We start from the raw sequence: 54469 nt of genomic DNA on the forward strand, positions 1-54469 counted from the left end.
AGTCGATGTTCGGCAACACCAAGCAGATCGCCGAGGCGGTCGCCGCAGGGCTGGCGACCCGGATGCGGGCCGAGGTGGTCGAGGCCGGCGCCGCGCCCGCCGTGGTGGGGCCGCAGGTCGGGCTGCTCGTGGTGGGCGGGCCCACGCACGCCTTCTCCATGAGCCGGGCCTCCACCCGCAGGTCCGCGGCCGAGCAGGCCACCCGGCCGCTGGTCTCCCAAGGGGCTGGCGTGCGGGAGTGGCTGGCCGCCCTGCGCACCTCGTCCGCCGGGCTCGCCTCGGCCGCCTTCGACACGCGCGTCGCCAAGCCGCGCATGCCGGGCTCCGCCGCCCGCGCCGTCGCCAAGCGGCTGCGCCGCGTCGGCGTCAAGGTGACCGCCCCGGCGCAGAGCTTCTACGTCTCCGGGACGGAGGGGCCGCTGGTGGGCGGGGAGCTCGACCGGGCCCGGCAGTGGGGCGAGAGCCTGGCGACCTCGTTCCCCGTCCCGGCCTCCTGAGGCCCCGGCCATGGGACGTCCTGGCTTCCTGACCGCCGGCCGTGGGACATCCCCGGCTTTCTGAGCTTCGGCCGTGGGACGGGCGTCCTCGCGCCATGGGACCTTCGGCCCTGGTCGGTGCTCACCCCGTCCCCGATCATGAAAAGCGGACACCCGCCGAGGTGCGAGAGGCATCCCCATCCCCAGGCGGTCCCGGCCCGGCCGGATCGGGCAGTGATCGGCAGTCACGATTGCCCGATGGCGAGGCCGGCCGGACTGGGGCCGCCGCATCCTCTCGGCGGGTGTCCATGTGCGTGCGGCATCCGAGAACAGGCACTGGCAAGGGGCCGAAGGTCCATCCCCTGGGTGACCGTGGCCTCTGACCGGCGGGCCGCATCCGCCGGACGATGAGGCCATGAGAAGAATCGGCATGAACGGATCCGGCAGGACCGGCGTGGACGTCCGTCGCCGTCAACGACATCGGATGACGTGATGTCCAGGATGACCGTCCTGCGCTTCGACGAGCACTGCCTGCACCGCACCCGCCGCGTGCTCCGGGTCGCGGCGCGCCACCGGGGACTTCGGGGTGAGCGGCTCGACGACTTCCTCATCGCGATCAACGAGTGCGTGGTCAACGCGGTGGAGCACGGCGGCGGGCAGGGCCGGCTCACGCTGTGGCGCGCGGACGGCGTACTGCTGTGCGAGGTCCGCGACCGGGGGCCGGGCATCCCCGCGCCGGCGCTCGCCGACGCGCCCCTCCCGCCGCCCGGCGCGCCCGGCGGGCGCGGCATCTGGCTGATGCGCCGCCTGACGGACGAGGCCGTCTTCACCACCGGCCCCGCCGGGACCGCCGTACGGCTCGGCATGCGGCTGCCCTGCCAGGACCTGGACGATCCCGCGGCGGCCCGCGAAGCGGGTGGGACTTTCGGCGGCATGACCGGGGACGTTCGCCGCTGACCGCGCGGGTCGACCAGGCCGCCGGGCGCATCGTGGGCACCCTGCACCAGCGGGACGTGCTGCGCGTCCTCACCCGCCAGCGGCGGAGCCGGAGGCCGACATCCGGGCCGCGCTGCCCGGCACCGGCCCGCGCTGCCCGACACTGGCCCGTTCGCCGTCGAGACCGGCCCGTTCGCCGACAAGGACGGCCTCGTCGTCGTCCCGCCCCTGCTGTAGGGGGCGGCGCGGCCGTCACTCCTTGCGGTCGGCGCGCAGGCGGGCGGCCAGGGCCGCGGCCTGGGTGCGGCGCTGCATGTCGAGCTTGGACAGCAGGTTGGAGACGTAGTTCTTGACCGTCTTCTCGGCCAGGAACATGCGCTCGCCGATCTGCCGGTTGGTCAGCCCCTCGCCGATGAGGTCGAGGATGGTGCGCTCCTGCTCGGTCAGCGCGGCCAGCGGGTCCTTCCTGGCGGCCTGGTCGCGCAGCCGCTGCAGCATGGCGGCGGTGGTCTGCGGGTCGAGCAGTGACTGCCCGGAGGCGACCGTGCGGACGGCGCCGACCAGGTCGGAGCCGTGGATCTGCTTGAGCACGTAACCGGCGGCCCCCGCCATGACCGCGTCGAACAGCGCGTCGTCGTCGGCGAACGAGGTGAGCATCAGGCACGCCAGCCCCGGCAGCTTGGAGCGCACCTCGCGGCACACGTCCACGCCGTTCCCGTCGGGCAGCCGCACGTCCAGGACCGCCACGTCCGGCTTGAGCGCCGGGATGCGGGCGAGAGCGGACTCGGCGGTGCCCGCCTCGCCGATCACCTCGATGTCGTCCTCGGAGTCCAGGAGGGCGGCCACGCCGCGCCGGACGACTTCGTGATCGTCGAGCAGGAACACACGAATCATGAGGGCGACGCTACCGAAGCGGATACGCCGTCGAAAGGACGAAGGTCCCGAATCCGGCCTGCCGATGGTCCCGCGTCGTGGGCCCGTACGACGTTCGGCGCCGGATCCGGAGGAGGCGGCCAGGAGGGCGGGCGCGGCCCGCGCCCGGCGGTCCTTCGACTCCCGGCGGCCGGGACTTCCGGCCCTGCACACCCCCTCTCGCCTGCGGTCTGATGGTGGGCGACGAAGGAGGACGCCATGATTGTTGTGGGGGTCGACGGTTCCCTTCCGGCACGTGCCGCCGTGGCGTGGGCCGCCAATGACGCCTGTCGCATGCACCAGCCCCTGCGGCTCGTCTGCGCGGTGGATCGGCAGCCGTACCAGATCGCGAGGTTCCCGGACCCGGACCGGCCGGACCGGTTGCGCCGCGCGGCCCAGAAGGCTCTCAACGAGGCGGTGGCCCTGGTGCGCGAGCGTCAGCCCAGCGTCGAGGTGACGACCCGGCTGGAGGAGGGGACACCCGCGGTGATCCTGCGCGAGCAGGGGAGGGCGGCCGTCGAGGTGGTGGTGGGCAGCAGGGGGCTGGGCGGGATCACCGGCCCCCTCCTGGGGTCGGTGAGCGACCAGGTGGCCGGCCACGCCGAGGCTCCCGTCGTGGTCGTGCACGGGGCCAGGCGGCCCACGTTCGGGCAGGTCGTGGTGGGGGTGGACGGCTCGCCCGAGTGCCGGCCCGCGCTGGCGTACGCCTTCGAGCAGGCGGCGCTGAGGGGCGGCCGGCTCCGGGCGGTGCACGCCTGGCGGCGGCCCGTCCAGGCGTTCGGCGCCGAGCTGCCGCACGAGGGGGAGCAGGACCGGGCCGCCCGCGAGAAGCGGCTGCGGGAGCTGGTCGAGCCGTTCACGCGCCTGCACCCCGACGTGGCCGTCACCGAGGACGTCCGGCACGCCGACGCCGTCGAGGCGCTCAGCCGGGCGTCGGAGGAGGCGGACCTGCTGGTCGTCGGCTCCCACGGGCGCGGAGCCGTGCGCTCGGCGCTGCTGGGCTCGGTCAGCAGGGGCGTCCTGCACCACGCCCGCTGCACGGTCGCGGTGGTCCGCGCGGGGTAAGGGGAGGTGTCGGACGGGCGCCCGCCGTGCGAGGGCGGGCGCCCGATAAAAGTGCGGGGGTCGTCTGCGCGGGCTCCGGATCGGGGGTGACGGTCAGGCGGCTACCGGCCATCGCCCTCTGGCTTAGGCACCGCCCCACATCGGCAGGTCAGCGATGTCGTCGTGCTTGTACGCCAGCTCGTCCCGCACGGCCACGACCCCGTCGATGTTGCCGGCCAGGCGGAGCGCGGTGACGGCCTGGCTGCGCTCGGCGTAGGTGCCGGTCAGCGTGACCACGGCGTCGTGCACGGTGACCTCGGCCTGGCCGTGCAGGGCCGTCCGGACCTCCTGCTCGATCTCCTGGTCCTGGCGCAGGAAGACCTTGATCAGGTCGCGGCGGCTGACGATGCCGACCAGTCGGCCGCCGGGGTCGACGACGGGCAGCCGCTTGACGCCGTGCCGGTCCATCAGGCGGGCGGCCGACACGATGGGCGCGTCCGGGGTGGTGACGTGCGCGGGGCTGGTCATCAGGTCGCCGGCGGTCTCGCCGAGCGACTTGCGGTAGCCGCTGCCCTCGCTGCCGCTCGCGTGCCGGATGCGGGCGCGCAGCGGCGGCCGGTAGTCGTCGCCGTAGTAGCGCTCCTTGAACTCCTGTTTGGCCAGCAGGTCGGCCTCGGAGACGACGCCGACGACGCGGTTGTCGTCGTCGAGGACGGGCATGCCGCTGACGCCCCGGCTGATGAGCAGCTCGGCGACGGTGTGGAAGCCGGCGCTGCGGTTGACGGCGGCGACCTCGGTGGTCATCACGTTCTCGACGGTGCTTGTCATGGCGCTCTCCTGAGGTGCTTGACCCGGACGATGCCGGGCACGGTGCGGGCGAGCAGGTCGGCGATGTGGTCGGCGTGCTGGTGCGGCGGCCCGCTCAGCTCGGCGACGCCGTCGTGCACGGCGACGTCCCAGCTCGGCCCGAACGGGTAGTGCTCGCGCAGCGCGGCCTCGACCGCGGCGCGCAGCTCGCCGTCGGGGCGGGCCAGCATGGCCATCAGGTCGCGGCGGCTGATCATGCCGACGATCTCCTGGCCGCGGACCACGGGCAGGCTCTTGATCCGTTTGCCCACCATGAGGTCGATGACGGTGGTGACGTCGGTGGTCTCGGTGACGGTGACGGCCTCGCGGGTCATGACCTCCATGACCCGCCGGGGCGGCGGCTCCTGCGCCGCGTGCGGGGGCAGGACGGAGGCGCGCGGGTCGGGCTCGAACTCTCCGCGCAGCAGGTCCAGCTCGCTGACGACGCCGACCAGCCGGCCGGAGTCGTCCACGACGGGGGCGGCGGTGATGTCGTGGCCGTGCAGCGTCCGGATCGCCCGGCGCACGGGGTCGGTGCGGCGGACGGTGATCACGGGGCTGCTCATGACCTCGCGGACGAGCATGGCTATCTGGCCTCCCACTCGGAGTCGTCGCTCTTCCAGGTGAGCTTGTCGACCACGTCGACGACGCCGTTGACGCGGCGCGTCATGCGGGCGGCGATGGCGGCGATCTCCTTGAACGGGGTGGTGGCGGTGACCGTGACGACCTTGGCCGTCATCACGTCCGCGACGGTCATGCGCATGGCGTCCTCCTTGTCGCCCTTGTGTCGGTCGCCTTCATCACATCTCCCGAACGGCGCGCGATGCAGAGGCGAAGGTCCCGAACGGGACAGTCGTTGGTCAGCGCGGGCGCGGCGCGGGAGGGCGGGCCCGGCGGGCCGGAGCAGGAGTGACGCTGAGGGCATGAAGCAGATCGTGCTGGGTCATGACGGATCGGACTTCTCCGTCCAGGCGCTCGACTGGGCGCTGGACGAGGCCGAGCTGCGCAAGACGGCCGAGCACGTGCTCTGGCACGGCGCCGACTGCGCCCGCCGGGCCAGCTCGGGCGTGCCCGTCGAGACGGACCTGCACGAGGGCCCCGTCGCCGAGCGCCTTGTTGGAGCTCTCCCAGGACGCCGCGCTGGTCGTGGTCGGCTCGCGCGGGCTCGGCGCCCTGTCCAGGGCGGTCGTCGGCGCGGTGGCCGAGTACGTCGCCGCCCACGCCGCGCCGCGCCACCCCCACCGCGCAGGGGTGGGCGTTCCGCCGTCCGGAGCCCGTTCAGGCGGGCAGGCCGTTGCCGAGGAACAGCTTGTAGTGCACGGGGACGCGCGAGACCACGTCGCCGGGTGCCGCGCTCACGCACACCCAGAACGCGCCGGGCAGGAGCGGGTCGCCCGCCTGCACGGAGGTGGCGAAGAAGTCGGTGGTGGCCCGCTGCACCACCTTGGCGTCGCTGAAGAAGTCGGTGCCGGGCTCGCCGCGCCGCAGCTCGAAGTTGGCGGGGACGCCGACGGGCACCCCGAACTTGCTGAGCTGGAAGGCCGATCCGCTGGCGGCGACGATGTCCTTCGCGCCCGCCTCGAACGGGCCGGCGCACGCCTGGCTGCCCAGCGCGACGTCACCCTGGGCGGCCATCGTGTCGATGGTGGCGCCCTGGGCGGCGACGGGGCCGAGCGTGAGCGCCGCGGTGAGCCCCGCGGCCAGCCCGGCCGCCGCGAGCAGCGTCCGGCTCTTGCTGCCGCCTGAAAGGGTCATGGTGGTCTCCTGAGGTCGTGGGCGCGGTGTCCGGGGCCGGCGCCCTACCTTCATGGGCGTGACAGCGGGGTTCCACCCGTGCCACCGCGTTCCAGGGGATCTGCGGATTTTTTCTCTCGGTCGCCTGGCTGCCGCCGGCGTGAGACGTGCCGGTCATGTCCGCATGTCGACATAGGCGCGAGAACCCTTCAGGGAAGGACGCGCCCATGACGATCTCTCTCGACCCTGGCTCTCTCGACACCGGTTGCTACACGGTCGGCATGGCCACCACCCCCGCCGACCTCCAGGCGGCCCAGCGGCTGCGGTACACGGTCTTCGCCGGGGAGATGGGGGCGCGGCTCGACAGCCCGGTCTCCGGCCTCGACGCCGACCGGTTCGACGCCTACTGCGACCACCTGCTCGTCCGGGCCGGGGACGAGGTCGTGGGGACGTACCGGCTGCTGCCGCCGGGACGTACGGACCGGCTCTACTCCGACGGCGAGTTCGACCTCGCGGCGCTCAGGCCCCTCAGGAAGGGCCTGGTGGAGGCGGGCCGCACCTGCGTCCACCCGGACCACCGGGACGGCGCGGTGGTCGCGCTGATGTGGGCGGGGATCGCCCGTTACATGGTCGCGGGCGGCCACCAGTGGCTGGCGGGCTGCTGCTCGGTGCCGCTCGACGACGGCGGCGCGGTGGCCGCCGCCGTGATGGAGCGGGTGCCGCTCGGCCCGGAGGAGCACCGGGTGCGGCCGCGCACGCCGTGGCGGCGGCCGGCCGGGGTGGGGCTGCCCGACCGGTTCGTGCCGCCGCCGCTGCTGCGCGGCTATCTGCGGCTGGGGTCGTGGGTGTGCGGGGCGCCCGCGCACGACCGGGACTTCGGCACGGCCGACTTCTTCATGCTGCTGTCGATGGCCAACGTCAACGCCCGCTACCTGCGCTTCTTCCTCGGCGAGCCCCTGTGAGCACCGTCCTGCCGCCACCGGCGGCGCGGCTCAACCCGTGGCGTCCCCTGGGGCCGTGCACGCCCGCCACCTGTGTCGGGGACCCGGCCGCCGTGGTGAGCCCGCTCCGGCGCCTGGCGCGCCTCCTGGGCGTCGTCGCGGTGGTGCTGGGTGGCATGCCGGTGGCCCTGGCCTGCCGGATGCTGCCCCGGGTGCGGCCCACGCGGCTGTGGGCGCGGCTGTTGCTGCGGGTGCTCGGCATCCGCCTGGAGGTGCGCGGGGCTGTTGATGCTTCCGGTACGGGAGCGCTCGTGGTGGCCAACCACATCTCCTGGCTCGACCCCCTCGTGGTGGCCGCCACGGTGCCGTCCAGGCCGCTCGCCAAGCGGGAGGTCGCCGGCTGGCCCGTCATCGGGACGCTGGTGGCGGGGGCCGGGGCGCTGTTCATCGACAGGGAGCGGCTCATGGCGCTGCCCGGCGCCGTGGCGGCCGTGGCGGACGCGCTGCGGGCGGGGGACACGGTGGTCGCCTTCCCCGAGGGCACCACGTGGTGCGGGCGGGGGATGGGCGGCTTCCGCCCGGCGGTGTTCCAGGCGGCGATCGACGCGGGGGCCGTCGTGCGGCCGGCCACGCTGCGCTACCGCGAGGGGCCGCGGCCCTCCACCCGCGCCTGCTTCGTGGGGGACGACTCGCTGCTGGCGTCCCTGCTGCGGGTGGCCGCCACCCGCGACCTGGTCGTGGAGGTGACGCTGCTGCCTCCCGTGACGCCCGCGCCCGGCTCCGGCGGCCCGTCCGCGAGAGCGGAGCTGGCCGCGATCGCCGAGTCCCGCGTACGTGCGGGCGTGCCCGGCCGCCACCTGCCGGGAGAAGGCGTTTGATGCGGCCAGGACGATGGTAGGGGGCTTTTAGCAGGGGATCTGGAGATCGCCCCGCTATCGGAAGCCTTCGTCGGAGAAGGCGTGATAGGCGGTCTCCGCGGTTGCCGAGACCGCCGGATCGGGGGAACCCAATGCGCAAGACGCTCACCGGGCTGGGCCTGGCGTTCTTCTTGACGCTGGCACCAGCCGCCGCAGCGACCGCCGACACACCGGTCCAGCCGGTCGCTCAGAGCCAGGTGACGCCCGCACCACAGGACAACAACAGGGACGACGGCGGCGGCAACGCCGGGCTGTGGGGCCTGCTGGGCCTGCTCGGCCTGCTGGGCATGGCCGGCATGCGTAAGCAGCGCGACCACGTAGGCACCGCCGAGCACATGCAGCACCGTTCCACGCGGCCGTAAGAGGGCCGCCCCCCGGCCCCGCGCCGGGGTGAACGTTCACTAGGTGACACGGCCGCCGGCAGGTCGGCCGTGTCGCCATGTCTTGCGGTTTCTTATCCGGCCGGATAACTTTATCCGCATGGATAAGAAATGGGCGTCCGTGCGGGCGCTCTTCGTCGCCGTCCTCGCCATCTCCGTCGCGACGCTCGGCGTCACCGCCGTCGTCGGCGGCAACTGGGTCATGTGGCTGCGCGGCGCCGCCGTGGCCGCTGCCTCCGTCTGGCTCGTCGCCCTGACCGGGCAGGCCGCCCGAGGCAGGAGGGCCGCGTACGTGCGCATCCGGTTCGTCAGCGTCGCCGCGCCCCTCGGGATCGTGCTCATCCTGCTCGCCCCCGACAGCGGCTACCCCGGCTGGATGAAGGCGGAGCAGGCCGTGGTCGGCGTCCTCGTCGCCGCCGTCGCGCTGATCGTCAACCGGCGGGCCGTGCGGGAGGCGTACCCCAAAGGTGGCAAGCTGGGGTGACATGAGAAGCTCCGGGACCCGTCAGGCGGCCACCGAGGCGCGCAGGGCGCAGATCGCCTCCGCCGCGATCGCCGTGCTCGCCGAGCGCGGCTACGCGGAGACCACGTTCGAGGCCATCTGCGAGCGGGCCGGGCTCAGCAGCAAACGCCTCATCACCTACCACTTCGCCAGCAAGGACCGGCTGCTCGAAGCCGTCGTGGAGCAGGTCGTCGCCGACGCCGCGGCCTTCATGCGCCCCGCGCTGGACGCCGCCGCCGGCGCCCGCGCCCAGCTCGAGGCGTTCATCAGAGCCAACCTCGCCTTCGTCGCCCGCCATCCCGGGCACGTGCGCGCGGTGCGGCAGATCGCCTTCAACCAGGCGCCCGTGGGCGGGCAGGAGCGTGACGCCGCCCTCGCCCGGCTGGCCGGGCTGCTCGCCGACGGGCAGCGCACGGGGGCCTTCCGCGCGTTCGACCCCGCGGTGATGGCGGCGGCCCTGCGCGCCTGCCTCGACACGATGGCCGAGCGGGTGGCCGACGGGCTCGACGCCGACGCCTGCGCGGACGAGCTCGTCGAGCTGTTCGACCGCGCCACCCGCGCCGATCCGTCACCCGGCCGGCCGGTCTGAGCCGTCACTCTGGCGGCCGGTCCGAGTTGTCACCCGGCCGGCCGGTCCGAGCGGTGCAGCACGGTGGCGGGCGGACCCTCGGCCAGCAGCCGGCCGCCGTCGAGCAGCAGGCAGTGATCGGCGCGCAGGGCCGCCGCCGGGTCGTGCGTGACGTGCACGATCGTCACGCCACGGGCCCGCTCCTGGTCGAGCACGCCGGCGATCTGCCGGGCGGCGGTGGCGTCGAGGCCGGTCATGGGCTCGTCCAGCAGGAGCAGGTCGGGCTCCTGCGCGAGCCCCTGGGCCAGGAGCACGCGCTGGCGCTGGCCGCCCGACAGCGTGCTCAGGCGGTGCGCGGCCAGCGGCGTCAGGTCGAGCGCCGCCATGCAGGTCTCCACGACCGCCCGGTCGTACGCGGTCAGCCGCCGCCACGGGCCGCGCGACGCCCAGCGGCCCATCGACACCGCCTCCCGCACCGTGATCGGCAGCGCGTCGGAGACCGCGTCGCGCTGCGCCACGTACCCGATCCGGCCGGCGCCGCCCAGGTCGACCGTGCCGCCCGCCGGGCGGATGATCCCGGTCAGCACGCCGAGCAGGGTGGACTTGCCGGAGCCGTTCGGGCCGACGACCGTGGTGACGCCCGGACGGGGCAGCCGGGCCGACAGGCCGCGCAGGACCGTCCTGCGGCCGTAGCCGGCGGTGACCTCGCTGAGCACGACCGCGTCGGTGACCTTCATGCGCCCTCCACCTGAAACTGACAACGGTTTTCATTGTAGAGGGTGGAGAGGATCGGCTCAGGAGAGCGCGTGCTCCGCGGCGGCGATCGCGGCCGCGCCCGGCTCGCACGCCGCGCGCAGTGCCGCCAGCGACTCGGCGTCGAGATCGGCCCGCGCCCGGCCCGCCCGGCCCGGATCGACCAGGCGGCGCGCCGCCTCCAGCCACCGCGCCGGCACCGGCAGTCCGGCGAACTCCGCCAGCCGCCGCAGCTCCGCCTCGGGCCCGCGCAGCAGGGCCTCGTAGCTCATCGAGATCCACGCCTCCCGGGGCAGCTCGCGCAGGGACGCCACCCCGTCGCACACCATCGCCGACCACCACTGCGCGCCGAACACGTGCACCGGGATGGGATAGCCCATCAGCAGGTCGGCGTTGTAGGGCGGGCAGATCAGGCCGCGGAACCGCGCGGGCAGCGCCGCCTCCACCTCCTCCAGCGTGGCGGTCGGCGGCAGCCCGGCGGCGCGCACGGCCGAGATGGCCAGCGTCTGCCAGCGGAAGGACGGGTGCCGGCTCATCGACAGCGCGCAGTCGGGGCCGTCGCGGTGCAGATGCACGAAGCGCGCCTCGGGGAACAGCCGCCGCAGCCGCTCCACCATGACGAGCGAGGCGCCGGAGCGCTCGATCACGAAGCGCCGCCCGTACAGGCCGGCGAGCAGGCGGAAGACGTGCCGGTACTGGTCGGCGGCCGGACGCCGGGGCCAGGAAGGGATCTCGGCGGCCAGCCGGTCGAACAGGCCGTCGGGGTCGTCGGTGAGCAGCGGCAGCACGCTGTGGCAGATCACCGGCACGCCGGTCGCCGGGTCGAAGCGGCCCTTCCCGTACGGGTAGTACAGCTCGGGCGGCTTCAGCCCGTCCCTGATCAGGGCGTCGAGGAAGGTCGCGGGCGCCGACAGCAGGCCCCACAGCTCCGCGCCGTCCAGCTCCCCGGTCGGGAGTTTCCTGCCGACGCCCAGCGTGGAGAAGAACTCGCTGACGCTGAGCACGTCGGGATGCTCGCGCAGGATGCGGGACAACAATGTCGAGCCGCACCGCCCGGTGCCCACGACAATGGTGAGATCCACCGGCCGCCTCCTTCTCGCGTTTTTTCGTACGCGGGCGTGCGGGAGAAATTGCCATTACCTTAGCAAGGCGTTCATCGGCTGCCCAGCGACCGTTCTTGATAGAGTGAGTTTTATGGCTGTGCTCAGCGCCGCGGGCCTGTCCGCCGGTTACCGCGGCCCGGCCGTCCTGCATGAAGTGCGGCTCGATTACGACCCCGGGCTCCATGTTTTACTCGGCCCTAACGGCGCCGGTAAGACGACCCTGTTCAGGGTGTTGTCGGGAGTGCTGCCGCCGCGCGCGGGCGGCGTGCTGGTCGACGGCGCCGACCCGTACGCCGACGCCATGGCCAAGCTGCTCGTCGGCCTGGCGGCGCACCGGGCGGCTCTGGCGCCCCGGCTGAGCGTCGCCGACAACCTGGGCTACTGGGCGCGGGTGCTGCGCCTGCCCGCCCCCACGCGGCAGCGGCGCGTCGAGCAGGTCATCGATACCATGCGGCTCACCGACATCGCGGGCCAGAAGGCGGGCTCGCTGAGCAGGGGGCAGGCGCAACGGGTGGGCGTGGCCAAGGCGCTGCTCGGCGACCCGCCCGTGCTGCTGCTCGACGAGCCCACCGCCGGGCTCGACCCGGGCATGGCGGCCGGGCTGCGCGAGCGGCTGCGCCTGCTGGCCGACGCCGGGCGCACCATCGTCGTCTCCACCCACGAGCTGGCCGAGGCGAGCGAGCTGGCCGACGACGTGACCGTCCTGCACCAGGGGCGGGTGGTGGCCCGCGGCGAGCCGGGCGAGCTGCGGCAGCGGCTGGTCGGCCAGGGCTACCGGCTGCGCGTGCGCGGCCACGGCGACCTGCTGGGCGCGCTGCGGCGGCTCGGCTACGCGCCCGAGGCGCACGGGCACGACGGGGCGACCGTCCAGGTGTCCGGCGAGGAGGAGACGGAGAGGCTGGTGGCGGCGCTGGTGCGCGACGGGGTCGGGATCCGCGAGGCCACGGCGGCCGGCAACCCGTTGCAGGACGTCTACCTGCATCTTCAGGGGTGAGCGGGGTGCCGGGCGCGTTCGCCCTGTGCGGGGCGATCCTGTGGCGGGTGCGCAGGGAGGGCGTGCGCGACCTGCTGTCCGCCGTCGTGCCGTTCGTCGTGCTCCTTGTCGTGCTCAGCGTGCTGCCGCTGGTCGCCGGGCACGGGATCAAGGGCGCGGCCGTGGCCGCCGCCGTCGGCGCCCGCTACGGCGCCGACGCCAACATGGTCGTCGTCGGGCTGCTGCTGCTCATCACGCCCGGGCTCGCGGCCCTGTTCGGCGCCATCGGCGTCACCCGCTCCGTGCAGGGGCTGGTCGGCTCCGAAGTGAGCAGGGGCGGCATGGAGGAGCTGCTGAGCGCGCCGTACACGCCCGGCGGCATCGCCGCCGCCGTGCTCGGCTACGCCCTGGTCGTGGCCACCGGCTTCTGGGCGGTCATGACCGCGGCCGGCGCGCTGGCGATCACCGTCGTGCTGCTCCTGAGCGGCGCGCGGCTCACGCTCGACGCCGGATACCTGACGCTCGCGCTGCTGCTGCCCCTGCTGTGCGCGTGGGCGAGCGCCGGGCTGACCCTGATGGTCAGCCTGCTCTTTCCGCGCCTCACCCAATTGGGTGCGGGCGTGAATGTCGCGGGCGGCAGTCTCGGAAACGGCCTGGCATTGCTGCCGGCCCTCGGCACGTTGCTGGCGCTGCTTTACGGGACGGTTTCCCTGGGGCCGGTGAAACTCTTTCTCATGGCCGGTGGGGTGACCGTGGTCATTACCGTCGCGGCGGTGGCGATCGTCGCCGGGAAATTCCGGCCGGAAACGGTGCTCGACTCCTGACGATTTCCTGGAGAAAACGACATGGGAATGATTCCGGATCGTATCGTCCGTTGTTCCGACGGGCACCTCTACACGGCGCAGTGGGCGCCGTTCTTCTCCCTGCGCGCCGTACGGCTCGGCTCCCGGCGCTTCGCCCGCTGCCCGGTCGACGGCCGCTGGCGGCTGGTCACCACGGTCGAGCCGCGCGACCTCACCGAGGCCGAGATCGAGGAGGCGAAACGCCACCACGCGGGCCTGCAGTGATCCCTGTCAGGACGGGTCCGCGCTGACGTGCCCGCCGGGGAACTCCGTGTGCTGCGGCAGGGCGGGCAGGTCGCCCTTCACCGCCAGCGCCACGAGCCGGCCGTCGATCGGCAGCACCAGCCGGTCGGCCACCAGCTCGTCCACCACCTCTCGGACCTCGTCCGCCGAGGCCCGCACGTCGAAGTCGCGGTTGACGGCGTCGGCGATCCGGTCGGCGCGCGGTGCCGCGTCCGCCGCCAGGTACACCGCGCGGGCCAGGCCGCTCAGCGTCGTCCGCCACCGGCGGGCGCAGCCGCGCGAGTCCATGATGTCCAGGACGCCGTCGCGGTCCACCAGCGACAGGATGGGCGGCAGGTGCCGGCGGAAGGCCGCCCGCCACTCGCGCACCGCCTCGTACACCGCCACGGTGCCCGGCCGCTCCCGCACGTCGGCCCGGCTGAAGGCGGCCAGGTCGAGCGTGTCCGACTCTGGCTCGGCGGTGAAGAAGTAGGTCAGGTCGTCCAGGTCCGCCCGATCCAGCGGGTAGACGTGCGCCATCGCCGAGATCGGCGTCAGCGTGAGCCCCAGCTGCCCGGCCCGCTGGTGGTAGACGCTGTAGCGGTCGTAGCGCAGCCTGGACAGGCCGTTCGGGGCCTGGAGGTGCTCCAGCAGCGGCAGCCAGCCCGCCATGGTCCGGTAGTAGTGGTCGTGCTCGCCCGGGAAACCCCACAGCAGCGACCACGACAGCCGCAGCCCCAGCTCGCGGGCCCACTTGAGCAGCTGCACGTTCTGCCAGCCCCGCACGCCCTTGTCCATGAGGGCCAGCACCTCGCTGTGCAGGCTCTCGATGCCGGGCTGCACCCACGTCACCCCCGCCCGCACCAGCAGCTCCACCTGTTTGCGGGTGAGGTTCGCCTTGACCTCGTAGAAGAGCCGGCGCGGCCGGTCGTCGGCGGCGAGCCTGGGCAGCACCGTACGGAAGTAGGCCATGTCGAGGATGTTGTCCACGACCTCGAAGTCGCTGATGCCGTGGCGCCGCTCCAGCTCGCGCACCTCGGCCAGCACCCGCTCGGGCGACTTGGAGCGGAAGGCCATGCTGCTGCCGTTCAGCCCGCAGAACGTGCACTGGTGCACGTCGCCCCACCAGCAGCCGCGCGAGGTCTCCAGCGGCAGGCCCGGCCGGATGTTGGGGCGCAGCGGCGAGGCCGCGACCTCCGCGAAGTAGTCGTCGAACTCCGGCACCGGCAGGCTGTCCAGGTCGCGGAACAGGGCACGGGGGAGCGCCTTGCCGCGAGGTCTCCGTACGTGGAGGTCGAGGACGCCGGGCCCGCGCGCACGGAAACCGGCCCCGCCGCCCTCCCGCGAACGGGGGCCGAGGACGCCGGGCGGCAGCTGTTCCGGCGGGACGTCGCGGCCCTGCGCGAGCACCAGGCGGCACAGGCCGGCGATCAGGCCGTCCGCCTCGCCCGAGACGACGTAGTCCACCCACGGGAAGCACCGGTGGGTGGCCTCGCCCATCACGGTCTCGCAGTTGGCCCCGCCCATCATCGTGATCACGGCCGGGTCCAGCTCGCGGACCCGCCGCAGCAGGGCCAGCGAGGCGGCGTGCTGCTCGAACGTGGACGTGCAGCCGACCACGCGCGCCCCGCTCGCCAGCACCCGGCGCGCGGCCTCGTCGACGAACTTCGTCGCCATCTCGCGCAACGACACCAGGTCCGCGACCAGCCGGTCACCGCCATCACGGCCATAGGCGCCGAAGAACCTGCCGCAGGAGTCGGCGATCTGCGCGAGGTACCGCTCGTCGCCGTCGCGGGCGCCCGGATACTCCGCCTCGGGGAAGGCCACGTCGGCGAACGTCCACTCGCCCATCAGGAACTCGGTCGGCGCGTGGTTGGCGCACAGATGGTAGAGCTCCAGGCCGACGCTCTCGGCGAACCAGAGGTTGGCGTTGGCGACGACGGTCTCGACGCCCTCGGCGATCAGGATGCCCTTGAGCAGGCTCAGCCCCATGGACGGGCGGGGCAGCCCGGCGTACGGCATCGAAACGAGGCATACGTCCACGGCAGGGTCTCCCAGCGCTCTACCGGACCGCGTACACGGCCGGGTCGGTGTCGGCCGAGGGCTCCTCGTCCAGGCAGCCCTCCGCGAACAGGAAGTCCAGCAGGGCGAACGTCTCCTCCATCGGCACGCCGGCGGTGTGCCGCCTGCTCCGGGCCAGCTCCGCGGCGGTGCACGACCCGCCGGTGAACAGGGCGGCCAGGTCGCCGGGCCGGGCTGGTCGCGGATGACCACCCGGTTGCCGCGCGAGGTCAGCCGCAGCTCGCCGTTCTCGACCTCGGGCAGGAGGCCGGGACGCAGCCGCACGGTGTCCTCGACGCGCAGCGCCGGCCGCATGCGCGTGGAGATCATCGACTGCAGGACGTCGCGCAGCTCGCCCGGCGTGCCGAACTCGGCCTGGTCGAGCACCCAGTAGCCGAGCGGCCAGCGGTCGGTGGCGTCGCAGGGCGTGATGAGCCGCACGGACCGCTCGACCAGGTTGAACAGGAAGCCCGACACGCACGCGATGGTCGAGCCCTCGCCGGGCGGCACCAGCTCGTCCCCGCGCTTGCGGGAGAACTTGCGGGCCCGGCCCGCGTTCGCCTTCACCTGCGGGATGGCCGCCTCCCTGTTCTGCGGGACGCACTCCACGCGCAGCAGCTCCTCAGGGCTGAACGCCTCGTGGACGCGGTCGAGCCAGTTGATCGAGATGATCGAGAAGCGGTCGATGGCGGAGCCCATCGAGCTCGTCAGGCGCAGCAGCCGCCGCGTCCGCTCCACGTCGGCGTGCGCCAGCGCGGTCGTGGTCTGCGGGCAGCGGCCCATGACCTCGTGGAAGTCCACCAGGAACCGCTCGTAGTCGGGATTGTCCAGGGGGTCGGTCGCCCAATACAGGAAGCTCTGGGCGGCGCAGTCGCCCACCACCTCCCGCAGGGCGCCGAGCACGCCCCGCCACAGCGCCGCGTTCGGCTCGGTGTAGGGCCAGGTGTGGTCGAACCGGGGAGCGGCCACGCCGCAGAACCAGCAGCCGACGGTGCAGCCCTTCGACAGCTCGAAGGCGGCGGGCGCGTGCACGATGGCGTCCGCGCGGTGCGCGCCGAGCTCGCCGCGGCACCGGTTGATCTGCCGCCGCCGCCAGGCCGCCATGGTCCGGTTCGCGGGCTCGCCCTCGCGGCGCAGCCGCTCCCGGTGGGCGATCTTTTCCTGGATGTACGCGCAGTACCGCAGCACCGACGCGGGGTACTCGGACCGGCGCGGCCCGTTGATCGCGGCCTTCCCGGCCGGGTCGAGGAAGGGCGTCACCTCGCCGGGCCGCAGCGGGCTGCCCAGGTCCTTGAGCGCGGCCTCGGGGTCGGCCTCGAACGCCGCGCGGAAGGCCGGATCCATGGTCCAGCGTTCGAGGGCCCGCTTGGTGTGGGCGACGTCCCGCAGGTAGCTCGCCGGGACGTCCGAGAGCTCACCGAGCAGGGGAAAGACGGTGTCCAGCGGTTCTCGCGCCATTCTTCCTTCTCTCTCGTCGAGCCTCTGCTCGGTGCGGCGGGGTCAGGTCAGGACGACGGCGCCGACCACCTCGGCCACGATGCTCACGGTCGACCCGACGACGACCGCCTCGACCGCCCAGATGAAGGGCGCGGTGTGGTGGCTGAGCGTCGTCTCGGAGGTCATGGCCGGGTCGATCCCCGCCGGCGGCGTCCGCAGGACGATGTAGCGGACGTGCTCGGAGTTCCTGACCAGCCGCAGCTCGCCGCCCTCGGGCACCTCGAGCGCGCCCGGCAGGCCGCCGATCACCTGCCGGACGTCGCCCGCCTCGCGCGCCAGGTTGACGTGCCGCACCGCCGGCGTGTCCTCCAGCACGCGCAGCTCGATCCCCTCGGGCACGTCGAGGCCCTCCTCCGTGAGGACCGCGGCCGGCTCGCGCAGCAACCGGTCCTTGTACTCGGGATCCCGCCAGGCGCGCGCGGTGACCATCGCCATGATCGTGGCGGCGCGGTCTCCGTCCAGCACCCGGTCCGTCGTCGCGGTCATACGCATTCTCCTCTGCTCTCGAGCCATGCTCCATGAAACGGGGATGCGACCGATCCGGGTAATCGCGGAAATCGGCGGCACCGGCGACCGGAGGCCGTCGGCTTTTGCATGACGCGCGCTCGCCCGAAATGCGACGGGGCGGGGTTGTGCGGCCGAGGACCTCCGCGGACCACGGTGAACTTGCGTGCGATTATGAATATCCGGGAATATCCTGTCAATCCTCGGCGGCGCCGACCGGCGGATATTCATTTCCCGGGGCCGCGGAATCCGGCGGATCGATCGCGTCGCCGGCGGCCCGGTCCATGACGGCCACCATCCATTCCAGGACGTCCTGGTGCACCGCCGCGGCGGCCGCCTGCCAGGTCTTCACCTTTTCCTGGCTGACCTTCAGCCGGAGCGTCGCCTCCACATTGTCGGCCGCCGCGGCGCTGCCCGCGCGGGCCGCTCTGAGCTGTTTCCTGAGCTCCCGCAGCGACCACCCGAACGCCGTGGCGCGGTCGAGCCAGAGGTCCTGCTCGGCCTCGGGAAGGGCGGCCACCGCCGCGTGGTGCTGGAAGCTCACCGTGTCCCGTCGACGGGACACCGGGAACCGGCGCGCCACCCACGCGTAGTTCCGTAATGTCTGATAGTCGAGCGACGTCTCCTGGATCGCCCGCTGGTAACGCTTGGGAAACTTGTCCTGGCCGAATATGAGCCAGTCGCCCAGCCACCAGGCGGTGGAGTTGCCGATGAGCAGGATCCGCTGGCCGATCTGGCTCCACGTCGACAATTGCGTGTTTTCCGGTAAACGCAGGCTCAGGCGTCCTGGAACCGTGTCGGAGCCCAGTGTGAGCTGACCGTTGATACCGCCCGAACGATCACGCTGCGCAATTCTCCGGCTGCCGCCCGCGTTTATTTGCCGTTGTATCACCTCGTGCTCCCTGCGACGGCATTGACTTGTCGTCACTGTCAGTGTGGCACGGCGGCCGGAGCCTCGCCACACGGAGATCCACTGAACTGCGCCCGGTTATTCAAGGAGATTTCCTGAGCGCCTTGACCGGTTGTGGAACGTGCCTTTTCCATGCGGATTCAAGCCTGAGAGGGCTCAGGTGCGGACGGCGCGCTCAAGGACGTCCCAGTGCCGCTGCATCCAGGCGGCGCTGCGCAGGCGCCACGCCATGCCGTGCACCACGCTCCGCGACGGCCCGGGCTCGCCGCCGGCCTGGGGCGTGATCGTGACGGGGGCCAGGGCGGCGGCGTCCTGCACGGCGACGAGGATCATGTGCTCGACCAGTTCCTCGCGATCCCCGGCGGTCAGCCCGTACCCGTCGATCATCAGGCGCAGCACGTGCAGCCGCTCGGCGAGCGGGCGCAGGCCGGCCAGCGCGGCCACCTCGTCGTCGTGCAGGTGGCTGTTCAGCCAGCAGAGCTGCGCCACCTCGACCAGCGGATCGACGGGCCCCGCCACCTCCCAGTCGATGAACGCCACCGGCAGGCCGCCGCGGACCACGACGTTCCAGGGGCCGGTGTCGCAGTGGCCGAACACGCGCGGCCGCCGCCCGAGATCGCGTCCGTGCCAGGGCTGCCAGGTCGCGTCGCCGGGCTCGGCGAAGGTGGCGGTGGCGGTGTGCAGGTCGCGCAGCAGCCGGCCGAGCGCGTGGGCCGCCTCGTCGCTCCACTGCCCCAGCCTTACGAAGCCGCCCTCGACGAAGGTGAGCGTCTCACGCCCGGAGCCCGGCTCGAAGCCGCTGCCGACCACGCGCGGCGCCCCCTCGAACCCGGCCTCCTCCAGGTGCCGCAGCAACGCCTGCACCGTGGCCGACCACGGGCCCGCCGCGCGCAGCACCGTCCCGCCCCGGCGGGCGACCACGCCCCGGGCGCTGAGCAGCGGCACCTCCACCTGGTCATCCGTCACTGGGCCACCTCCGCGGCGGGGGCCCGGCCGTCCCCGGGCCTTGGGCCCATGTTCTATGATCACGGGCCTATGAGCCACGTGCGTACGCTTTCCGCCGCGGAGATCTCCTCGGAGCGGCTCCTGCTGCGCAGGGCGTTGCGCGCCGCCGACCGGGAGGCGTTCGTCGAGCTGTCGACCGATCCCGACGTGCAGTCCCACCTCGGCGGCCCCCGTCCTCGCAGCGAGGCCGAGCAGCGCTTCGAGCAGGTCCTGGCCGGCGGCGGGGAGACCAGGCCCGGCAACTACGCCATCGCGGACCGGGCGACGGACCGCTTCCTCGGCACGCTGATGCTCTCCCACCGGCCGCCCGGCGAGACCGGGCAGGCCGGCGAGGAGCTGGAGCTGGGCTACGTCCTGCGGCGCAGCGCCTGGGGCGCCGGGCTCGCGTTCGAGGCGGCGACGGCCGCGCTGCGCGCCGCCGCCGGCGAACTGCCCGACCAGCCGGTCGTGCTCGTCACGCAGACCGCGAACGAACGCTCCATGAACCTCGCCGCCCGCCTGGGCTTCCGGCCGGTCCGCACGTTCGAGGAGTACGGCGCCGAGCAGACCCTCTGCACGGCCCCGCTCTCCCTGTGGTCCTCCTAGGCGGCGCGTACAGTCCGGGAGTCAGCCGGGCTGATCACCGGATCGGACCCATCGGCGTTCCCAGGCCAGAGCCGCGACCACCCCGATGGCGTAGGCGACCAGGTCCCACGGGTCGGGGAACGCGCCGACCAGGACACCGCCGATGCCCGGCGGCGTCATGCCGACCATCTGGTAGAGCTCGACGCCGGCGGCGACCGCGGCCGTGGCCAGGGCGCGGCGCACGGCGGTGGTGCGCCACAGCAGCCCCAGGAACGCGTAGACCAGCATGGTCGCGACGACGTCGCTCACGTAGCCGCGGATGAACGGTTGCCCCGGGCCCCGGTAGAAGAGGACGAACGCGCCGACGGCGAGGGCGAGACCACCCAGAAGGACCATGGCACGGCGCATGGGATCGACATCTTCTCCGCATCTCTGTGATCAGGACGAACCCGATCATAGAGCTCGTCCCTCGAGGTCCTCCTGGGGCTACGGGGCCCGCCGCCCGGTGACGAGATCCGCGACCGCCTCGACGACCTGGTCCACCTCCTGCTCGGTGTTGTAGTAGTGCGGTGACAGGCGCAGGCACCAGTCCACGTCCTTGTCGCCGAAGTCGAACTGCGCGAAGTGGCGGAAGCTGAGCGCCGAGTTGATCCGGCGCGCGTCCATGGCGGCCTTGAACGGCTCCGCCTCCCACCCGTCCACGGCGAACGTGACGAGCGCCCCCAACCGCCGGCCCCGGTCGAGCACGCGCACCCCCGGCAGCCCGGCGAGCCTGTCGCGCAGCCCGGCGGCCAGGGCGGGGGTGCGGCGGGCGATGGCGTCCATGCCGACCTGCCGGGCATAACGGGCGGCGGCCGCACAGCCCAGCACGATGGCGTACGGGAACTCCCAGTCCTCGAACCGGGCGGCCGTCTCGACCGGCTGGTAGCGGTCCGGCGCGACCCACCGGGCGCCGTACATGTCGATGAACAGCGGCTCGTACCCCTCGCGCAGGACGCGGTCGGAGACGTACAGGAAGCCCGAGCCGCGCGGCCCGCGCAGGAACTTGCGGCAGGTGGCGGTCAGCAGGTCGCAGCCGATCTCCGCCACGTCGATCGGGTACTGGCCGACCGACTGGCAGGCGTCCACCAGGTACAGCAGGCCCAGCTCGCGGCAGTGCCGGCCGATCTCCGCGACCGGCTGCACCAGGCCGGAGTTGGTGGGGATGTGCGTGGCCGCCACCAGCCGCGGGCGGTGCTCGCGCATCAGCCGCGCCATGGCCGCCACGTCCACCCCGCCCTCCGGCAGGTCGGGGGCGTGCACGACGCGCACGCCGAGCCTCTTGCCCAGGGACAGGAAGGCGATCTGGTTGGAGATGAAGTCGTTGCGGGTCGTCAGGATGACGTCGCCGGCCTCGAACGGGATCGCCGACAACGCGGTGGAGAAGGCGTGGGTGGCGCTACCGGCGAAGGCGATGTTGCCGGGAGCGCAGTTGATCAGCGCGGCCAGCTCGGTGTAGAACCCGCGGACCTGCTCGGCGCGGGCGGCCGCCGCCTCGTAGCCGCCGATGCTCGCTTCGAGCTGTAGATGCTCGACCATCGCCGCCAGCACGGGCGCGGCCAGGAGGCCGCAGCCGGCGTTGTTGAAGTGCACCACCTGCTCGGCGCCCGGGGTGTCGGCGCGCAGGGCCGCGATGTCCAGAAGCGATTCTGTCGAAATTACGGAAGCGCTATTATCGTCTCTCATGTCGGATAGTAGCAGTTCGGCGGAGCTGGCCGTCGCGATGCGGGCGATGATCGACCGGCTGGCGCCGGGCGACCGCCTGCCCAGCAGCCGCGAGCTGATCCGGCGCTACCAGGTCGGCCCGGCACCGTGGCGCGGGCCATCGCCATGCTCGCCGCCGAGGGCCTGGTCGTGACCCGTTCGGGCAGCGGCACGTACGTGACGGCCCGGGCGCGGCGGCGTACCGACGTGGCCGACACCGCCTGGCAGACGGTCACCCTCGCCGACCGCAGCGTGGACACCCGGCTGCTCACCGGCACCGCCGGCACGGCGCCCGCGGGCACGATCCTGCTCGACGGCGGCTACCTGCACCGCTCCCTGCAGCCCACCCGGATCCTCACCGCCGCGCTCGCCCGCGCCGCCCGCCGCCCCGACGCCTGGGACCGCGCCCCCGCCACCGGCCTGGAGGCCCTGCGCACCGTGTTCGCCGCCATGATCGGCGGCGGCCTGACCGCCGACGACCTCCTGATCACCTCCGGCGGGCAGAGCGCCCTGTCCATGACGTTCCGCGCCATCGCCGCGCCGGGCGACCCCGTCCTCGTCGAGTCGCCCACCTACCCCGGCGCGATCGCCGCCGCCCGCGCCGCCGGCCTGCGCCCCGTGCCCGTCCCCATGGACGCCGACGGCCTGCGACCCGACCTCCTCGCCGACGCGTTCGCCCTGACCCGCGCCCGCCTCCTCTACTGCCAGCCCACCTACCACAACCCCACCGGCGCCGTCCTCGCGCCGGACCGCCGCCCGCAGGTCATCGACGCCGCCCGGGCGGCCGGCGCGTTCGTCATCGAGGACGACTTCGCCCGCCACCTCGGCCACGGCACCCCCATGCCGCGCCCCCTCCTGGCCGACGACCGCCACGGCACCGTGATCCACCTGACCTCGCTCACCAAACCGGCGGCGCCCAGCCTGCGCATCGGCGCCCTCGCCGCCCGCGGCCCCGTCATGGAGCGCCTGCGCGCCATCCGCCTCGTCGACGACTTCTTCGTCACCCGCCCGCTGCAGGAGACGGCGCTCGAACTCCTCAGCTCACCCGCCTGGGACCGGCACGTCCGCTCCCTCGCGGCGGCCCTGCGCGAGCGCTGCGCCACCCTGGCCGGCGCCCTCTCGCGCGAGCTGCCCCACTGGACCCTCATCGGCCCGCCCAGGGGCGGGCTCCACCTGTGGGCCCGCCTCCCGCACGGCGCCGGCACTGTCGCCGACGCGGCGCTCCGGCACGGCGTCGCCGTCAGCGCGGGCGACCGCTACTTCGCCACCGAGCTCCCGGCCGCCTACCTCCGCCTCAGCTTCGCCGCCGCCGCCGACCGCGACGAGCTGGTCGAGGCCGCCCACCGCCTCGCCGCCGCCACCTCGCACTGATCCCGGTCACGGACGGTCACCGGCACCGGCCCGTTGTGCTGGCGGGCGCCGCGACCCCGGGGAGCGACCACCGGGGCGTGCGGGCCGTGATGAGCGTGCGGCGGGGAGGTCTGCGTTCACCGCAGACCTGACCGGCGCTCACGGAGGCAGTGAAGCGTCACTTTCCCGGCGGGCGATGCCGGAAGACCCTGGAGGGGCACGCATCGACGCAGGAGACGATCCCGCCGGGAGGATGGCGTGACGACACCCGCAGCCCCGAACGTCCCGTTCCTCGACGTCCTGGACCCCGCGTTCGACTTCGACGCCCCGGAGGTCTACGCGGCGCAGGCGGAGAGCTGGTACGCCGACAGCCCCTTCGGCCTGCTCGTGCTCCGCTACGAGGAGGCCAGTGACCTGCTGCGCGACCGGCGGCTGACCCATGACGGCCGGCGCTACCTGGAGATGCACGGCATCACCAGCGGTCCGATCCACGACTGGTTCGTGCCGATGATCGTCAACCATGACGGCGACGTGCACCGCCGCCTGCGCGGCCTGATGAACAAGGCGTTCACGGCCCGCCGGATCACCCGGTTGCGGCCGTTCGTGCGGGAGCGGGCCGAGGAGCTGACCGACGGCCTGGACGACGGCGGCACGCACGACTTCGTCGCCGAGTTCGGGATCCGGCTGCCGCTGGCGGTCATGTGCCGGCTGCTCGGCGTCCGGCCCGAGGACTACGACCTGTTCGGCACCTGGACGGCCGACCTCGGCCTGATCTTCAGCCTGTCGGGCGGCGGCGACGTCGTGGCCCGGCTGGAGCGCGCGGTGGACGGCCTGAACGACTACGCCGACCACCTGATCGACGACAAGCTCGTCCGGCCGTCCGACGATCTCAGCTCCGACCTGGTGGCGGCCTACCAGGCGGGTGACGGCCAGGTCAGCCGGGAGGAGCTGCGCAACCTGCTGGTCACCCTCGTCTTCGCCGCCCACGACACGACCCGCCACCAGCTCGCCAACGCCATGGTCGTCTTCGCGCGGCACCCCGAGCAGTGGGTGCTCCTGGGGCGGCGGCCGGAGCTGGTATCCCAGGCCGTGGAGGAGGTGATGCGCTGGCAGCCGTCCTCGACCAGCATCTACCGCTTCGCCGCCGAGGACTTCACCTACAAGGGGCTCGCGGTCGAGAAGGGGATGTACCTCACCATGTGCGTGAAGGCCGCGCAGCGCGACCCTCGGGCGTACAAGGACGCCGGCCGGTTCGACATCACCGAGGTCAGGGAGCTGCCGTCGCTGCAGTTCGGCGGGGGCCCGCACCACTGCCTGGGGGCGGCCCTGGCGCGGGTCGAGGTGGGGGAGGCGCTGTCCGTGCTGGCGGCGCGGCTGGGGCCGCCGTCCCTGATGGGGCCGCCGGCCTGGCCGGGGCCGCTCGGCATCCAGGGGCCGGAGACGCTTCCGCTGCGCTTCGGGCCGGGCCTCACCCGTCCAGAACGGCCGTGAGCCTGGTCAGTGCCCGGGTGATCTGCTCGGTGGTGAGGCCGAGCACGGTGCGCTGGTAGTCGTACACCTCGGGGGCCAGGGGGGCGAGCAGCACGTCCACCAGCGCGTCACGGCCGGGCGTGCCGGCGGCGACGAGGAGCGCGCGCACGTGGGCGCGCCAGAACCCGTACGCGCCGGTCTCGAAGCGTGAGCGGCCCACCTCGGAGCCGAGGACCAGGTGGGAGTGGTCCTCCAGCAGGCGCACCATGGCGGCGTAGAAGGCCGCGAGCCGCTCGGCGGGCGGCGCTCCCGGCCCGAGCGGCGGCTCGCCGCGCAGCAGGCGCTCCTGGAGGGCGCGCTCGTGCTCGTCGAGCAGCGCGACGGCGATCGACGCCCGGTCGGGGTAGCGGCGGTAGAGGGTGCCGCGGCCCACTCCGGCCTTCTTGGCGATGTCGTCCATCGTCACGTCCTGCGGGGACCGCTCCGCGAACAGCAGCGCGGCCGCCTCCAGGATCCGTGCGCGGTTGCGTGCGGCGTCGGCTCTCTCCATGCCCCCATTGTATGTGGACGCAATGTCCGCTTATAGTCATCTGGACAGCGTGTCCACATATCTGTGCCGAGGAGAGATCATGCTGCTTCACCTGGACGCCAGCGCCCGCCGCCACGCGTCGTTCTCGCGGAAACTGTCGAGCGTGTACGCCGAGACCTGGCGGGCCGCCCACCCCGACGCCCGCTACGTCTACCGCGACCTGGCCGCGCACCCCGTGCCGCACATCGGCGAAGCCTGGACCGAGCTGTGCGACCACATCCTGGAGCACGAGATCACCGACATCTCGCGCTACCGGGAGGCGGCCCGCACCCCCGCCCAGCAGGCCGCGTGGGCCGTCGTGGAGCCGCTGCTCGACGAGGTGGTCGCGGCGGACGTCATCCTCATCGGCACGCCGATGTACAACTACTCGATCCCCTCGACGCTCAAGGCGTGGCTCGACCAGATCACGTTCCCCAAGATGTCGCTCGAAGGCCGCTCGTTCGTGGTGACCAGCGCGCGCGGCGGCGCGTACGGCCCCGGCACGCCCCGCGAGCCGTACGACCACCAGGAGCGCTACCTGCGCGACTTCTTCAAGGGCCACTTCCGCGTGGAGGACGTGACCTTCATCCACGCCGAGCTGGTCAACGCCCGCCTCGACCCGGCCCTGGCCCACCTGCGCGAGCAGCACGAGCAGTCGCTGGCCGCGGCGCTCAAGGAGGCGGCGCAGTGAGCTGGCTGACCCTGCTGCTGGCCGGGCTCGTCGAGGTGGCCTGGTCGCAGAGCATCAAACCGACGCAGAACTTCACCCGCCCGCTGCCCACGCTCGTCTCCCTGGCCCTGATGGCCGTCGCCGTCTGGCTCCTGTCGCGGGCCATGAACACGCTGCCGGTCGGCACCGCGTACGCCGTCTTCACCGGCATCGGCGCGGTCGGCGCGATCACGCTGGGCATCGTGGTCAACGACGACCCCGTCTCGGTGGGCAGGATGGCGGCGCTCGCGCTGATCGTCGGCGGCATCGTGCTGGCCAGGATCACCACCTGAGCCCGGAGAGCGCGCCCGCCGCGGCCCGGGCGCGCCCTGGCCGGACGCTCGCACAGGCTTTGGCCGCACGTCCGCAGGGCTTTGCCGGACGTTGAGGTAAGGCGCGGGGGCGCTGGGCAGGCGCGGGTGGTGTGCCGCCGGCGGCGGCACCTCAGCGGTCCCCGCCGGCTTCCATCACCAGCGCGCCCCGGCCCGAGCCGGAGGCGGACAGAAGGGAAGCCGTGATGACCACTGCGACGGCTGCCGCATCCGGCCAGTTCATGATCGAGGACGTCCTGCCCGTCAACCGCCTCGGCTACGGGACCATGCAGCTCACCGGCCCCGGCGTGTGGGGGCCGCCGGCCGATCCGGACGAGGCCGTGCGGGTGCTGCGCCGGGCGGCGGAGCTCGGCGTCACCCTCTTCGACACCGCCGACTCCTACGGCCCGTGGGTCGCCGAGCCGCTGCTGCGCCGCGCTCTCGCCCCGTACGGCGAGGACATCGTGATCGCCACCAAGGCCGGCCTCACCCGGCAGGGCCCCGACCAGTGGACGCCTGTCGGCCGGCCCGCCTACCTGCGCCAGCAGTGCGAGATGAGCCTGCGCAACCTCGGCCTCGACCGGATCCCGCTGTTCCAGCTGCACCGCGTCGACCCGGACGTGCCGGTCGAGGACCAGGTCGGCGAGCTGCGGGCGCTGAAGGACGAAGGGAAGATCGCGCACATCGGCCTGTCGGAGGTGAGCGTCGAGCAGATCGAGCAGGCCCGCGCCGTCGCCCCGATCGCGTCGGTGCAGAACCTGTACAACCTGGCCGACCGCTCGGCCGAGAGCGTGCTCGACCACTGCGAGCGGCACCGGATCGCCTTCATCCCGTGGTTCCCGCTGGCCACCGGCGGCCTGGCCAAGCCCGGCGGGCCGCTCGAAGCCATCGCCTCCCGGCGATCGGCGACGCCGTCGCAGCTCGCGCTCGCGTGGCTGCTCCACCGCTCGCCGGTCATGCTGCCCATCCCCGGTACGTCGTCGGTCGAGCACCTGGAGCAGAACGTGGCCGCCGCGGGGCTGGAGCTGACCGAGGAGGACTTCGACGAGCTGACCGCGGCCGGCGCCTCGACGAGCTGACCCCGCCTTTCCCTACCTGCGAGGAGCACCCGTGATGTTCCAGGCGTACGACCCCGGCCGTACGGCCGTGCTGCTGGTCGATCCGTACAACGACTTCCTGTCCGAGGGCGGCAAGATATGGCCGCGCGTGCGGCCCGTGGCCGAGCAGGTCGGGCTGCTCGACCACCTGCGTGCCGTGGTCGCCGCCGCGCGCGGGGCGGGCCTGCGGGTGATGATCGTGCCGCACCGCCGCTGGGAGCCGGGCGACTACGAGACATGGGACCACCCCAATCCCACCCAGCGCGGCATCATGGAGCGGCACAGCTTCGCCCGCGGCACCTGGGGCGGCGAGTTCCACCCCGACTTCCGGCCGCGGCCGGGCGACGTGGTGGCCCGCGAGCACTGGGCGCAGAGCGGCTTCGCCAACACCGACCTGGACTTCCAGCTCAAGCAGCACGGCATCAGCCACGTCGTGCTCATCGGCTTGCTGGCCAACACCTGCATCGAGTCCACCGGCCGGTTCGCCATGGAGCTCGGCTACCACGTCACGCTCGTGCGGGACGCCACCGCCGCGTTCCTGCCCGAGATGATGCACGCCGCCCACGAGCTGAACGGCCCCACCTTCGCCCACGCCATCACCACGACGGACGAGCTCACCGCCGCGTTTGAGCAGGCGTCCACCTGAGCGGGAGGCGCGCCATGGACGAGAAACTCGGCGTGCCCGTGACCGCCTCCGGCCGGCGGCTCCGTGCGTCTCCACGCGCTCCTCCAGCATGACCCTCGCATGGCTCTAGTTGGAAACGACAACGGTTTTCATTGTAGAGTCCTGGCGCATGGACTGGTTGTTCGATCCCTTTCAGGTGTCATTTGTCCGGCAAGCGCTCTGGGCCGGCGTCCTCGTGTCGCTGCTCTGCGCGCTCGCCGGCACGTGGGTGGTGCTGCGCGGCATGGCCTTCCTGGGCGACGCGATGTCGCACGGGATGCTCCTCGGCGTGGCGCTCGCCTCCATGGCGGGGGTCGACATCCTGATCGGCGCGCTGCTCAGCGCGGGCGGCATGGCGTACGGGGTGAGCGTCCTGGGCCGCTCCGCCCGCCTGTCGCAGGACACCGGGATCGGGCTGCTGTTCGCGGGGATGTTGTCCCTGGGCGTCATCGTGGTCTCGCACTCCCGGTCGTTCGCGGTGGACCTGACCGGGTTCCTGTTCGGCGACGTGCTGGCGGTCACGGGGGAGGACCTGGCGGGGCTCGGCGTGGCGCTCGCGGTCACGGCCGTGGTCGCGGCGCTCGGGCACCGGCCGTTCGTGGCGCTCGCCTTCGACCCGCGCAAGGCGCACACGCTGGGGATGCGGCCGGGGGTGGCGCACGTCCTGCTGCTGGGGCTGGTCACGCTGGCGATCGTGGCGTCGTTCCACATCGTCGGGACGCTGCTGGTGTTCGGCCTGCTGATCGGGCCGCCGGCCGCCGCCGCGCTGTGGGCGCGGCGCATCCCGACGATCATGCTGGGGGCGGCGCTGCTCGGCATCGTCTCGACCGTGGCCGGGCTGATCGTGTCCTGGTACGCGGCCACCGCCGCCGGCGCCACCATCGCCGCCGTGGCCGTGGGGCTGTTCTTCCTGTCGGCGCTCGGCGACTTCCTGCGCCGCCGTCCCCTGGCGGTGGCCCGGTGAGCAGGGCGATCGCGATCCTCACGGCGGGGATCCTGCTGGCGGGCTGCGCGCAGAAAGGCGGCGCGGCCGAGCCGGCGCAGACCCCGCACGGGTACGTCGAGGGGGCCGAGGAGACGGCCGAGCCGCAGCTCCGCCTCGTCCTGTCCGACGGCGAGACGGGCCAGGCCCACGTGCTCGACCCGGTGACCGGCCGGACCACCAAGCTCCCTGCCGCGAAGGTGCGGGCGATCGAGGGGACCGGCCGCTACGCCTTCCTCACCACGGCCCAGGGCACGCTCCAAGTGATCGACAGCGGCGGCTGGACCGTCGACCACGGCGACCACGTGCACTACTACCGGGCCCCCGCCCGCGACCTCGGCACGATCGCCGGCCGCCCGCCGTACGAGGTGACCGGTGACGCGGCGATCACCGCCGTCCGCTCCGGCGACGGCACGGTCACGCTGCTCGACCGCACCCGCCTGGACCGGGGCGAACGGGCCGAGACGGGCCGGTTGACGGCCGACGCCGTCGTCCCGTACGGGGAGCGGCTGCTGGTCGCGCAGGACGGCGCCGTCCAGGTCAGGCCCAGGACCGGCGAGCCCGGCAGCGAGGTCGGGACGTGCGCGGACCCGGCCGGAACGGCGGTCACCCGGCGCGGCGTGGTCCTCGGCTGCGCCGACGGCGCCCTCCTGGTCACCGAGCGGAACGGCACCTTCGAGAGCGAGAAGATCCGCTACCCGCGCGGGACCACGGAGGCCGGGCGCGCGCGGGCGTTCCTGCACCGCCCCGGCAGCTCCACGCTGGCGGCGAAGGCCGGCGACCAGGGCGTCTGGGTGCTCGACGTGACCGCCGCGACGTGGCGGCTGCTGCGCACGGGCCCCGTCCTCGCGGTGAACGCCACCGGCGACGACACCCCGGTCCTGTCCCTCACCAGGGACGGCGTCCTGCGCGCGCACGACCCGCGCACCGGCAAGCAGACGGCCAGGACGAAACTGCTCACCGCACCGGCGGCCACGGCGGCCATCCACGTGGACACCGCCCGCGCCTACGTCAACGACCCGGCGGCCAAGGCCGTCCACGAGATCGACTACAACGACGGCCTGCGCCGCGCCAGAACGCTCACCACGGACCTCGCACCCGCCCACCTGACGGAGACCGGCCGATGAGGGCGCTGCTCGGCCTGCTGGCGGCGCTCGCCCTGGCGGCCACCGGCTGCGCGGCCACCGGCGCGTCCCCGCCCCGGGTGGTGGTCACCACCGACATCCTCGGCGACGTCACCAAGGCCGTGGTCGGCGGCCAGGCCGAGGTGACCGTGCTGATGCGGCCCGACTCCGACCCCCACTCCTTCGGCGTCTCCGCGCGGGAGGCCGCCCGGATCGAGACCGCCGACCTGATCGTCTACAACGGGCTCGGCCTGGAGGAAGGCGTGCTACGCAACGTCGAGGCCGCCCGGCGGGCCGGCGTGCCCGCGCTGGCCGTGGCGGAGGGCGTCGACCCGATCGCGTTCACCGCCGACGAGACGGCCGGGCAGCCCGACCCGCACTTCTGGACCGACCCGGCCCGCATGGCCAAGGCCGTGGACCTCATCGCCGGCCAGGTCGTCGCGCACGTGGACGGCGTGGACGCCGCCGCCGTACGGGCCTCCGCGGCCGCGTACCGGCAGCAGGTCGAGCGGCTCGACGCCTGGGTCGGGCAGCAGGTCGCCACCCTCCCGGCCGGGGCCCGCCGCCTGGTCACCAACCATCACGTCTTCGGCTACTTCGCCCGCCGCTACGGCTTCCAGGTGGTCGGCGCCGTGATCCCCAGCGGCACCACGCTGGCCTCGCCCAGCGCGTCGGACCTGAAGTCGCTCAGCGACGCGATCCGGCGCACCGGCGTCAAGGCCGTCTTCGCCGACTCCGCCCAGCCCGACCGGCTCGCCCGGGTGCTCGCCTCGGAGGCGGGGGTGGACGTCAAGGTCGTCCCCCTGTTCTCGGAGTCGCTGAGCCGCAGGTCGCCGGGCGCGGCCACGTACCTGGAGATGGTCCGCAGCAACACCACAGCCATCGTCGACGGCCTCGACGGCCGCTGAAACCGCTACAGAAAGGCGCACCACACCATGACCCGGACCGCCGCCGCCCCCGCGGCGCTGCTCGCCGCCGCCCTCCTGCTCACCGCCTGCGGGAGCGGGCAGGAGCCCGCGACGCGGGCGGCCGCACCCGCCGCCCAGTCTGCCACGCCGGCGCCCGCCGCCCAGCCCTCGACGACGGTGACGGCCCCCCTCGTGCTGACCCACGACGGCGGCCTGTACGTCCTCGACGGGCAGAGCCTGGAGCTGGTCAAGGACCTCCCCCTGCCGGGATACAACCGCGTCAACCCGGCGGGGGACGACCGGCACGTGCTCGTCTCCACCGCGACCGGCTTCCGCGTCCTCGACGCCGCCTCCGCCACGCTCAAGGACGACGAGTTCAAGGGCTCGAAGCCGGGCCACGTGGTGCGGCACGCCGGCACCACCGCCCTGTTCGCCGACGGCACCGGCGAGGTCACCCTGTTCGACCCCGACGAGCTGGCCGCCGGCCTGCCCAAGGGCGAGGTGTACCGGGCCGCCACGGCGCACCACGGCGTCGCCATCCAGCTGGAGAACGGCGAGCTCGTCGTCACCCTCGGCACCGAGGAGAAGCGCACCGGCATCCTCGTCCTGGACAAGGACCGCAAGGAGATCACCCGCAGCGAGGACTGCCCCGGCGTGCACGGCGAGGCCACCGCCCAGGACGAGGCCGTCGTGCTCGGCTGCGAGGACGGCGTCCTGCTCTACAGGAACGGCGAGATCACCAAGATCGACAGCCCTGACGAGTACGGCCGCATCGGCAACCAGGCCGGCTCCGACCTGTCCCCGATCGTCCTCGGCGACTACAAGAAGGACCCGGACGCCGAGCTGGAACGCCCCACCCGGATCTCCCTCATCGACACCAGGACCGGCACCCTCAAACTGGTCGACCTGGGCACCAGCTACACGTTCCGCTCCCTGGCCCGCGGCCCGCGCGGCGAAGCCCTCGTCCTCGGCACCGACGGCGCCGTCCACGTCATCGACCCGGCCGCGGCCAAGGTCGTCAGGACCATCAAGGTGCTGGACGCCTGGAAGGAGCCCCTGGACTGGCAGCGGCCCCGCCCGAACATCTTCGTCCGCGACCAGGTCGTCTACGTCAGCGACCCGGAGGGCAAGAAGCTGCACGCGGTCGACTTCGCCTCCGGCAAGGTCACCAGGAGCACGTCCCTGCCGCAGCTTCCGAACGAGCTCACCGGCGTCACGAGCTGACCCGCCTCAGGGGGAGGCCGGGTCCACCTGCACCCGCCAGATCCCGCGCGGGTCGAGGAACGACGCCACCGTCCGGGCCAGCTGCCCGGCGTGCGTGACGAAGCCCGCCTCCGCCGCCCGGCGGGCCGCCGCCAGCAGCACCAGGTGCTCGGCGGTGAACCACGTCCGCGCCGCGCCCCGGTCGGCCGGCGACTCCGGCGTCACCAGCGGCAGGGCGGGGCGCAGGTCCGCGGGCAGGTCGTCGGTGCCCCGCCCCGGCCGCAGGATCCGGCCCGCCTGGTGGGCGCTGTGCAGGTAGTGGTCGAGCAGGCGGTGCAGGGTCGTCCGCCGCTCGTCCCGGCTGTCGTGCGCGTCGCTCAGCTCGCACGCGTACGCGCGGAGCAGCCCGTGGCAGGCGAACCGGCCGGGAACCCGCTCGCTGAGCATGCTCGTCCTGGCCAGCTCCGCCACCAGCGGGCGGGCGTCGGGCGGCGGCAGCCCCGCCAGGCTCGCGGCGGCGGCCGGGGTGAAGTCGGGGCCCGGATGCAGCCCGAGCAGCCGGAACAGGCGCGCCGCCGGCGGGGTGAGCCGCCGGTAGGACCAGGAGAACACCGCCCGCACGTCCGTCGCCTGCTCGCCTCCGTCGAACGGATCCAGCCGCGCGCGGGCCCCGCGCAGCTCGGCGGCCAGGGCGGCGAACGGCAGGCACGGGCCGGTGGCGACGCGGGCGGCGGCGATGGACAGGGCGAGCGGCAGCCGCCCGCAGTACGCGACGATCTCGTCCAGCGCCGCCTCGCCAGGGCCGGTCGCCGCGCGGCCGGCGGACGAGCGCCGGGTGAGCAGCAGGCGGGCCGCCTCCTTCGGCAGCAGGTCGACGACGAACGCGTGCGCGCCCTCGACCGCCACCAGGCCCGTGAGCCGATCCCGGCTGGTCACCACGGCGAGACAGCCGGGCGCGCCGGGCAGCAGCGGGCGGACCTGCTCGGCGTCGAGGGCGTTGTCGAGCACGATCAGCATCCGGCGGCCCGCCAGCAGGCTCCGGAGCAGCGCGGCCCGCGCGTGCAGGCCGGCGGGGACCTGGTCCGGCTTGATCGCGAACGCCTCCAGGAACCCCTGGATCGCCTCCGCCGCCTCCATCGCCGTCACCGTCGGGCCGAAGCCGCGCAGGTTCACGTACAGCTGACCGTCGGGGAACCGGTCGCGAATGCGGTGCGCCCAGTGCAGCGCCAGCGCGGTCTTCCCGACGCCCGCCATGCCGGTGAGCACCACGGCGCCGCTGTGGTCGTGGCCGTCGGCGAGCAACGCGTCCAGCCGCTCCAGCTCCGCCTCCCTGCCGACGAACCGCGGCACGTCGTGCGGAAGCTGCGCGGGCGTCAGCCACGGACGCGCCACCCGCCGCCCCCTCCCCGCCGCACCGGCCTCCGCGCCGCCGGTTCCTGAGCCGCTGGTCGCGGTGCCGTTCGCCGCCGTGCTGCGCGCAGTGGCGCGGCGGCGGCCTGCCGAGGGCTTCCGTGTCTCGTCGGGCGGGTGGTGCGGTGCCGGGGCGGGACGCGGCGGCGAGACGATGGGGAGGACCTCCGGCTGGGACGGGGGAGCGGAGAGGGTCATGAGGTCGGGGTCGGCGGCGAGGATGCGCTGGTGGAGGCCCTGGAGCAGGGCGCCCGGCTCGACGCCCAGCTCCTCGCGGAGCCGCCGCCGCGCGTCATGGAAGGCCGCCAGCGCCTCACCCTGGCGCCCGGACCGGTACAGGGCCAGCATGAGCAGGCCGTGCAGCCGCTCGCGCAACGGATGGTGGGCCACGAGCCAGCGCAGCTCGGCGACGAGGTCGGCCTGACTGCCCACCGCCGTGTCGAGCGGGGTGCCGGGCCCCGCGAGCGCCAGGTCCACCTCCATGCAGTCCTCGATCGCGCCGACCCGCCGCTCGTCGAGCTGGTCCCGCATCATGTCGACGAACGGGCTGCCCAGCCCGTCGCACACCGGCCCCCGCCACAGCCGCAGCGCCTCGTGGAAGGCGTGTGAGGCGAGCCGCAGGTCACCGGCGCAGCGCGCCTCCCTGGCGCGGCGGACCTCCTGCTCGAACACCTCCAGGTCCAGCCCGCCCGAGGGCACGCGCAGCACGTACCCGGCCTCGGTCCAGGCCAGCGTCCCGGACGGCGCCCGCCCGCGCCGGCCCGGCTCCAGCCCGGCGCGCAGGCTCGACATGTGCTTCTGCAGCAGGTTCACGGCGTACGCGGGGACGCGGCCGCCCCACAGCTCGTCGATGAGCCTGTCGCGGCTCACCGGCCGGTTGGCGTGCAGCAGCAGGACGGCCAAGGCGACCCGCTGCCGGCCGGACCCCAGGGTCAGGGTGTCGCGCGCCCGCCACGCGCGCAGCGGCCCCAGCACCTCGAATCGGACATCCTCTCCATGTCCTTCGGACATCCCGCCTCCTCAGAAGTAACACGAGTGTTGCTGTCCGCGAGGTGTGGCCGGACCGTCCCGGTCTTGATCCGCCGGGAACGCCCCCTCATTCGTCGTGCGGCGGGACGGGGATGACGCCCGACGGTCCGAATTCATGACATGTCGGAAATTTCCAGCCCCGAGCCCCTTTCCAGCGCTTTGACCAGCGCCCTTTCCTGCGATGCCCCAGAAAGTCCTCCAGCGACAGGTCCAGGACGCATTCCAGGACGCGCTCCAGGATGCCGGCCGGTGCGGCGACCAGCGGCGGGTCCAGCGGCGGGTCCAGCGACCGTTCCAGACCCCGCGGCGAAGCTTCGGTGGCAGCGGGACGCACCCAGCCGGCACGGCGACGGAGGGAGCCGGACAGTGTCCGAGGTCACGAGGTCTTCGGGAGTCATGGACACGAGCATCGTGCCGGCGCGGCGGGACGACGTTCGGGAGGTGCTCGGCGGCCGTGAGGTGGCCGACCCGTACCGGTGGCTGGAGGACCCCGGCACGCCGGAGACCCGCGACTGGCTGGCGGCGCAGGCCGACCTCTTCGCCAGGGCGCGGGACGGCTGGCCGGCCGGCGGCTGGTTCCGCGAGCTGCGGCAGCTCACCTCGTTCGAGCGGCTGTCGGTGCCCCAGTGGCGGGGCGGGCGGGCCTTCTACACGTGCCTGCGTCCCGGCGCGGAGCATCACGCGCTCATGGTCAGGGACGCCGGAGGCGACCGCGCGCTGTTCGAGCCGGACAGCGCGGACCCGGAGCGGCGCACGGTGCTGGGGTTCTGGTCCGCCTCCGCCGACGGCCGGTTGATGGCCTACCAGACGGCGGTGGGCGGGTCCGAGCGGTTCACGCTGCGGGTCCTGGACGTGGACACCGGGACGAACGTTGACGAACCCATCACGGGCTGCCGGTACTCGGCGGTCGCGTGGCTGCCGGGCAGGGACGCGTTCTACTACACGCGCCACGACGAGGACGAACGCTCCGGCCCCCGGCTCTGCCTGCACCGCGTGGGGAAGCCGGCCGACGCGGACGCGGTGGTCTTCGGCGGCGGCGCCGACCGCACGGCTGAGGTGGACGCGCTGGTGGGGGCGGACGGGCGGCTGCTGGTCGTCCAGGTGGCCTCCGGCCTGTCGGCGGCCAACGACGTCTGGGTGGCCGACCTGCGCGAGGCCCCGATCGAGCGGCCCGCCCTGCGCCGGCTGCCGCTGCCCGAGGACGGCTGGACCTCGGCCTGGCCGGCCCAGGACGGCCGCCTGTACCTGCTGACCGACGCCGGCGCCCCCCGAGGCCGCCTCCTCGTGACCGGCCTCTCACAGGAGCCGCACACGCTGATACCCGAGGACCCGGAGGCGGTGCTGGACGGGTTCGCGGTGCTCGACGGCCTGCTGCTGGTCCACTGGACGACCGCCGGCCACGCCACCGTGACCCGCCACGACCCGGCCACCGGCCGCCTCCTCGGCGAGGTCGAGCTGCCCGGCCGCGGCATCGTCACCGAGCTGGCGCCCGGCGGCCAGGGTGACGAGGCGTGGTTCGAGTACTCCGACCGCGTCACGCCCGAGACCGTCTACCGCTACGACGCCGGCACCGGCGCGAGCACGGCGTGGCGCCGCCGCCCCGCCCCGGTCACCCCGCCGGTGACCGCGTCCGAGACGGTCTGCCGCGCACCGGACGGCACCCCCGTACGGATCCTCCTGCTCGCCCCTTCCTGGCACCGGGCGGGCCCGCTGCCCACGATCCTTGAGGGGTACGGCGCCTTCGGGGAGCCGCGCGTCGCCGACTACTACGCCGCGGCCCTGGCGTGGGCCGGGCGGGGCGGCCTGTTCGCGGTGGCGTGCGTGCGCGGCGGGGGCGAGGGCGGCGAGGCGTGGCACCAGGCCGGCCGCCGCGAGCACAAGCAGCGCGGCATCGACGACTTCATCGCCGCCGCCGACCACCTGGTGGCCGCCGGGCACAGCACCCGCGACGCGCTGGGAGCGTTCGGGACCAGCGCGGGCGGCCTGCTCGTGGGCGCGGCGATGACGCAGCGCCCGGAGCTCTTCCCGGCGGTCGCGTGCACGGCGCCGCTCCTCGACATGGCCCGCTACGAGCTGACGGGGCTCGGCGAGTACTGGCGCGAGGAGTTCGGCAGCCGGGAGGACCCCGAGGAGCTGGGCTGGCTGCTCGGCTACTCGCCGTATCACCGGGTCGTGCCCGGCACCCCGTACCCGGCCGTCCTGCTGTCGGCGTTCGCGGAGGACACCCGCGTCGATCCCCTGCACGCGCGGAAGATGACCGCCGCGCTGCAGTTCGCCACCACCTCGCCGCGCCCGGTGCTGCTGCGCCACGAGGCGGGCGCGGGGCACGGCGAGCGGGGACGCACGGGCCGGTTGTCCTACTTCTCCGACGTGCTCGCGTTCTTCGCCCACGAGCTGGGCCTCGCGAGCATCACCCCGACGGAACCGAGAGGAGGTGAACTTCCATGATCAAGAAGTCGACCAAGCGGTACAGCGTCGCCGGTGGTGCCCAGAAGGGCTGATCCCGTTGCGGGTGGGGCGTTCTCACGGGGCGCCCCACCCCCCGCCCAGTCCCGGAAGGAAAGCCATGACTCATCCCGTGCTCAAGACGAGCATCCCCTACTTCATCGCCGACGGGTCGGTGCACTTCCGGCTGGGCGGCGAGCTGACCTCGCTGGAGGACGCGGACGGCCGCGTCAGCCGGCTGCTGTCCCTGCTGGACGGCACGCGCACCCCGGAGGAGGTCCACCGCGACCTGCACGCCGTGCACCCCGACGTGACGGCGGACGACGTCCGCGAGGCCATCGAGGAGCTGGACGCGCTGCGGCTGATCCAGAGCGCCGACGACGCCGGCGACGACTTCGACGGCCCGGCCCGCGAACGCTGGTCGAACAATCTGGGCTTCTTCGAGACGTACGCCTCGCTGCACGCCTCCAAGTACGACTTCCAGCGCCGCATCCGCGACGCCCGCGTGGCCGTGCTCGGCGTCGGCGGCATCGGCAGCCACGCGCTGATCGACCTGGTCGCCATCGGTTTCGAGGACATCAGGATCGTCGACTTCGACCGCATCGAGCTGTCGAACTTCAACCGCCAGATCCTCTACGGCGAGCCGTACGTGGGCCGGGTCAAGGTGGAGGTGGCCGCTGAGCGGGCGCGCGCGCTCAACAGCGCCGTGCGCATCGACCCGGTGCAGCGCAAGCTGATGTCCGGCGACGACGTGTACGAGGTGGTGCGCGACCGCGACATCGTCATCGCCGTGGTGGACCGCCCCAAGGTGCACGTCGCCCACTGGCTGAACGAGGGCTGCGTCCGCGCGGGCACGGCCCTCATCGTGGGCGGCGTCGACACCCAGCGCGCCCTGCACTACACGATCGTGCCCGGCGTGTCCGGCTGCATCGAGTGCTGGTACGACCAGGTGCGCGGCACCGACCCCACGTCCCTGGCCGTGATGAACGTGCTGGACGAGATCGACCGGGAGGGCGGCACGTTCGGCGAGGACACCGCCGCCTTCAACGGCCTGGTGCTGTTCGGCGCGGGTTTCCTGGTCGCGGAGATGGTCCGGATCGCCAGCCGGGTCTGCCCGCCGCTGTCGGTGGGCCGGATGCTGGAGATGACCTTCCACGATCCGCGCCTGCGCGAGGCCGAGACGTGGAAGCGCGACCCGCGCTGCGCGACGTGCGGCGACGCCCGGCCGAAGCCGAGCCTCGAGTGGCTGGCCGGCGACATCGGGCCGCTGCCCCTCTGACCGTCACCCCGACACGCACGCCCAGCGAGAGCAGGGAGGAGGTGAAACGCCATGATCAAGAAGTCGACCAAGCGCTACAGCATCGCCGGTGGCACGCAGAAGGCGTAGCCTCCGCCGGCCGGGTGGGGCGTTTCCGGGCGCCCCACCCCCTCGCCGCCGGCGCCACGCACGGTTAGTGTCCCGGTGAACCCCTCGTCAGTCCGTTGGGAGGACCCTGCCATGGCACAGGGAGGCGTCCGGCTGCGCAGCGCGTTCCTCGTCTCGTCGATCGGCGACTGGATCTACCGGTTCGCCGCGCCCACCCTGATCCTGCAGATCACGGGCTCGGCGTTGTCGGCGGCGCTGGCGTACGTGCTGGAGTTCATCCCGTACATCGTCGTCGGGCTGGTCGCGGGCGTCATCGCCGACCGGTGGGACCGCCGCAGGATCCTCATCACCTGCGACTGCCTGTCCTTCGCGATCGCGCTGGTCATCGCGGCCGTGGCGGCGGCGGAGCGGCCGTCGGTGGCGCTGCTCTACCTGTGCGCGTTCCTGCTGGCCGCGGTGCGGCCGTTCGCCTTCCCCGCCTTCCAGGGGTTCATCGTGGACACGGTGCCGCAGGAGCGGCTGTCCCGGATGAACGCCTGGACGCAGACCGTCGACAGCTCGCTCGGCTTCGTCGGGCCGGTCGTCGGCACCGCGTTCATCGCGGCGCTGGGCGTGCCGCTGGCGACGCTGGTCAACGCGCTGACGTTCGCGATCTCGGCGCTGCTCATCTACCGGATCGCCCACGTGTCTTCGCGTGAGAAGCCCGCGGCGGGCGTGCGCGCCGAGCTGTCCGGCGTGGGCCGGGACTTCGTGGCCGGGCTGCGCATCCTGCGCTCGATCAGGCCCGTCTGGTGGGGCACCCTGCTCATGGCCGCCGCCAACTTCGCCGGCTTCGTCGTCGAAGGCAACCTCGTCTACCTCATCCTCCAGGTGGAGGGCCTGCCGGCGGTGGCGCTGGGCGCCGTGTTCGCCGCGCAGGGGCTGGGCGCGGTGCTCGGCGCGGTGGTGGCGCCCCGGCTCATCGACAGGTATCCGACGGGCCGGCTGCTCACGTCCGGGATGGCGCTGTCGGCGCTGGCCATGGCGCTGCCCGCGGCGTTGCCCGCCGTCGGGGTGATCGCGGCGGCCTGGGCCGTGGAGGGCGTGGCCACGTCGGTGATCGTGGTGTCCTGGTTCACCGCCCGGCAGACCGTCGTGCCCGCCGACGCCATCGGCCGCGTCGCCTCCGTGAGCAGGGCGGCGGCGTACGCGACCATCCCGGTCGGCGCCCTGGCCGGCGGCGCGGTCGTGGGCGGCGCGCTGGCCGCGTGGGGCGGGCCCGTCCGGACGTTGTTCCTGTGCGCGGCCCTCGTGCAGACGGCCGTCGCCGCCGCCACCGCCCTGTCACCGCTGCGGGACATCCACGAGGCCGTGCCCGCGCCCACCACCCCGGGGGATCCATGAGCGTCAGCACCGCGACGGCCGCCGTCGTCGCCCAGGAGGCGGAGTCGTTCCTCGGCCTGTGCGCCGACGGGCTCGGCTGGGACCGGGAGCGGCTGGCCCGCCGCCGCGCGGCCGTCCTGGACGAGCTGGCCCGCACCGGCACCTACCGGCACACGCCCGCCGAGCTGGTGCTCGGCGCGAAGCTCGCCTGGCGCAACCACACCCGGTGCATCGGCAAGCTGTACTGGAAGACGCTCATGGTGCGCGACTGCCGCAGGCTGCACCACCCCGACGCCATCGCCGCCGCCCTCACCACCCACCTCGTACGCGCCCACAACGGCGGCGCCATCCGGCCGATCATCACGGTGTTCCCGCCCGACACGCCCACCGGCGCCGGCCCCCGGATCGTCAGCCCCCAGCTCGTCCGGTACGCCGGCTACGAGCGCCCGGACGGCACCCGCCGCGGCGACCCCGCCAACACCGGGCTCACCCGGCTGGCCGGCGAGCTGGGCTGGCGCGGCGCGGGCGGCGACTTCGACCGCCTGCCGGTGCTGATCCGCGACGCGCGCGGCCGCCTGACCGGGCACGACCTGCCCCACGACGCCTGCCCCGACGTGCCCATCACCCATCCCGCGCTTCCGTGGTTCGCCGAGCTGGGGCTGCGCTGGTACTCCTGCCCCACGGTGTCGGACATGCGGCTCGAGATCGGCGGCGTCACCTATCCCGCCGCGCCGTTCACCGGCTGGTACGTCGGCACCGAGATCGGCACCAGGAACTTCGGCGACCGCGACCGCTACGACCTGCTCCCGGAGGTCGCCCGCCGGCTGGGCCTCGACACGCGCGACGACCGCACGCTGTGGAAGGACCGCGCGCTGACGGAGCTGAACGTGGCGGTGCTGACCTCGTTCGCACGGGCCGGGGTGCGGATGCTCGACCACCACACGATGGCCGACCACTTCCACCGCTACGTCCAGGCGCGGCGGCGGGCGGGGGAGGACGTGCACGCCGACTGGAGCTGGATCATCCCACCCACGGCGGCCTCGGCCACGCCGGTCTTCCACGACTCCTACGATCCCGCGATCCTGTCACCGAATTTCTACCGGTAGTACCATTTTTCGGATGATCGGCGAGTTATTCCGGGAGAACATTCACCTGTCGTACCACCAGATCCAGATTCGCCCGCAGGACGAGCTGGGCCCCGCCTGTCCGCGAGCGTTCGGCAACGGCCTCGTCGCCCTCGACGACGAGGAGCCCGACGGCGCGACCATCCTCACCGGCATCGCGATGGGCCAGGTGGAGATGACCGTGCGGCTCGCCGAGGAGGCCCCGCCCCTCGACCTGGACTCCTGGGAGGAGATCGTCGACATCTCGATCGAGTCGACCTTCGGCTCGCTCATCGTGTGCGGCCTCGACGGGGACCTGCCGAGGAACCTGCCGAACCTGGCGTGGAAAGGCCCGGCTTCTACCGCCTGCGCGTGCACGCGATCGGCCGTGACACGGACGTCGACGGAACGGCCTTCACCCCCACCGAACGCTATGCGATTGTCTCCTGGCCCGCCCCCTGCCCCGCGCCCGACCGGGTGCACAAGCTGACCGACGTGTTCGGCGCGGAGGTACGCGACCGGGCACCTCAGGCCGGCACGACGTGGCCGACGCGGAAGAACCCGTCCGGGTCGTAGACGCGCTTGACCTCGCGCAGCCGCCGGTAGTCCGCCTCGGTGAACGCCGCCGCCGTCCGCGCCGGGTCGGCCAGGAAGTTCAGGAACGTCCCGCCGTTGGCGTACGGGCGCAGCTCCTCCGCCAGCCCCGGCACCACGGTGTCCACGATCACCGACAGCTTGGTGGCGCGGTGGCTCACCGGCCCGGCGTCCGGCCCAGGACGGCCCATGGCGCCGCCCCAGTGCCGGATCTCGATCGTCTGCGCCTGCTCCGCGGCCCGCACCAGCGCGGAGACGACCTCGCCGGGCACGGTGTCGAACATGTCCATGTGCCGGTTCGGCGTCCCGCCCATCGACGTGGCCGCGTACGTGGTGGTCCGCGTCTCGTCCAGCAGCGCCGGCCCGGCCGCCGCGAGCAGCGGCGCGAGCAGCCGTCGGCCCTCCTCGGCCGTCCCGGCGTGCAGGACCTTGAGCATGACCACGTGCCGCCCGCGCACCGCCGCCGGCGTCTGCTCGTCGCCGGGCATGCGCTTGAGCACGACCGCGGTGCTGATCTCGTCGGGGGCGTCGTCGATCCACGTCCGGTACGCCTCCAGCGTCCGCTCCGCCACCTCGATCGGGAAGTAGACGAACCCGGCGAACACCTCGGAGACCGGGTGGAGCCGGAACTCCAGCGAGGTCACCACGCCGAACCCGGCACCGCCGCCGCGCAGCGCCCAGAACAGCTCGGGGTGGCTGCTCGGGCTCGCGGTCACGTGCCGGCCGTCGGCGAGCAGCACCTCGGCCCGCAGCACGCTGTCGGCCGCGAACCCGTGCTTGCGGGCCAGCCACCCGAGCCCGCCGCCGAGGGTGTAGCCGGTGACGCCGACCGACGGCGCCGAGCCGGACAGCGGCGCCAGCCCGAACGGCGCGGCGGCGGCGATCACGTCGGCCCAGCGCGCGCCCGGCCCGACGTGGGCGATCCGGCGCTCCGGGTCCACCAGCACCGACGCCATCGCGGAGGTCTTGACGAGGATGCCGCCGTCGCACGGGGCGTGCGTGCCGTGGCCGGTGGACTGCACCGCGAACGGCAGCCCGTGTGCCCGCGCCGCCAGCAGCGCGATCCGCAGGTCGGCGACGCTCTGCGCCTCGGCGATCAGCGCCGGGCGGGAGTCGACGGCCGGGTTCAGTGAGCGGCGGGCCTCGTCGTAGCCGGCCTCGCCCGGCAGGTGCACGGTCCCGGTGAAGCCGGGGAGGCGGAGGTCTTCCTGGATGCTGCTGTACGGCTGGCTCATCGGTCTGGCCCTTCTGGTCTGCTCTGTTCCTCGATCTGGGATCAGAGTGCTGGAGGGCGCTTACGGTCGCGTTCCCGTCGCCTTACCGCCGCCCTTAAGGTCTCCAGGATCTTGCCGCCGGGCCTGCGGCACATCGGCCGCCGGTCGCCGCTGCGGCTACGCCGCCCGTCGTACGGGGGATGGGCGCGTACTCCCCCGAGAGGACCTTCAAAGTTAGGTAAGGCTAATCTAATATCTCGATCACCAGCTTGGCTCAGAAGGAGACCCCATGGCCGATGTCCCGCGACGCGCCCTCGTCGCCCTCGGTGCCGCCGCCCTGCTCGGCGTCAGCGCCTGCGGCGGGACGGCCGCGCCGCCCGCGTCGTCCGCGCCGCCCGCGTCGTCCGTCCAGGGCGGCTCTTGGACCTGGCAGGACGACCGCGGAAAGAAGATCACCCTGCCGCGGCGCCCCCAGCGGGTGGTGGCCCAGTCGGCCGCCGCCGCCGCGCTGTGGGACTTCGGCGTGCGGCCGGTCGGCGTATTCGGCCCGCACAAGCTCAAGGACGGCGGGCGCGATCCCGAGGTGGGCGAGGTCGACATCACCAAGGTGGAGTCGATCGGCAACGTGTGGGGCGAGTTCAACGTCGAGAAGTACGCCGCGCTCCGGCCCGACCTGCTGGTGGCCGGCATGTACGTGAAGGACACGCTCTGGTACGTCCCCGAGCAGTCCGTCGCGGCCGTCGACCAGATCGCCCCCACCGTCGGCGTGCAGCTCAGCGGCAAGCCCCTGGTGCAGATCATCGAGAGGTACGGCCGGCTCGCCGAGGCGCTCGGCGCCGACCTCACCGCGGCGCCCGTGGCTGAGGCCAAGAAGCGCTTCGAGGACGCGAGCGCCGCCCTCAAGCGGCTCGCCGCCGACCGGCCCGGCCTCAGCGTCATGGTCGTCACCGGCACGCCCGACTCCCTGTACGTGGCCTACCTGCCGGACCACCCCGACCTCAAGTACTGGGGCGAGGACCTCGGCCTGAAGATCGTCCACCCGGAAAGGCCGACCGAGAGCGAGGGCGGCTTCTGGGAGGTGCTGAGCTGGGAGAACGCCGACAAGTACCAGGCCGACGTGATCCTCGTGGACGCCCGCACCCAGTCCATGAAGATCGAGGAGATGGCCGAGAAACCCACCTGGGCCAAGCTGCCCGCCGTCAAGGCCGGCCAGCTCTACCCGTGGCACGCCGCCGAGCGCTACAGCTACCTCGGCTACGCCAAGGTCATGGAGGAACTCACGACCAACCTGGACAAGGCGCGCGACGACGTCGTCAAGGAGTGACGGGCACGATCTCGGCCCTGACCAGCACGCCCTCCTCGATCGTGAGCAGCCCCAGCGTGCCGCGCGGCTGACGGCGCCGGTCGGTGGGGGAGCCCGGGTTGAAGATCCGCAGGCCGCCGCCCTCCTCGTCGAGCGGGATGTGCGAGTGCCCGAACACCACCAGCTCCGCCTCCGGGAACCGGCGCCGCATCCGCGCCAGCCGCCCCTTGGCCGGGCCGCTGTCGTGGATCATGCCGACCCGCAGCCCGCCGAGCGTCAGCTCCAGCGTCTCCGGCGCCACCACGTCCGGGCCGTCGTTGTTGCCCTTCACGACGTGCACGGGCGCGTACGCGGCCAGCTCGTCCAGCACGAAGGGCACGCAGACGTCACCCGCGTGCAGGATGACATCGGCGCCCCGCAGGTGCTCGGCCACCCGGGGCGGGCACGCGCGCCAGCGGCGGGGCGCGTGCGTGTCGGAGATCGCGACGACGTTCACCCGACCCTCATGCCCCCTCCCGCGCTGCCCTCACATGATCAGGACGGGCCGACGCGCTGCTCGGAGGTGGCGATGACCGCTCAGGCGACCACCGCCCCGAGGCTGCTCTTGGCGGTGGTGGACGAGCGACCCGGCGGCCGATCCCCGTGCAGGGAGCCTGCGGTTATCCGGCGTACAGCTGCTCCAGCCACGCCCGCCACCGCGCCCCCTGCTCCTCCCCGCCCTCGAACAGCAGGTGCGAGGCGATCATGGAGCCGCCGAACCCCTGGAGGAACCGGTACATGGCCGTGCCGGAGCGCAGCCCGACCGTCTGGGAGTTGCGGTGGTAGACGACGCCCTCGACGCCGTTGACCGCGACCCGGTCGCCCACCTCGGGCACCCCGCCGATGGCCGCGTACAGACGCTCCCAAGCCGCCGCCCAGTCCGCGACCGGCGGCCCGAACTCCGTGACCGGCGTCGCGGCCCGCCCCGCGAAGTGGCCGAGGTACTCCACGAGCGTCGCGAAGTACATCTCCAGGCCCTTGGACATGGCCTCGAACTCGTCGTGCCAGTCGTCGCCCGGCAGGAACCCGCTGGTCACCATGCGGACGAGCGTGCTGCCCCGCTCCCGGCCCTCGATCATGAACTCGTAGGCGACGAAGCGCCCGTCGTCGCCCTTGTCGCTGGAGTGGGCCAGGTGCCGGCCGGGCTCGGCGTCGGTGACCCTGGACGGCGGCAGGTCGAACCCGCCGAACGCGGTGCGGACGACCCCGCCGGCCACCTCGGTGCGGCCCATGAACCACGAGTCGATGCCCGGCCCCGTCGAGATGGCCTCCCAGACCTCCTCGGGGGTGGCTCCGACGGTGGCCTCCATCGGCAGCTCGAAGTCGCGGCCCACTGCTAGCGCTCCTTCACTGAAGGATGGACCGCCACGACCAGCCGGTGGTCGCGCCCACCCTCGGCGGACTCGTCATGATATTTGCTGACCAGCGAGGTGACGCACTGTGCCAGCTCCTCGGCGAACGCCGCCCGGTCCGCCGCCGACGCGAAGCGCACCTCGCCGTCGATGGCGAACGTCGCCACCCGCTTCTGCGCCTTCGCGGAGCCGGTGATGAGGGTGCCGACATCCCGTACGAGCTGCGCGGCCAGCGCCAGCAGCCACCGGGCGGACAGGCGGTCGGGGGAGCGGGCCGGGTCGGGCTGCACGGCGGACAGCGCGGTGGGGGAGATGACGAACGAGGCCGCCGTGGCCCGCATCACGCGCTCGGTGACGTTGCCCTTCTTGCGCTCCTCGACCAGCTCGACCAGGCCGTGCCGCTCCAGCGTGCGCAGGTGGTAGTTGACCTTCTGCCGGGCCAGGCCGACCTTCGCCGCCAGCGAGGTCGCCGAGCCCGGCTCCACCAGCTCGGCCAGGAGCCTCGACCGCATGGGGTCGAGCGACGCCTCGGCGGCCGCGGCGTCCTCGATCACCGCCACTTCGTCCATGGGGGAACGATGGCACCGAAAAAAATCCTTGTCAAGACAGGCGGGATGCCCGGTCCTCCAGGTAACGCCGCTCCGGCAGGCTCGTCGTCAGCCGCGCCGCCTCCCGGTAGGCCGCCACCGCGCCCTTCGCGTCCCCGTCCATCTCCAGCAGGTGCGCCCGAACCGCCGCCAGCCGGTGATGCCCCGCCATCCGGTCATCGGCGGCCAGCTCGTCGAGCAGACTCAGCCCGGCACGCGGCCCGTGCACCATCGCCGTGGCCACCGCCTGATTCAGCCGGACGACCGGATTGTCCTCCACGCCCGCGAGCACCCCGTACAACGCCAGGATCTGCGGCCAGTCCGTCTCCGCGGCGGTCGGCGCCTCGTCGTGCACCGCCGCGATCGCCGCCTGCAACTGGTACGGCCCGACCGCCGTCGTGGACAGCGCCTTCGTCACCAGCTCCACGCCCTCCTCGATCAGCCGCCGGTCCCACAGCCCGCGATCCTGCTCCGCCAGCGGGATCAGCCGCCCCTCGCCGTCGGTACGGGCGGGCCGGCGCGCCTCGGTGAGCAGCATGAGCGCCAGCAGCCCCATGATCTCCCCGTCGTCGGGCAGCAGCCGCGACACCGCCCTGGTCAGCCGGATCGCCTCCCCCGTCAGCTCCGCCCGGTGCAGCTCGGGCCCCGAGGTGGCGGTGTACCCCTCGTTGAAGATCAGATACAGCACGTGCAGCACGACCCGCAGCCGATCCTCCCGCTCGCCCTCCGGCGGCAGCCTGAACTCCGCCCCGCTGGCCTTGATCCGCTGCTTGGCCCGGCTGATCCGCTGCCCCATCGTCGCCTCGGGCACCAGGAACGCGCTCGCGATCTGCGCCGTCGTCAGCCCGCCCACGGCCCGCAACGTCAGCGCGAGCTGCGACGCCTCCGACAACGACGGATGGCAGCACAGGAACAGCAACGTCAGCGTGTCATCCCGATCCCCGGCCCGATCCTCACCCGGCGCCGGAACCACCAGCTCGTCGGCCGCCGCGCTCACCGCCACGCTCTCCTCGCGGCGCCGGCGCGCGTGCTCACTGCGTACATGATCGATGACCCGCCGCGCCGCCACGGTCACCAGCCAGCCGCGCGGGTTGTCCGGCACGCCGTCCCGCGGCCACTGCACGGAGGCGTCGAGCAGCGCCTCCTGCACGGCGTCCTCGCACATGTCGAACTGCTCGTAACGCCGTACGAGCGTGCCGAGCACCTGCGGCGCCAGCTCCCGCAACAGCCCCTCCACGCTGACCGGCATCAGCCCGCCACCTCGTCGAGGACCGTCGTGGGGATGGCGCGGATCAGCAGCATGTACGTCACGCCCCACATCCTAGGGGTGCACCGATCCGGATATGAGGGAAATACCAGCTCAGCGGCCCAGTCCGAGGGATAACGGGGCAGGGCGGGTCGAGGCGGGGGCCGGCGGTGCCGGGAGGGTCGGGCGTGCGCGCGGTCGTAGGCTTCGTACCGTGCGAACTCCCGATCTTCACGCCATCGCCGCCCGGCTGGCCGCCGTGCCCGGGGTGGTGGCCGTCGCCCTCGGCGGCAGCCGGGCCCGCGGCACCCACCGTCCCGACAGCGACATCGACCTCGGCCTCTACTACCGGGGCGACCTCGACGTCGCCGGGCTGCGCGCGCTCGCCCGGGAGGTGACGGGCGAGGAAACGGACGTCACCGAGCCCGGCGGCTGGGGCCCGTGGGTGGACGGTGGCGGCTGGCTCACGATCGACGGATGGCGGGTGGACTGGATCTACCGCGACCTCGACCGCGTGCACCGCGTCTGGCACGACTGCCGGGCCGGCCGCTACGAGATCGGCGTCCAGGCCGGCCACCCGCTGGGCTTCTACTCCCACGCCTACGCCGGGGAGGTGGCGTTGTGCCAGGTGCTCGCCGACCCGGCGGGCGAGCTCACCGCGTTGCGCGAGGCGACCGCCCAGTACCCGCCGGCGCTGCGGGACGCGCTGGTCGCGGGCTTGTGGGAGTCCGACTTCGCCCTGACGACGGCCCGGTACGGCGCCGCCGGGAACGATCCGGTGTACGTGGCCGGGGCGCTGTTCCGGGCGATCGGCGTGGCCTGCCACGCGCTGCACGCCGCCGACGGGGCCTGGCTGATCAACGAGAAGGGCATGGTGGCCGCCGCCGGCCGGTTGCCGTCGGCGCCGGAGACGTTCGGGGAGCGGGCGCAGGCGCTGCTGGCGGGCGTCGGGAGCGCGCCCGAGGAGATCACCCGCACCATCGACACCGCCGCCGAGCTGCTCGCCGAGGTACGCACCGCCTGCGGTGCCTGAGCCCGTCGCCTCGGAGGCGCTTCCTTGCCGGGGAGACATCAGATGTCTGAGGACCTGATAAGTTGGGCGCATGACCGTTGTCTCGCGCCCCGCCGACAGCGGCCCCGTGCTGCGGGCCGAAGCCGTCGAGCTCATCCGTGACGGACGCCACCTCCTCCAGGACATCTCGCTCACCGTACGCCCCGGCGAGCACTGGGCCCTGCTCGGGGCGAACGGCGCCGGCAAGAGCACGCTGCTCAGCCTGCTCGGCGCCGTGACGCATCCCAGCCGGGGCACGGTGGAGGTGCTGGGGCGCACGATGGGCCGGGTGGACGTCCGGGAGCTGCGGTCGTACCTGGGGCACGTCAACCCGCGCCACACCCCCGACGGGCCGCTGCGCGTCAGGGACGTCGTGCTGACCGGGCTCACCAACACCGCCGCGCCCGTGCCCCGATGGGCGCCCACCGAGCAGGAGGCCGAGCGGGCCGACGGGCTGATCGCCATGCTCGGCATGAGCCACCGGGCGCAGGCCACGTGGCCCACGCTGTCGCAGGGCGAGCGCGGCAGGGCCCTCATCGCCCGCGCGCTCATGCCGCAGCCCCGGCTGCTCCTGCTCGACGAGCCGGCGACCGGGCTCGACCTGGCCGCCCGCGAGCAGCTGCTGGCCAGCATCGACGCGCTGCGCGCCCGCCACTCCTCGCTGGCCACCGTGCTCGTCACCCACCACCTGGAGGAGCTGCCCGCCACCACCACGCACGCCATGCTGCTGCGCGACGGCCGGTGCCTGGCGGCGGGGCCGGTCGCGCAGGTGCTGACCAGCGAGCTGATCAGCACCTGCTTCGATCATCCGGTACGCCTTGTGCGCAGCGACGACGGCCGCTGGGCGGCCCGCGCCGAACGCGTGCCCGTCACGATGCCCGGCGACCACATCCCCGGCACGAGCACGCCCGGCGACCGCGTTTCCGAGGAACACGAGACCGTCTCCGTGTGAGCCGTCAGCTGCCGCCCTGGCCAGGGCCCAGGCGGTAGATGGCCGCGAGCAGGAGGGGGTCGCGTAACTCCGCCAGGCCGTACAGCGCGATGGAGACGGCCAGGCTCCCAGTAGCGGCGCCGCGCGGATGCGCCGCCCGCGCCCGCGCCAGCTCCTGCCGCGCCCACGCGGTGGTGACCCGCGACACGCCGCCCCACCACCGCAGCTCGCTCTGGGCGGCCACGCGCGTGAACGTCAGCACGGCCAGCCCCAGCACCGGGATCCAGTACGTGCGCTGCACGAACATCGCGGCCACCTCCAGCAGGGCGCAGACCAGGGCGGCCGTCCGCAGCCGGCGCAGCCACAGGAGCAGGTCGGTGACGAAGCCGGGGCCGAGGGGCACCAGCAGCCCGAGACGGGTCAGGCCGTCCTCCAGCTCGGCCAGCACCGGGCTGCGGCGCAGCTCGCGCTTGATCTCGTACAGGTACGAGCCGCGCCGCCCCCTCACGAACGACAGCACCGCCCGCTCCACCGGATGCCGCGCGCCCGACAGCGGCGACGCCGCCCGTTGCGCGTGACCGCCGCGCGAGAGGCGGATCGTGCCGCTGCCGGCGAGCACGGCCACGGCCAGCTCCGCCACCCGCCCCGCGCCGCCCGCCAGGCACGCCAGCTCGTACGGGCTGAGCGGCGGCCCGTCGCGGGGCGGCACCTCGTCGTCCCAGGTGCCGCGCTCGCGCCCCAGGTCGTGGACGGTGACGGCGGTGAACAGGGCCACGATGCCGGACAGGAGCAGCAAGGCGACGTCCAAGCCCACCTCCTGGAACAGGGCGGGGCCGGGCCACCGGCACCGGTACGCGGAGCGGCCGGCCACTCGCACTTTACAGCCGGTGTTCCCGCTCCTTGACTCTCCTTGTCGCCACACTGTTCCGCTGGGCCATCGGGGCGGCGGGCGTGATGATGGGGCGGGGAGGAGATGCCCGTGCCGCGATCGCGACGCTCCAAACGCTCAGCCGCCCCGCCGGCCACCACCCGCCCGGCCCCACCGCACCCGCCCGCCCGCCGAGTCCGCTCAACCCTCCCGGCCCTCCGAGTCCGTGCAGGACAGTGCGCGGCGTGGGCGGGGGCTGGTGGTGTGGGGGTCTGGGATTGTCAGTGCGGTGCTCGTGGCGGCGGGTGGGGTCGTGTTCAGCGGGTGGTTCACCTCGCTCGGCACCGGTGTCTTCGACGGTCTCGGCAGCCGGGAGCCGCTCACGGTCGCGTACGTGTCGATCGACGACGACGGCCCCGATCTGGCCCTGCGCGAGCGCGTCACCGCCCCGCACGACCGGGCGATCCTGCTGGGCAGGCCGGATGCCGCGCAGGAGGAGTCGTTCATGGAGCGCTACCGCGCGGCCCGTGTCGGCAGCATGGTGGTCGTCGCCGTGCTGAGCGGGAACCGGGCGGGGCTGCGGATCGCCGACGTCAGGCCGCGCGTGCTCAAGCGTGAGCCGGTGTCCGACGGTGCGCTGCTGCGGGTGACCCACGCGGGTGAGGCGGGCACGATCGAGGTGGCGGCCGATCTCGACGAGCGGGTTCCCCGGTTCGTGCCGGTCAAGGGGCGTAAGACGCCGTACTTCCAGGTCAAGCAGATCGACCTGGTGCGGGACGAGCGGGTGACGCTGGCCATGACGCTCACCGCGTGTGAGGCGTTCTACGAGTTCGAGTTCGTGGCGACGGTGGTCAGTGGCGGGCGTACCGAGCAGGTGGTGATCCGCAGGCCGGGCGGGCTGCCGTTCCGGCTGACCGGGCCCGCGCGGAAGTACCGCAGCGTCTACGGCGAGAACCCGCTGGGCGGCTGGCGGCCCACCTCGCCGCCGGCGCCCGCGAAGCGGGGGTGCTGACATGCGGTCGCGCCCGCGAAGCGGCGGTGGCGGGGACGGGCGGCGCGCCGCGCTCCTGCCGCTGTGCGTGCTCATGCTGGTGACGGGGATGATCGTGCTGTCCGACGCCCCCTCGATGACACGACAGGCTGTGGCGTGGCGGAAGGTCTGGTCGCGGTCGTTGGACGAGCGGACGTTCGGGCCGGCCGGGTTCGGCGCCGGCTACGTGCTCGGATTGTCCGAGCGGGCCGTCGCCGTGGCTCGGGGTCCGGGCCCGATCTTCGTGCTCGATCCGGCCACCGGAAGGGTGCGAGTCACGATCCAGGAGGACGCGCGGGCAGGGGAGGCGGACCGGATCTGGGAAGCCGGCGGGACGCTCGTCGTGCTCCGGAAGGCTGCGGCGGAGGCCGGCCTGCTGAGCGGCTATGACCTGGTCACGGGCGCCAGGTCATGGGGCCCGCGGCCGGGCGGCGAGGTGGTGGTGAGCCGGCGGGCCGTCATGGTCGTGACGGCGTCCGAGGTCACGCTGCTGGACGCCAGGACGGGGGCGGCGATCGCGGCCAGACCTCTCGAACGCGGCTGCACCGCGACGGCGGCCGCCGCCGATGAGCGGGTGGCCGTGCTGGACGTGTGCGCAGGCCGGAGCGTACAGATCAGGGCCATGGACCCGGCGACCGGCCGGCCGCGCTGGAGCCGGGAGTTGCCCTACCCGCGCGCGCAGGAGTGGCCGCCGGGAGACGAGGAGCGCGCCCCGGGCGCTTCCGTGGCGGTCGCGGCGGACGGGACCGTCCTCGCCTGTCTCGGCGACGCGGTCCGCCTGTTCACGCGGGACGGCGCCCGGCTGCCCGGCACGCTCGACTGGCCGTGCTCCTACGGGCAGACGATCGTCACGAGCGCGGGCGTGCCGGTCGTCGCCACGACGCGGGGCAGCTTCGGTCCGTACGAGCTGCGCGGCCTCGATCCGGGCACCGGTGACGTCCGGTGGACCGGTGAGACGGCGAACACGGCCGCGCTGCTCGCCATCGGAAGCCAGGTCGTGCGGGTGCCCGGCTACAGCGACAGCCCCCTGAGCTATGCCGAGCCGTGGCCGCTGGTCGCCCACCTTCAGACGGTGGACGCGCTCACCGGCCGGACGACCCGGCTCCCGCTGGACGCGACGGCCAGTGCCACGATCGTCGAAGGGCAGGCGGGAGGGCTGGTCATCACGCGCACCCCGTCCGTGGACGGCGCGCCCACCGTCATCTCGGCCTACCACCTGGTACGCGCTTCCCGCGCGCCGCCGGGCGGCGTTCCCCTGGCGGGCTGGCCGGACGCCTGTGCCCTGCTCGCCGACCGTGACCTCCGCCTGCTGGGCGACGGATACCTGACGTCGCCACACCCGCGCCCCCCGGTGCCCCGTCCCGTCTCCTGCGACTGGATCCCCCCGGCGGACGACGGCGACGTGGTCTCCGTGACGATCGGCTGGGCAGCGGCGTCCGAGGCCGAGGCCCGGCGGACGGCCGAGGAGGAGGTCCGCTACGGGCTCGACCGGACCATTGGCACGGAGCCGGGCATCTGGTATCGGGAGATGGACCATCCCGCCGGCACGGGTCATGCGGCCATCGTCAGCGCGGGCCCGTTCGTCGTCACGCTCCACGCCTCCACCGCGCAGGCGGTGCGGCTGCTGGCGCCCAGGTTGCGCGACCACCTGCGGGCTGGATGAGCGGCCGACGACGGGTCGGCTTCGCGCTCACGACCGGGCAGGCGCCTTGTGGGTCGGCTTCGCGCTCACGACCGGGCAGGCGCCTCGCGGGTCGGCTTCGTGCTCACGACCGGGCAGGCGTCTCGTGGTCGGTGAGCCGGGCCGACGGGGTGGCGGGCGCCCGGGGCCGGCCCACCCGGGCGACGTGCAGGAGCGTGCGCGGGTCGGCCACGCCGAGGCGCCGTGCCAGCTCCTGGCGGGTGGCCGGGCAGTCGATGATCTGGCTCAGCGGGTGCGTGGTGTATCCGAGGTTCGACAGCGTCAGCCAGTGCCGCATCAGCAGCCGCCCCATCTCGACCTCCTCCTCCACCGGCCCGACCAGGACGAGGACGTCCCCGTCGTAGTCGAGCAGCCCTCTCGACGCCCCGGCCAGCGCCCGGGGAAGCCCCAGCCGCCGCAGCGCCGGGTAGAGAGCGAGCGAGGCCCGCAGGCCGAGCGCCTCCAGCCGGGTGAGTGCCAGTGCCCGGTCGCTGAGGCCGTCGAGGAAGTAGCGGCGGTGCCGCCGGGTCAGCCGCAGCCAGGCGCGCAGCTCCCGCGTCACCTCCCCGTCCCCGAACTGGTGCAGGTCCGCGGCGTGCAGCAGGTCCGCCAGGTCGCGGCAGGGCAGCCGGCGCGTCCCCTCCAGCGCGCCGGCCACGTCGTCCGGCAGCCGCCCGGCGTGGTACTCGCCGCGGTTGGCGCCGCGGGCCCGCACGTCCGCCGTGGTGAAGGGCGTCTGGTACGGCCGTTCCGCCCCGTACAGGAAGCCCACCCGCAGCGGCCCCGGGTCGGGGCGGTAGGCGACGGGCAGGCCCGCGTCGGCGCAGACGATCAGGCAGCACTCGATGAACGCCCCCAGGCTGAGCCGCAGGTCGCGGCCCGTCGGGTCGCTGATGGGCAGCGCCCTGGCCGGGTCCCAGCCGACGGCCGCCTGCCCGTCGCCGTAGGTCAGCGTCCACGGCTGGGTGTTGTGCGCGCTGGGGGCGCGCCAGAAGTCGGGCTCCAGTGCCCGGAGCTGTCTCACGGGAGGTCCTTGTCGTAGAAGGTGTAGCCGTGCAGGGGCCGCCCGCCCATCGCGAGGTACTGCGCGGCCGAGCCGGGGTTGTCGCGCTCCACGTACGTGCTGCGCAGCGTGTGGTAGCCGCCGCGCCGCAGCCCTTCGTGCAGCTCCCGTGACAGCAGCCGCATGTAGCCGTGCCCCTGCTCGCCGGGGACGGTGCCCTTGACGATGAGCACGGCCTCGCGGCGGTAGCGGGAGCGGGTGGCGAGCAGCCGGAGCTGGTGGAAAAAGTGCAGGTTCCCACGAATTTTCGCGATAAATCGCGAAATGTCGGGGAGGCACAGCACGAACGCCACCGGCCGCCCCGCCTTCGTCAGGTACAGCAGCAGCGCCTCGTCCAGCAGGTACGCCAGCCCGTCCGTCTGCTCGGCGAGCTGCCCGGCCGAGATCTCGGTGTAGTAGCCGAGCTGGGCGAAGCTGGCGTTCAGCATCTCCCGCAGGATCGGCAGCTGCTCGCGCACCCGCCGCCGATCCCCCCGGTGCACCCGCAGCTCCTCGGCCTCCATGCGGGCGTCGTCGAAGGCGAACACCGGCTCCGGCGGCACCGGGCAGATCCACGTGTCGGACTCGAACCGCCGTCCGAACCCGTACGCCTCGTAGGCGGCCGGATAGTACGGCCGGTTCCAGGCGCTGTCGATGAACCCCCGCTCACCGAACCCCGAGGTGATCACCCCGCCCGCCTGGTTCGGCAGCAGCGACACCGGCCCGAACACCGCCTTCCTGCCCGCCGCCGCCCCCGCCGCGCAGATCCCGTCGAACAGCTCCTCCGCCGCCTCCTCGGCGAACTCGGTCAGCCCGAACAACTGCGTCTCCCGCCCCAGCCGGGCATCCAGCGCGGCGTCGGTGTGCAGCGTCGTCCGCGCGACCACCCGCCCGCCCCGCCGCAGCAGGAACAGGCGAACGCCGCGCCGGTGCCACCCGCGCACGGTGGCGCGCAACGGCGGGACGAACCGCTCCTCGCCCGCGTACAGCTCGTCGG

The 54469-nt window shown here is 73.5% G+C and carries 56 protein-coding genes and 1 pseudogene (2 of these 57 running past the window's edge); 34 read left to right on the forward strand and 23 right to left on the reverse strand.

Translation table 11 applies throughout. From position 1 onward, the window contains the following. Both KIS93_RS67215 and KIS93_RS01865 read left to right on the forward strand, forming a co-directional pair. Window positions 1-497: the 3' portion of a flavodoxin family protein gene (locus tag KIS93_RS67215; protein WP_080037762.1), read on the forward strand. It extends 22 nt beyond the left edge of the window; the window shows 497 of its 519 coding nt (coding positions 23-519); its start codon lies off the left edge, out of view; its stop codon occupies window positions 495-497. 471 nt (window positions 498-968) lie between these two features. Continuing rightward, window positions 969-1433, forward strand: coding sequence for an ATP-binding protein (locus tag KIS93_RS01865; RefSeq protein WP_080037763.1), 465 nt, complete (start codon window positions 969-971; stop codon window positions 1431-1433). A gap of 231 nt (window positions 1434-1664) precedes the next feature. Here KIS93_RS01865 and KIS93_RS01870 read toward each other — a convergent pair whose 3' ends face one another. Beyond that, window positions 1665-2306 carry a response regulator transcription factor gene (locus KIS93_RS01870; protein WP_080037764.1) on the reverse strand — a complete coding sequence of 214 codons (642 nt, stop codon included), beginning with the start codon at window positions 2304-2306 and terminating at the stop codon, window positions 1665-1667. A 237-nt stretch (window positions 2307-2543) separates the two neighbouring features. On the opposite strand from KIS93_RS01870, the gene KIS93_RS01875 reads away from it, so the two are divergent. Then, window positions 2544-3389, forward strand: a complete 846-nt coding sequence (locus KIS93_RS01875) for a universal stress protein (RefSeq protein ID WP_080037765.1) — start codon at window positions 2544-2546, stop codon at window positions 3387-3389. Between the two features lie 123 nt (window positions 3390-3512). Here KIS93_RS01875 and KIS93_RS01880 read toward each other — a convergent pair whose 3' ends face one another. Genes KIS93_RS01880 through KIS93_RS01890 form a run of 3 tightly spaced genes read right to left on the reverse strand, consistent with a single transcriptional unit; the run spans window position 3513 to window position 4977 of the window. Then, window positions 3513-4196 carry a CBS domain-containing protein gene (locus tag KIS93_RS01880; RefSeq protein WP_080037766.1) on the reverse strand — a complete coding sequence of 228 codons (684 nt, stop codon included), beginning with the start codon at window positions 4194-4196 and terminating at the stop codon, window positions 3513-3515. Then, a complete protein-coding gene (locus tag KIS93_RS01885) occupies window positions 4193-4780 on the reverse strand; it encodes a CBS domain-containing protein (RefSeq protein ID WP_186403529.1) in 588 nt (195 codons plus the stop codon). Before KIS93_RS01885 ends, KIS93_RS01880 begins: the two co-directional genes overlap by 4 nt. 20 nt (window positions 4781-4800) lie before the next feature. Further along, complete coding sequence (locus KIS93_RS01890; protein ID WP_155126786.1) at window positions 4801-4977, reverse strand: CBS domain-containing protein; 177 nt, start codon at window positions 4975-4977, stop codon at window positions 4801-4803. Between the two features lie 182 nt (window positions 4978-5159). Here KIS93_RS01890 and KIS93_RS01895 point away from each other — a divergent pair. Next, a pseudogene (locus KIS93_RS01895) lies at window positions 5160-5390 on the forward strand (hypothetical protein); the annotation flags it as partial. Window positions 5391-5492: 102 nt separating this feature from the next. On the opposite strand, the gene KIS93_RS01900 reads toward KIS93_RS01895, so the two are convergent. Beyond that, window positions 5493-5969 carry a hypothetical protein gene (locus tag KIS93_RS01900; RefSeq protein WP_186403565.1) on the reverse strand — a complete coding sequence of 159 codons (477 nt, stop codon included), beginning with the start codon at window positions 5967-5969 and terminating at the stop codon, window positions 5493-5495. A 206-nt stretch (window positions 5970-6175) separates the two neighbouring features. Between KIS93_RS01900 and KIS93_RS01905 the strand changes: the two genes are divergently transcribed. The 5 genes from KIS93_RS01905 to KIS93_RS01925 all read left to right on the forward strand — a co-directional run bounded on the left by KIS93_RS01905 (window position 6176) and on the right by KIS93_RS01925 (window position 9277). Beyond that, a complete protein-coding gene (locus tag KIS93_RS01905) occupies window positions 6176-6910 on the forward strand; it encodes a GNAT family N-acetyltransferase (RefSeq protein WP_080037768.1) in 735 nt (244 codons plus the stop codon). Further along, a complete protein-coding gene (locus tag KIS93_RS01910; RefSeq protein WP_186403530.1) occupies window positions 6907-7767 on the forward strand; it encodes a lysophospholipid acyltransferase family protein in 861 nt (286 codons plus the stop codon). The genes KIS93_RS01905 and KIS93_RS01910 overlap by 4 nt, the downstream gene beginning before the upstream one ends. Window positions 7768-7898: 131 nt before the next feature. Then, window positions 7899-8168 carry a WGxxGxxG family protein gene (locus tag KIS93_RS01915; protein ID WP_080037769.1) on the forward strand — a complete coding sequence of 90 codons (270 nt, stop codon included), beginning with the start codon at window positions 7899-7901 and terminating at the stop codon, window positions 8166-8168. A 118-nt stretch (window positions 8169-8286) separates the two neighbouring features. Further along, window positions 8287-8670, forward strand: a complete 384-nt coding sequence (locus KIS93_RS01920; RefSeq protein ID WP_080037770.1) for a hypothetical protein — start codon at window positions 8287-8289, stop codon at window positions 8668-8670. 1 nt (window position 8671) lies between these two features. Further along, entirely contained in the window at window positions 8672-9277 is a 606-nt protein-coding gene (locus KIS93_RS01925) for a TetR/AcrR family transcriptional regulator (protein ID WP_080037771.1), read from the forward strand. 29 nt (window positions 9278-9306) lie between these two features. On the opposite strand, the gene aztA is transcribed toward KIS93_RS01925, so the two are convergent. Next, a complete protein-coding gene (gene aztA, locus KIS93_RS01930; RefSeq protein WP_080037772.1) occupies window positions 9307-9993 on the reverse strand; it encodes a zinc ABC transporter ATP-binding protein AztA in 687 nt (228 codons plus the stop codon). A gap of 57 nt (window positions 9994-10050) precedes the next feature. Continuing rightward, the gene (locus tag KIS93_RS01935) at window positions 10051-11091 is read right to left on the reverse strand and encodes a sulfotransferase family protein (protein ID WP_080037773.1); all 1041 of its coding nucleotides are present in this window, start codon (window positions 11089-11091) and stop codon (window positions 10051-10053) included. 112 nt (window positions 11092-11203) lie between these two features. Between KIS93_RS01935 and KIS93_RS01940 the strand changes: the two genes are divergently transcribed. Genes KIS93_RS01940 through KIS93_RS01950 form a run of 3 tightly spaced genes read left to right on the forward strand, consistent with a single transcriptional unit; the run spans window position 11204 to window position 13152 of the window. Continuing rightward, window positions 11204-12106, forward strand: a complete 903-nt coding sequence (locus KIS93_RS01940) for an ABC transporter ATP-binding protein (protein WP_186403531.1) — start codon at window positions 11204-11206, stop codon at window positions 12104-12106. Beyond that, complete coding sequence (locus tag KIS93_RS01945; RefSeq protein ID WP_155126793.1) at window positions 12103-12909, forward strand: hypothetical protein; 807 nt, start codon at window positions 12103-12105, stop codon at window positions 12907-12909. The genes KIS93_RS01940 and KIS93_RS01945 overlap by 4 nt, the downstream gene beginning before the upstream one ends. Before the next feature lie 27 nt (window positions 12910-12936). Continuing rightward, complete coding sequence (locus tag KIS93_RS01950; protein WP_080037775.1) at window positions 12937-13152, forward strand: hypothetical protein; 216 nt, start codon at window positions 12937-12939, stop codon at window positions 13150-13152. Window positions 13153-13158: 6 nt separating this feature from the next. Here KIS93_RS01950 and KIS93_RS01955 read toward each other — a convergent pair whose 3' ends face one another. The 4 genes from KIS93_RS01955 to KIS93_RS01970 all read right to left on the reverse strand — a co-directional run bounded on the left by KIS93_RS01955 (window position 13159) and on the right by KIS93_RS01970 (window position 19087). Continuing rightward, window positions 13159-16668 carry a RiPP maturation radical SAM C-methyltransferase gene (locus KIS93_RS01955; protein ID WP_186403532.1) on the reverse strand — a complete coding sequence of 1170 codons (3510 nt, stop codon included), beginning with the start codon at window positions 16666-16668 and terminating at the stop codon, window positions 13159-13161. Between the two features lie 42 nt (window positions 16669-16710). Then, entirely contained in the window at window positions 16711-17193 is a 483-nt protein-coding gene (locus tag KIS93_RS01960) for a nitrile hydratase subunit alpha (RefSeq protein ID WP_080037778.1), read from the reverse strand. Between the two features lie 214 nt (window positions 17194-17407). Further along, complete coding sequence (locus tag KIS93_RS01965) at window positions 17408-18103, reverse strand: LmbU family transcriptional regulator (protein ID WP_222107177.1); 696 nt, start codon at window positions 18101-18103, stop codon at window positions 17408-17410. 174 nt (window positions 18104-18277) lie between these two features. After that, entirely contained in the window at window positions 18278-19087 is an 810-nt protein-coding gene (locus KIS93_RS01970) for a phosphotransferase (protein WP_155126802.1), read from the reverse strand. Between the two features lie 69 nt (window positions 19088-19156). Here KIS93_RS01970 and KIS93_RS01975 point away from each other — a divergent pair, with 69 nt between their 5' ends. After that, window positions 19157-19711, forward strand: coding sequence for a GNAT family N-acetyltransferase (locus KIS93_RS01975; protein ID WP_080037780.1), 555 nt, complete (start codon window positions 19157-19159; stop codon window positions 19709-19711). A gap of 21 nt (window positions 19712-19732) precedes the next feature. On the opposite strand, the gene KIS93_RS01980 is transcribed toward KIS93_RS01975, so the two are convergent. Both KIS93_RS01980 and KIS93_RS01985 read right to left on the reverse strand, forming a co-directional pair. Then, the gene (locus KIS93_RS01980; protein WP_186403533.1) at window positions 19733-20086 is read right to left on the reverse strand and encodes a DUF2809 domain-containing protein; all 354 of its coding nucleotides are present in this window, start codon (window positions 20084-20086) and stop codon (window positions 19733-19735) included. Between the two features lie 90 nt (window positions 20087-20176). Further along, a complete protein-coding gene (locus KIS93_RS01985) occupies window positions 20177-21415 on the reverse strand; it encodes an aminotransferase class V-fold PLP-dependent enzyme (protein ID WP_080037782.1) in 1239 nt (412 codons plus the stop codon). Here KIS93_RS01985 and KIS93_RS64430 point away from each other — a divergent pair. The 3 genes from KIS93_RS64430 (at window position 21414) to KIS93_RS01995 (ending at window position 24274) form a co-directional block, all read left to right on the forward strand. Further along, on the forward strand, window positions 21414-21587 hold the full coding sequence (locus tag KIS93_RS64430) for a helix-turn-helix domain-containing protein (RefSeq protein WP_246005156.1): 174 nt from the start codon (window positions 21414-21416) through the stop codon (window positions 21585-21587). The genes KIS93_RS01985 and KIS93_RS64430 overlap by 2 nt on opposite strands. After that, window positions 21542-22804: an aminotransferase-like domain-containing protein gene (locus tag KIS93_RS01990; protein ID WP_246005157.1), complete on the forward strand. Its 1263-nt coding sequence runs from the start codon at window positions 21542-21544 to the stop codon at window positions 22802-22804. Before KIS93_RS64430 ends, KIS93_RS01990 begins: the two co-directional genes overlap by 46 nt. A gap of 237 nt (window positions 22805-23041) precedes the next feature. Further along, a complete protein-coding gene (locus KIS93_RS01995; RefSeq protein WP_080037783.1) occupies window positions 23042-24274 on the forward strand; it encodes a cytochrome P450 in 1233 nt (410 codons plus the stop codon). Here KIS93_RS01995 and KIS93_RS02000 read toward each other — a convergent pair. Then, the gene (locus KIS93_RS02000; RefSeq protein WP_080037784.1) at window positions 24252-24803 is read right to left on the reverse strand and encodes a TetR/AcrR family transcriptional regulator; all 552 of its coding nucleotides are present in this window, start codon (window positions 24801-24803) and stop codon (window positions 24252-24254) included. The two genes, KIS93_RS01995 and KIS93_RS02000, sit on opposite strands and share 23 nt — an antisense overlap. 79 nt (window positions 24804-24882) lie before the next feature. Between KIS93_RS02000 and KIS93_RS02005 the strand changes: the two genes are divergently transcribed. From KIS93_RS02005 to aztD, 8 genes are all read left to right on the forward strand, one after another. Further along, window positions 24883-25512, forward strand: a complete 630-nt coding sequence (locus KIS93_RS02005; protein WP_080037785.1) for an FMN-dependent NADH-azoreductase — start codon at window positions 24883-24885, stop codon at window positions 25510-25512. Then, window positions 25509-25823: a DMT family transporter gene (locus KIS93_RS02010; protein ID WP_080037786.1), complete on the forward strand. Its 315-nt coding sequence runs from the start codon at window positions 25509-25511 to the stop codon at window positions 25821-25823. Before KIS93_RS02005 ends, KIS93_RS02010 begins: the two co-directional genes overlap by 4 nt. A gap of 224 nt (window positions 25824-26047) precedes the next feature. Then, window positions 26048-26920, forward strand: coding sequence for an aldo/keto reductase (locus KIS93_RS02015; RefSeq protein ID WP_080037787.1), 873 nt, complete (start codon window positions 26048-26050; stop codon window positions 26918-26920). Window positions 26921-26954: 34 nt separating this feature from the next. Next, window positions 26955-27584 (forward strand): cysteine hydrolase family protein, encoded by a 630-nt coding sequence (locus tag KIS93_RS02020; RefSeq protein WP_080037788.1) that lies wholly within the window; start codon window positions 26955-26957, stop codon window positions 27582-27584. Between the two features lie 148 nt (window positions 27585-27732). Beyond that, window positions 27733-28566 carry a zinc ABC transporter permease AztB gene (aztB, locus tag KIS93_RS02025; RefSeq protein ID WP_080037789.1) on the forward strand — a complete coding sequence of 278 codons (834 nt, stop codon included), beginning with the start codon at window positions 27733-27735 and terminating at the stop codon, window positions 28564-28566. Then, window positions 28563-29711 (forward strand): WD40 repeat domain-containing protein, encoded by a 1149-nt coding sequence (locus KIS93_RS02030; RefSeq protein ID WP_080037790.1) that lies wholly within the window; start codon window positions 28563-28565, stop codon window positions 29709-29711. Before aztB ends, KIS93_RS02030 begins: the two co-directional genes overlap by 4 nt. Then, window positions 29708-30616, forward strand: coding sequence for a zinc ABC transporter substrate-binding protein AztC (aztC, locus tag KIS93_RS02035; protein ID WP_080037791.1), 909 nt, complete (start codon window positions 29708-29710; stop codon window positions 30614-30616). Before KIS93_RS02030 ends, aztC begins: the two co-directional genes overlap by 4 nt. A 27-nt stretch (window positions 30617-30643) precedes the next feature. After that, the gene (gene aztD / locus KIS93_RS02040) at window positions 30644-31840 is read left to right on the forward strand and encodes a zinc metallochaperone AztD (RefSeq protein ID WP_080037792.1); all 1197 of its coding nucleotides are present in this window, start codon (window positions 30644-30646) and stop codon (window positions 31838-31840) included. Between the two features lie 6 nt (window positions 31841-31846). On the opposite strand, the gene KIS93_RS02045 is transcribed toward aztD, so the two are convergent. Continuing rightward, window positions 31847-34240: an AfsR/SARP family transcriptional regulator gene (locus KIS93_RS02045; RefSeq protein WP_080037793.1), complete on the reverse strand. Its 2394-nt coding sequence runs from the start codon at window positions 34238-34240 to the stop codon at window positions 31847-31849. Between the two features lie 414 nt (window positions 34241-34654). Here KIS93_RS02045 and KIS93_RS02050 point away from each other — a divergent pair, with 414 nt between their 5' ends. The 5 genes from KIS93_RS02050 (at window position 34655) to KIS93_RS02070 (ending at window position 41024) form a co-directional block, all read left to right on the forward strand. Further along, complete coding sequence (locus KIS93_RS02050; RefSeq protein WP_080037794.1) at window positions 34655-36706, forward strand: prolyl oligopeptidase family serine peptidase; 2052 nt, start codon at window positions 34655-34657, stop codon at window positions 36704-36706. Window positions 36707-36824: 118 nt separating this feature from the next. Next, entirely contained in the window at window positions 36825-37982 is a 1158-nt protein-coding gene (locus tag KIS93_RS02055; RefSeq protein ID WP_080037795.1) for a HesA/MoeB/ThiF family protein, read from the forward strand. A gap of 219 nt (window positions 37983-38201) precedes the next feature. Further along, window positions 38202-39452 (forward strand): MFS transporter, encoded by a 1251-nt coding sequence (locus KIS93_RS02060; RefSeq protein ID WP_080037796.1) that lies wholly within the window; start codon window positions 38202-38204, stop codon window positions 39450-39452. Beyond that, complete coding sequence (locus tag KIS93_RS02065) at window positions 39449-40537, forward strand: nitric oxide synthase oxygenase (protein WP_080037797.1); 1089 nt, start codon at window positions 39449-39451, stop codon at window positions 40535-40537. The genes KIS93_RS02060 and KIS93_RS02065 overlap by 4 nt, the downstream gene beginning before the upstream one ends. A 13-nt stretch (window positions 40538-40550) precedes the next feature. Then, a complete protein-coding gene (locus KIS93_RS02070) occupies window positions 40551-41024 on the forward strand; it encodes a hypothetical protein (RefSeq protein ID WP_186403534.1) in 474 nt (157 codons plus the stop codon). 37 nt (window positions 41025-41061) lie between these two features. On the opposite strand, the gene KIS93_RS02075 is transcribed toward KIS93_RS02070, so the two are convergent. Further along, window positions 41062-42363 carry an FAD-binding oxidoreductase gene (locus KIS93_RS02075; RefSeq protein WP_080037799.1) on the reverse strand — a complete coding sequence of 434 codons (1302 nt, stop codon included), beginning with the start codon at window positions 42361-42363 and terminating at the stop codon, window positions 41062-41064. 268 nt (window positions 42364-42631) lie between these two features. Between KIS93_RS02075 and KIS93_RS02080 the strand changes: the two genes are divergently transcribed. Further along, a complete protein-coding gene (locus tag KIS93_RS02080) occupies window positions 42632-43666 on the forward strand; it encodes an ABC transporter substrate-binding protein (RefSeq protein ID WP_080037800.1) in 1035 nt (344 codons plus the stop codon). Here KIS93_RS02080 and KIS93_RS02085 read toward each other — a convergent pair. From KIS93_RS02085 to KIS93_RS02100, 4 genes are all read right to left on the reverse strand, one after another. Beyond that, window positions 43656-44141, reverse strand: coding sequence for a metallophosphoesterase family protein (locus tag KIS93_RS02085; RefSeq protein WP_080037801.1), 486 nt, complete (start codon window positions 44139-44141; stop codon window positions 43656-43658). The two genes, KIS93_RS02080 and KIS93_RS02085, sit on opposite strands and share 11 nt — an antisense overlap. A gap of 163 nt (window positions 44142-44304) precedes the next feature. Beyond that, window positions 44305-45018, reverse strand: coding sequence for an SRPBCC family protein (locus tag KIS93_RS02090; RefSeq protein ID WP_080037802.1), 714 nt, complete (start codon window positions 45016-45018; stop codon window positions 44305-44307). A gap of 2 nt (window positions 45019-45020) precedes the next feature. Then, a complete protein-coding gene (locus KIS93_RS02095; RefSeq protein ID WP_186403535.1) occupies window positions 45021-45605 on the reverse strand; it encodes an ArsR/SmtB family transcription factor in 585 nt (194 codons plus the stop codon). Window positions 45606-45636: 31 nt separating this feature from the next. Further along, window positions 45637-46872, reverse strand: a complete 1236-nt coding sequence (locus tag KIS93_RS02100) for an RNA polymerase sigma factor (protein WP_080037803.1) — start codon at window positions 46870-46872, stop codon at window positions 45637-45639. Between the two features lie 211 nt (window positions 46873-47083). Between KIS93_RS02100 and KIS93_RS02105 the strand changes: the two genes are divergently transcribed. Both KIS93_RS02105 and KIS93_RS02110 read left to right on the forward strand, forming a co-directional pair. Further along, complete coding sequence (locus KIS93_RS02105; RefSeq protein WP_230466075.1) at window positions 47084-47902, forward strand: nucleotidyltransferase domain-containing protein; 819 nt, start codon at window positions 47084-47086, stop codon at window positions 47900-47902. Window positions 47903-47972: 70 nt separating this feature from the next. Beyond that, complete coding sequence (locus tag KIS93_RS02110) at window positions 47973-48872, forward strand: ABC transporter ATP-binding protein (RefSeq protein WP_080037805.1); 900 nt, start codon at window positions 47973-47975, stop codon at window positions 48870-48872. 4 nt (window positions 48873-48876) lie between these two features. Here KIS93_RS02110 and KIS93_RS02115 read toward each other — a convergent pair whose 3' ends face one another. Beyond that, window positions 48877-49659 carry a TIGR04222 domain-containing membrane protein gene (locus tag KIS93_RS02115; protein WP_186403536.1) on the reverse strand — a complete coding sequence of 261 codons (783 nt, stop codon included), beginning with the start codon at window positions 49657-49659 and terminating at the stop codon, window positions 48877-48879. A 349-nt stretch (window positions 49660-50008) separates the two neighbouring features. Here KIS93_RS02115 and KIS93_RS02120 point away from each other — a divergent pair, with 349 nt between their 5' ends. Both KIS93_RS02120 and KIS93_RS02125 read left to right on the forward strand, forming a co-directional pair. Next, entirely contained in the window at window positions 50009-50731 is a 723-nt protein-coding gene (locus KIS93_RS02120; RefSeq protein ID WP_080037807.1) for a hypothetical protein, read from the forward strand. 1 nt (window position 50732) lies between these two features. Then, window positions 50733-52412, forward strand: a complete 1680-nt coding sequence (locus KIS93_RS02125; protein WP_080037808.1) for an outer membrane protein assembly factor BamB family protein — start codon at window positions 50733-50735, stop codon at window positions 52410-52412. A gap of 103 nt (window positions 52413-52515) precedes the next feature. On the opposite strand, the gene KIS93_RS02130 is transcribed toward KIS93_RS02125, so the two are convergent. Beyond that, a complete protein-coding gene (locus KIS93_RS02130; RefSeq protein WP_080037809.1) occupies window positions 52516-53454 on the reverse strand; it encodes a nitroreductase family protein in 939 nt (312 codons plus the stop codon). After that, a protein-coding gene (locus tag KIS93_RS02135; RefSeq protein ID WP_080037810.1) for a hypothetical protein crosses the window boundary here: on the reverse strand, window positions 53451-54469 show its 3' portion. The gene runs 49 nt beyond the window's last position; 1019 of the gene's 1068 nt are visible here — the last part of the coding sequence; the start codon falls outside the window, past its right edge; the stop codon is at window positions 53451-53453. The genes KIS93_RS02130 and KIS93_RS02135 overlap by 4 nt, the downstream gene beginning before the upstream one ends.

The sequence above is a fragment of the [Actinomadura] parvosata subsp. kistnae genome, from assembly GCF_900323885.1.
Classification (GTDB): Bacteria; Actinomycetota; Actinomycetes; order Streptosporangiales; family Streptosporangiaceae; genus Nonomuraea; species Nonomuraea composti.

What these genes read in the sequence shown, in the direction of transcription:
- KIS93_RS01865 (WP_080037763.1), top strand. Translation starts at nt 969, where the DNA reads ATGTCCAGGATGACCGTCCTGCGCTTCGACGAGCACTGCCTGCACCGC.
- KIS93_RS01870 (WP_080037764.1), bottom strand. Translation starts at nt 2,306, where the DNA reads ATGATTCGTGTGTTCCTGCTCGACGATCACGAAGTCGTCCGGCGCGGC.
- KIS93_RS01875 (WP_080037765.1), top strand. Translation starts at nt 2,544, where the DNA reads ATGATTGTTGTGGGGGTCGACGGTTCCCTTCCGGCACGTGCCGCCGTG.
- KIS93_RS01880 (WP_080037766.1), bottom strand. Translation starts at nt 4,196, where the DNA reads ATGACAAGCACCGTCGAGAACGTGATGACCACCGAGGTCGCCGCCGTC.
- KIS93_RS01885 (WP_186403529.1), bottom strand. Translation starts at nt 4,780, where the DNA reads ATGAGCAGCCCCGTGATCACCGTCCGCCGCACCGACCCCGTGCGCCGG.
- KIS93_RS01890 (WP_155126786.1), bottom strand. Translation starts at nt 4,977, where the DNA reads ATGCGCATGACCGTCGCGGACGTGATGACGGCCAAGGTCGTCACGGTC.
- KIS93_RS01900 (WP_186403565.1), bottom strand. Translation starts at nt 5,969, where the DNA reads ATGACCCTTTCAGGCGGCAGCAAGAGCCGGACGCTGCTCGCGGCGGCC.
- KIS93_RS01905 (WP_080037768.1), top strand. Translation starts at nt 6,176, where the DNA reads ATGACGATCTCTCTCGACCCTGGCTCTCTCGACACCGGTTGCTACACG.
- KIS93_RS01915 (WP_080037769.1), top strand. Translation starts at nt 7,899, where the DNA reads ATGCGCAAGACGCTCACCGGGCTGGGCCTGGCGTTCTTCTTGACGCTG.
- KIS93_RS01920 (WP_080037770.1), top strand. Translation starts at nt 8,287, where the DNA reads ATGGATAAGAAATGGGCGTCCGTGCGGGCGCTCTTCGTCGCCGTCCTC.
- KIS93_RS01925 (WP_080037771.1), top strand. Translation starts at nt 8,672, where the DNA reads ATGAGAAGCTCCGGGACCCGTCAGGCGGCCACCGAGGCGCGCAGGGCG.
- aztA (WP_080037772.1), bottom strand. Translation starts at nt 9,993, where the DNA reads ATGAAGGTCACCGACGCGGTCGTGCTCAGCGAGGTCACCGCCGGCTAC.
- KIS93_RS01940 (WP_186403531.1), top strand. Translation starts at nt 11,204, where the DNA reads ATGGCTGTGCTCAGCGCCGCGGGCCTGTCCGCCGGTTACCGCGGCCCG.
- KIS93_RS01950 (WP_080037775.1), top strand. Translation starts at nt 12,937, where the DNA reads ATGATTCCGGATCGTATCGTCCGTTGTTCCGACGGGCACCTCTACACG.
- KIS93_RS01955 (WP_186403532.1), bottom strand. Translation starts at nt 16,668, where the DNA reads ATGGCGCGAGAACCGCTGGACACCGTCTTTCCCCTGCTCGGTGAGCTC.
- KIS93_RS01960 (WP_080037778.1), bottom strand. Translation starts at nt 17,193, where the DNA reads ATGACCGCGACGACGGACCGGGTGCTGGACGGAGACCGCGCCGCCACG.
- KIS93_RS01975 (WP_080037780.1), top strand. Translation starts at nt 19,157, where the DNA reads ATGAGCCACGTGCGTACGCTTTCCGCCGCGGAGATCTCCTCGGAGCGG.
- KIS93_RS01980 (WP_186403533.1), bottom strand. Translation starts at nt 20,086, where the DNA reads ATGGTCCTTCTGGGTGGTCTCGCCCTCGCCGTCGGCGCGTTCGTCCTC.
- KIS93_RS64430 (WP_246005156.1), top strand. Translation starts at nt 21,414, where the DNA reads ATGTCGGATAGTAGCAGTTCGGCGGAGCTGGCCGTCGCGATGCGGGCG.
- KIS93_RS01985 (WP_080037782.1), bottom strand. Translation starts at nt 21,415, where the DNA reads ATGAGAGACGATAATAGCGCTTCCGTAATTTCGACAGAATCGCTTCTG.
- KIS93_RS02000 (WP_080037784.1), bottom strand. Translation starts at nt 24,803, where the DNA reads ATGGAGAGAGCCGACGCCGCACGCAACCGCGCACGGATCCTGGAGGCG.
- KIS93_RS02005 (WP_080037785.1), top strand. Translation starts at nt 24,883, where the DNA reads ATGCTGCTTCACCTGGACGCCAGCGCCCGCCGCCACGCGTCGTTCTCG.
- KIS93_RS02015 (WP_080037787.1), top strand. Translation starts at nt 26,048, where the DNA reads ATGACCACTGCGACGGCTGCCGCATCCGGCCAGTTCATGATCGAGGAC.
- KIS93_RS02020 (WP_080037788.1), top strand. Translation starts at nt 26,955, where the DNA reads ATGTTCCAGGCGTACGACCCCGGCCGTACGGCCGTGCTGCTGGTCGAT.
- aztB (WP_080037789.1), top strand. Translation starts at nt 27,733, where the DNA reads ATGGACTGGTTGTTCGATCCCTTTCAGGTGTCATTTGTCCGGCAAGCG.
- aztC (WP_080037791.1), top strand. Translation starts at nt 29,708, where the DNA reads ATGAGGGCGCTGCTCGGCCTGCTGGCGGCGCTCGCCCTGGCGGCCACC.
- aztD (WP_080037792.1), top strand. Translation starts at nt 30,644, where the DNA reads ATGACCCGGACCGCCGCCGCCCCCGCGGCGCTGCTCGCCGCCGCCCTC.
- KIS93_RS02045 (WP_080037793.1), bottom strand. Translation starts at nt 34,240, where the DNA reads ATGTCCGAAGGACATGGAGAGGATGTCCGATTCGAGGTGCTGGGGCCG.
- KIS93_RS02050 (WP_080037794.1), top strand. Translation starts at nt 34,655, where the DNA reads ATGGACACGAGCATCGTGCCGGCGCGGCGGGACGACGTTCGGGAGGTG.
- KIS93_RS02055 (WP_080037795.1), top strand. Translation starts at nt 36,825, where the DNA reads ATGACTCATCCCGTGCTCAAGACGAGCATCCCCTACTTCATCGCCGAC.
- KIS93_RS02060 (WP_080037796.1), top strand. Translation starts at nt 38,202, where the DNA reads ATGGCACAGGGAGGCGTCCGGCTGCGCAGCGCGTTCCTCGTCTCGTCG.
- KIS93_RS02065 (WP_080037797.1), top strand. Translation starts at nt 39,449, where the DNA reads ATGAGCGTCAGCACCGCGACGGCCGCCGTCGTCGCCCAGGAGGCGGAG.
- KIS93_RS02070 (WP_186403534.1), top strand. Translation starts at nt 40,551, where the DNA reads ATGATCGGCGAGTTATTCCGGGAGAACATTCACCTGTCGTACCACCAG.
- KIS93_RS02075 (WP_080037799.1), bottom strand. Translation starts at nt 42,363, where the DNA reads ATGAGCCAGCCGTACAGCAGCATCCAGGAAGACCTCCGCCTCCCCGGC.
- KIS93_RS02080 (WP_080037800.1), top strand. Translation starts at nt 42,632, where the DNA reads ATGGCCGATGTCCCGCGACGCGCCCTCGTCGCCCTCGGTGCCGCCGCC.
- KIS93_RS02095 (WP_186403535.1), bottom strand. Translation starts at nt 45,605, where the DNA reads ATGGACGAAGTGGCGGTGATCGAGGACGCCGCGGCCGCCGAGGCGTCG.
- KIS93_RS02100 (WP_080037803.1), bottom strand. Translation starts at nt 46,872, where the DNA reads ATGCCGGTCAGCGTGGAGGGGCTGTTGCGGGAGCTGGCGCCGCAGGTG.
- KIS93_RS02110 (WP_080037805.1), top strand. Translation starts at nt 47,973, where the DNA reads ATGACCGTTGTCTCGCGCCCCGCCGACAGCGGCCCCGTGCTGCGGGCC.
- KIS93_RS02125 (WP_080037808.1), top strand. Translation starts at nt 50,733, where the DNA reads ATGCGGTCGCGCCCGCGAAGCGGCGGTGGCGGGGACGGGCGGCGCGCC.